Origin of the sequence: Rhizobium sp. CB3060, assembly GCF_025200735.1 — a bacterium.
Taxonomy (GTDB): Bacteria; Pseudomonadota; Alphaproteobacteria; order Rhizobiales; family Rhizobiaceae; genus Rhizobium.
Genome location: NZ_CP104158.1, coordinates 900904 through 956737 on the forward strand (window position 1 = coordinate 900904; position 55834 = coordinate 956737).

At 59.8% G+C, this 55834-nt stretch carries 57 protein-coding genes and 1 tRNA gene (2 of these 58 running past the window's edge); 32 read left to right on the forward strand and 26 right to left on the reverse strand.

The window, feature by feature from the left end; translation table 11 throughout:
* Both ribD and N2601_RS04450 read left to right on the forward strand, forming a co-directional pair.
* Positions 1-1067, forward strand: partial view of a bifunctional diaminohydroxyphosphoribosylaminopyrimidine deaminase/5-amino-6-(5-phosphoribosylamino)uracil reductase RibD gene (gene ribD / locus N2601_RS04445; RefSeq protein WP_260303740.1) — the 3' portion only. 43 nt of this gene lie to the left of the window's left edge; only the last 1067 of its 1110 coding nucleotides appear in the window; the start codon falls outside the window, past its left edge; its stop codon occupies positions 1065-1067.
* The gene (locus N2601_RS04450) at positions 1067-1687 is read left to right on the forward strand and encodes a riboflavin synthase (RefSeq protein ID WP_104822619.1); all 621 of its coding nucleotides are present in this window, start codon (positions 1067-1069) and stop codon (positions 1685-1687) included. Before ribD ends, N2601_RS04450 begins: the two co-directional genes overlap by 1 nt.
* Before the next feature lie 44 nt (positions 1688-1731).
* On the opposite strand, the gene N2601_RS04455 is transcribed toward N2601_RS04450, so the two are convergent.
* Together N2601_RS04455 and N2601_RS04460 are read right to left on the reverse strand one after the other, a co-directional pair.
* The gene (locus N2601_RS04455) at positions 1732-2253 is read right to left on the reverse strand and encodes a GNAT family N-acetyltransferase (RefSeq protein ID WP_199773565.1); all 522 of its coding nucleotides are present in this window, start codon (positions 2251-2253) and stop codon (positions 1732-1734) included.
* Between the two features lie 52 nt (positions 2254-2305).
* On the reverse strand, positions 2306-2809 hold the full coding sequence (locus N2601_RS04460) for a cupin domain-containing protein (RefSeq protein WP_104822621.1): 504 nt from the start codon (positions 2807-2809) through the stop codon (positions 2306-2308).
* Between the two features lie 201 nt (positions 2810-3010).
* Between N2601_RS04460 and N2601_RS04465 the strand changes: the two genes are divergently transcribed.
* From N2601_RS04465 to N2601_RS04475, 3 genes are all read left to right on the forward strand, one after another.
* Positions 3011-3466 (forward strand): 6,7-dimethyl-8-ribityllumazine synthase, encoded by a 456-nt coding sequence (locus N2601_RS04465; RefSeq protein WP_104822622.1) that lies wholly within the window; start codon positions 3011-3013, stop codon positions 3464-3466.
* A 4-nt stretch (positions 3467-3470) separates the two neighbouring features.
* On the forward strand, positions 3471-3953 hold the full coding sequence (nusB, locus tag N2601_RS04470; protein WP_104822623.1) for a transcription antitermination factor NusB: 483 nt from the start codon (positions 3471-3473) through the stop codon (positions 3951-3953).
* Between the two features lie 249 nt (positions 3954-4202).
* Positions 4203-6341, forward strand: a complete 2139-nt coding sequence (locus tag N2601_RS04475) for a sodium-translocating pyrophosphatase (RefSeq protein ID WP_104822624.1) — start codon at positions 4203-4205, stop codon at positions 6339-6341.
* A gap of 72 nt (positions 6342-6413) precedes the next feature.
* Here the strand turns inward: N2601_RS04475 and N2601_RS04480 are convergent, their stop codons facing one another.
* The gene (locus N2601_RS04480) at positions 6414-6923 is read right to left on the reverse strand and encodes an outer membrane protein assembly factor BamE (RefSeq protein WP_104822625.1); all 510 of its coding nucleotides are present in this window, start codon (positions 6921-6923) and stop codon (positions 6414-6416) included.
* Positions 6924-7146: 223 nt separating this feature from the next.
* Between N2601_RS04480 and N2601_RS04485 the strand changes: the two genes are divergently transcribed.
* The 6 genes from N2601_RS04485 (at position 7147) to N2601_RS04510 (ending at position 11681) form a co-directional block, all read left to right on the forward strand.
* Positions 7147-7761, forward strand: a complete 615-nt coding sequence (locus tag N2601_RS04485; protein ID WP_199773535.1) for a ubiquinol-cytochrome C chaperone family protein — start codon at positions 7147-7149, stop codon at positions 7759-7761.
* A gap of 9 nt (positions 7762-7770) precedes the next feature.
* Positions 7771-8328, forward strand: coding sequence for a YceD family protein (locus N2601_RS04490; protein ID WP_104822627.1), 558 nt, complete (start codon positions 7771-7773; stop codon positions 8326-8328).
* Between the two features lie 102 nt (positions 8329-8430).
* Positions 8431-9477, forward strand: a complete 1047-nt coding sequence (gene plsX / locus N2601_RS04495) for a phosphate acyltransferase PlsX (RefSeq protein WP_104822628.1) — start codon at positions 8431-8433, stop codon at positions 9475-9477.
* Between the two features lie 19 nt (positions 9478-9496).
* Positions 9497-10468, forward strand: coding sequence for a beta-ketoacyl-ACP synthase III (locus N2601_RS04500; protein WP_104822629.1), 972 nt, complete (start codon positions 9497-9499; stop codon positions 10466-10468).
* A gap of 107 nt (positions 10469-10575) precedes the next feature.
* Positions 10576-10914, forward strand: coding sequence for an integration host factor subunit alpha (locus N2601_RS04505; RefSeq protein WP_104822630.1), 339 nt, complete (start codon positions 10576-10578; stop codon positions 10912-10914).
* A gap of 227 nt (positions 10915-11141) precedes the next feature.
* Positions 11142-11681: a MerR family transcriptional regulator gene (locus N2601_RS04510; RefSeq protein WP_104822631.1), complete on the forward strand. Its 540-nt coding sequence runs from the start codon at positions 11142-11144 to the stop codon at positions 11679-11681.
* 66 nt (positions 11682-11747) lie between these two features.
* On the opposite strand, the gene N2601_RS04515 is transcribed toward N2601_RS04510, so the two are convergent.
* The gene (locus tag N2601_RS04515; RefSeq protein WP_104822632.1) at positions 11748-12035 is read right to left on the reverse strand and encodes a hypothetical protein; all 288 of its coding nucleotides are present in this window, start codon (positions 12033-12035) and stop codon (positions 11748-11750) included.
* A 393-nt stretch (positions 12036-12428) separates the two neighbouring features.
* Between N2601_RS04515 and N2601_RS04520 the strand changes: the two genes are divergently transcribed.
* A complete protein-coding gene (locus N2601_RS04520) occupies positions 12429-13529 on the forward strand; it encodes a porin (RefSeq protein WP_104822633.1) in 1101 nt (366 codons plus the stop codon).
* A gap of 152 nt (positions 13530-13681) precedes the next feature.
* On the opposite strand, the gene N2601_RS04525 is transcribed toward N2601_RS04520, so the two are convergent.
* Positions 13682-13942, reverse strand: a complete 261-nt coding sequence (locus N2601_RS04525) for a hypothetical protein (protein WP_104822634.1) — start codon at positions 13940-13942, stop codon at positions 13682-13684.
* A gap of 169 nt (positions 13943-14111) precedes the next feature.
* Here N2601_RS04525 and N2601_RS04530 point away from each other — a divergent pair, with 169 nt between their 5' ends.
* Positions 14112-14501, forward strand: a complete 390-nt coding sequence (locus N2601_RS04530; protein WP_104822635.1) for a BA14K family protein — start codon at positions 14112-14114, stop codon at positions 14499-14501.
* Between the two features lie 114 nt (positions 14502-14615).
* Positions 14616-14692, forward strand: a tRNA-Pro gene (locus N2601_RS04535).
* Positions 14693-14729: 37 nt separating this feature from the next.
* Here N2601_RS04535 and N2601_RS04540 read toward each other — a convergent pair.
* Both N2601_RS04540 and N2601_RS04545 read right to left on the reverse strand, forming a co-directional pair.
* On the reverse strand, positions 14730-15404 hold the full coding sequence (locus tag N2601_RS04540; protein ID WP_104822636.1) for a thermonuclease family protein: 675 nt from the start codon (positions 15402-15404) through the stop codon (positions 14730-14732).
* A gap of 93 nt (positions 15405-15497) precedes the next feature.
* Complete coding sequence (locus N2601_RS04545) at positions 15498-15890, reverse strand: hypothetical protein (RefSeq protein ID WP_104822637.1); 393 nt, start codon at positions 15888-15890, stop codon at positions 15498-15500.
* 256 nt (positions 15891-16146) lie between these two features.
* Here N2601_RS04545 and N2601_RS04550 point away from each other — a divergent pair, with 256 nt between their 5' ends.
* Entirely contained in the window at positions 16147-16359 is a 213-nt protein-coding gene (locus N2601_RS04550) for a hypothetical protein (protein ID WP_260303796.1), read from the forward strand.
* Between the two features lie 211 nt (positions 16360-16570).
* Positions 16571-17590 carry an extracellular catalytic domain type 1 short-chain-length polyhydroxyalkanoate depolymerase gene (locus tag N2601_RS04555; RefSeq protein WP_245463939.1) on the forward strand — a complete coding sequence of 340 codons (1020 nt, stop codon included), beginning with the start codon at positions 16571-16573 and terminating at the stop codon, positions 17588-17590.
* Between the two features lie 3 nt (positions 17591-17593).
* Here the strand turns inward: N2601_RS04555 and N2601_RS04560 are convergent, their stop codons facing one another.
* The 6 genes from N2601_RS04560 to N2601_RS04585 form a co-directional block, all read right to left on the reverse strand.
* Entirely contained in the window at positions 17594-17884 is a 291-nt protein-coding gene (locus N2601_RS04560) for a helix-turn-helix domain-containing protein (protein WP_104822639.1), read from the reverse strand.
* A 95-nt stretch (positions 17885-17979) separates the two neighbouring features.
* On the reverse strand, positions 17980-19179 hold the full coding sequence (locus N2601_RS04565) for a glycosyltransferase (RefSeq protein WP_104822640.1): 1200 nt from the start codon (positions 19177-19179) through the stop codon (positions 17980-17982).
* Positions 19180-19181: 2 nt separating this feature from the next.
* A complete protein-coding gene (locus N2601_RS04570) occupies positions 19182-20444 on the reverse strand; it encodes an O-antigen ligase family protein (RefSeq protein ID WP_104822641.1) in 1263 nt (420 codons plus the stop codon).
* On the reverse strand, positions 20441-22003 hold the full coding sequence (locus tag N2601_RS04575) for an undecaprenyl-phosphate glucose phosphotransferase (protein WP_104822642.1): 1563 nt from the start codon (positions 22001-22003) through the stop codon (positions 20441-20443). The genes N2601_RS04570 and N2601_RS04575 overlap by 4 nt, the downstream gene beginning before the upstream one ends.
* Before the next feature lie 76 nt (positions 22004-22079).
* Positions 22080-23225: a glycosyltransferase family 4 protein gene (locus N2601_RS04580; RefSeq protein ID WP_104822643.1), complete on the reverse strand. Its 1146-nt coding sequence runs from the start codon at positions 23223-23225 to the stop codon at positions 22080-22082.
* 11 nt (positions 23226-23236) lie between these two features.
* A complete protein-coding gene (locus tag N2601_RS04585; protein ID WP_104822644.1) occupies positions 23237-23812 on the reverse strand; it encodes a polysaccharide biosynthesis/export family protein in 576 nt (191 codons plus the stop codon).
* A gap of 192 nt (positions 23813-24004) precedes the next feature.
* Between N2601_RS04585 and N2601_RS04590 the strand changes: the two genes are divergently transcribed.
* Positions 24005-26224, forward strand: a complete 2220-nt coding sequence (locus tag N2601_RS04590; RefSeq protein WP_260303801.1) for a GumC family protein — start codon at positions 24005-24007, stop codon at positions 26222-26224.
* Here the strand turns inward: N2601_RS04590 and N2601_RS04595 are convergent, their stop codons facing one another.
* Positions 26225-27448 (reverse strand): GNAT family N-acetyltransferase, encoded by a 1224-nt coding sequence (locus N2601_RS04595; RefSeq protein WP_445945002.1) that lies wholly within the window; start codon positions 27446-27448, stop codon positions 26225-26227.
* 160 nt (positions 27449-27608) lie between these two features.
* Positions 27609-27818 carry a DUF2842 domain-containing protein gene (locus N2601_RS04600; RefSeq protein ID WP_028755205.1) on the reverse strand — a complete coding sequence of 70 codons (210 nt, stop codon included), beginning with the start codon at positions 27816-27818 and terminating at the stop codon, positions 27609-27611.
* A 112-nt stretch (positions 27819-27930) separates the two neighbouring features.
* Here N2601_RS04600 and N2601_RS04605 point away from each other — a divergent pair, with 112 nt between their 5' ends.
* Positions 27931-29034, forward strand: coding sequence for a COX15/CtaA family protein (locus tag N2601_RS04605; RefSeq protein WP_260303803.1), 1104 nt, complete (start codon positions 27931-27933; stop codon positions 29032-29034).
* 33 nt (positions 29035-29067) lie between these two features.
* Here the strand turns inward: N2601_RS04605 and N2601_RS04610 are convergent, their stop codons facing one another.
* The 3 genes from N2601_RS04610 to speB form a co-directional block, all read right to left on the reverse strand.
* Positions 29068-30474: a tlde1 domain-containing protein gene (locus N2601_RS04610; protein WP_260303804.1), complete on the reverse strand. Its 1407-nt coding sequence runs from the start codon at positions 30472-30474 to the stop codon at positions 29068-29070.
* A 450-nt stretch (positions 30475-30924) separates the two neighbouring features.
* Positions 30925-31857, reverse strand: coding sequence for an N-acetyl-gamma-glutamyl-phosphate reductase (gene argC / locus N2601_RS04615; protein ID WP_260303805.1), 933 nt, complete (start codon positions 31855-31857; stop codon positions 30925-30927).
* Between the two features lie 83 nt (positions 31858-31940).
* A complete protein-coding gene (gene speB, locus N2601_RS04620) occupies positions 31941-32894 on the reverse strand; it encodes an agmatinase (protein ID WP_260303806.1) in 954 nt (317 codons plus the stop codon).
* 255 nt (positions 32895-33149) lie between these two features.
* Between speB and N2601_RS04625 the strand changes: the two genes are divergently transcribed.
* Positions 33150-33344, forward strand: a complete 195-nt coding sequence (locus N2601_RS04625; RefSeq protein WP_260303808.1) for a hypothetical protein — start codon at positions 33150-33152, stop codon at positions 33342-33344.
* A 120-nt stretch (positions 33345-33464) separates the two neighbouring features.
* Here the strand turns inward: N2601_RS04625 and rpsI are convergent, their stop codons facing one another.
* The 4 genes from rpsI to N2601_RS04645 form a co-directional block, all read right to left on the reverse strand.
* The gene (rpsI, locus tag N2601_RS04630; RefSeq protein ID WP_028753976.1) at positions 33465-33932 is read right to left on the reverse strand and encodes a 30S ribosomal protein S9; all 468 of its coding nucleotides are present in this window, start codon (positions 33930-33932) and stop codon (positions 33465-33467) included.
* Positions 33933-33934: 2 nt separating this feature from the next.
* A complete protein-coding gene (gene rplM / locus N2601_RS04635) occupies positions 33935-34399 on the reverse strand; it encodes a 50S ribosomal protein L13 (RefSeq protein ID WP_104822652.1) in 465 nt (154 codons plus the stop codon).
* Positions 34400-34637: 238 nt separating this feature from the next.
* On the reverse strand, positions 34638-35474 hold the full coding sequence (locus tag N2601_RS04640) for an EamA family transporter (protein ID WP_104822653.1): 837 nt from the start codon (positions 35472-35474) through the stop codon (positions 34638-34640).
* Positions 35475-35937: 463 nt separating this feature from the next.
* Positions 35938-36267, reverse strand: a complete 330-nt coding sequence (locus tag N2601_RS04645) for a hypothetical protein (RefSeq protein WP_104822654.1) — start codon at positions 36265-36267, stop codon at positions 35938-35940.
* A gap of 111 nt (positions 36268-36378) precedes the next feature.
* On the opposite strand from N2601_RS04645, the gene N2601_RS04650 reads away from it, so the two are divergent.
* The 7 genes from N2601_RS04650 to pstB all read left to right on the forward strand — a co-directional run bounded on the left by N2601_RS04650 (position 36379) and on the right by pstB (position 42718).
* Positions 36379-36807: a CoA-binding protein gene (locus N2601_RS04650; RefSeq protein ID WP_028753980.1), complete on the forward strand. Its 429-nt coding sequence runs from the start codon at positions 36379-36381 to the stop codon at positions 36805-36807.
* 175 nt (positions 36808-36982) lie between these two features.
* Complete coding sequence (locus N2601_RS04655; RefSeq protein ID WP_104822655.1) at positions 36983-38266, forward strand: O-acetylhomoserine aminocarboxypropyltransferase; 1284 nt, start codon at positions 36983-36985, stop codon at positions 38264-38266.
* A gap of 34 nt (positions 38267-38300) precedes the next feature.
* Positions 38301-38645 carry a cupin domain-containing protein gene (locus tag N2601_RS04660; RefSeq protein WP_104822656.1) on the forward strand — a complete coding sequence of 115 codons (345 nt, stop codon included), beginning with the start codon at positions 38301-38303 and terminating at the stop codon, positions 38643-38645.
* A 326-nt stretch (positions 38646-38971) separates the two neighbouring features.
* A complete protein-coding gene (gene pstS / locus N2601_RS04665; RefSeq protein ID WP_245463973.1) occupies positions 38972-39943 on the forward strand; it encodes a phosphate ABC transporter substrate-binding protein PstS in 972 nt (323 codons plus the stop codon).
* A gap of 74 nt (positions 39944-40017) precedes the next feature.
* Positions 40018-40989 (forward strand): phosphate ABC transporter permease subunit PstC, encoded by a 972-nt coding sequence (gene pstC, locus N2601_RS04670; RefSeq protein ID WP_104822657.1) that lies wholly within the window; start codon positions 40018-40020, stop codon positions 40987-40989.
* 11 nt (positions 40990-41000) lie between these two features.
* On the forward strand, positions 41001-41852 hold the full coding sequence (gene pstA, locus N2601_RS04675) for a phosphate ABC transporter permease PstA (RefSeq protein ID WP_104822658.1): 852 nt from the start codon (positions 41001-41003) through the stop codon (positions 41850-41852).
* 107 nt (positions 41853-41959) lie between these two features.
* Complete coding sequence (pstB, locus tag N2601_RS04680; protein ID WP_199773566.1) at positions 41960-42718, forward strand: phosphate ABC transporter ATP-binding protein PstB; 759 nt, start codon at positions 41960-41962, stop codon at positions 42716-42718.
* Between the two features lie 171 nt (positions 42719-42889).
* Here pstB and N2601_RS04685 read toward each other — a convergent pair whose 3' ends face one another.
* Both N2601_RS04685 and N2601_RS04690 read right to left on the reverse strand, forming a co-directional pair.
* Positions 42890-44134: a cytochrome P450 gene (locus tag N2601_RS04685; protein ID WP_260303811.1), complete on the reverse strand. Its 1245-nt coding sequence runs from the start codon at positions 44132-44134 to the stop codon at positions 42890-42892.
* 41 nt (positions 44135-44175) lie between these two features.
* Positions 44176-45429: a GGDEF domain-containing protein gene (locus N2601_RS04690; RefSeq protein WP_104822661.1), complete on the reverse strand. Its 1254-nt coding sequence runs from the start codon at positions 45427-45429 to the stop codon at positions 44176-44178.
* Between the two features lie 409 nt (positions 45430-45838).
* On the opposite strand from N2601_RS04690, the gene clpP reads away from it, so the two are divergent.
* The 4 genes from clpP (at position 45839) to hupB (ending at position 51374) form a co-directional block, all read left to right on the forward strand.
* Positions 45839-46471 carry an ATP-dependent Clp endopeptidase proteolytic subunit ClpP gene (gene clpP, locus N2601_RS04695; protein WP_104822662.1) on the forward strand — a complete coding sequence of 211 codons (633 nt, stop codon included), beginning with the start codon at positions 45839-45841 and terminating at the stop codon, positions 46469-46471.
* 302 nt (positions 46472-46773) lie between these two features.
* Positions 46774-48051, forward strand: a complete 1278-nt coding sequence (clpX, locus tag N2601_RS04700; RefSeq protein WP_028753990.1) for an ATP-dependent Clp protease ATP-binding subunit ClpX — start codon at positions 46774-46776, stop codon at positions 48049-48051.
* 421 nt (positions 48052-48472) lie between these two features.
* Complete coding sequence (gene lon, locus N2601_RS04705) at positions 48473-50893, forward strand: endopeptidase La (RefSeq protein WP_104822663.1); 2421 nt, start codon at positions 48473-48475, stop codon at positions 50891-50893.
* Between the two features lie 205 nt (positions 50894-51098).
* The gene (gene hupB, locus N2601_RS04710) at positions 51099-51374 is read left to right on the forward strand and encodes a DNA-binding protein HupB (RefSeq protein WP_104822664.1); all 276 of its coding nucleotides are present in this window, start codon (positions 51099-51101) and stop codon (positions 51372-51374) included.
* Positions 51375-51499: 125 nt separating this feature from the next.
* Here hupB and N2601_RS04715 read toward each other — a convergent pair whose 3' ends face one another.
* Entirely contained in the window at positions 51500-51847 is a 348-nt protein-coding gene (locus tag N2601_RS04715) for a hypothetical protein (RefSeq protein ID WP_104822665.1), read from the reverse strand.
* 209 nt (positions 51848-52056) lie between these two features.
* Positions 52057-53043, reverse strand: coding sequence for an aldo/keto reductase (locus tag N2601_RS04720; protein WP_104822666.1), 987 nt, complete (start codon positions 53041-53043; stop codon positions 52057-52059).
* A 219-nt stretch (positions 53044-53262) separates the two neighbouring features.
* On the opposite strand from N2601_RS04720, the gene N2601_RS04725 reads away from it, so the two are divergent.
* Positions 53263-54498, forward strand: coding sequence for a metallophosphoesterase family protein (locus N2601_RS04725; RefSeq protein WP_104822667.1), 1236 nt, complete (start codon positions 53263-53265; stop codon positions 54496-54498).
* Positions 54499-54501: 3 nt separating this feature from the next.
* On the forward strand, positions 54502-55834 hold the 5' portion of the coding sequence (locus N2601_RS04730) for an ATP-binding protein (protein WP_104822668.1). The gene runs 2129 nt beyond the window's last position; 1333 of the gene's 3462 nt are visible here — the first part of the coding sequence; its start codon is at positions 54502-54504; its stop codon lies beyond the right edge, outside the window.

Consider the following 55834-nt stretch of genomic DNA (forward strand, 5'->3'; position numbering starts at 1 on the left):
TCCGTCTGTCGCGCACGCATCTGGGGCTTACCTCCACCAACCCGTCCGTCGGATGTCTGATTGTCAAGGATGGTGCTGTCATCGGCCGCGCCGTTACCGCGCTTGGCGGTAGGCCGCATGCCGAGCCGCAAGCTTTGGCCGAGGCCGGCGAAGCGGCGCGGGGCGCCACGGCCTACGTCACCCTCGAACCCTGTTCGCACCACGGCAAGACGCCGCCCTGTGCCGAGGCGCTCATCGCCTACGGCGTCGCCCGCGTCGTCATCAGCGTCACCGATCCCGATCAGCGTGTTTCCGGCCGCGGCATCGCGCTGCTGCGGCAGGCGGGGATCGAGGTCGATGCCGGTATTCTCGAGGAGGAGGGCAGGCGTGCTCTTGCCGGCTACCTCATGCGCCAGACGAGAAAACGGCCGTATGTGACTCTCAAACTTGCTGTTTCGGCAGACGGGATGATTGGCAAAACCGGCGAGGGGCAGGTGCGCATCACCGGCGATATCGCCCGCGCCCAGGTGCAGGTCCTGCGCGCCGAAAGCAACGCGATTCTTGTCGGCATCGGCACGGCGGTGGCAGACGATCCGGAATTGACCTGCCGTCTGCCGGGGCTAGAAAGCCGTACGCCATTGCGTATCGTCATCGACGACCAGCTTCAGCTTCCGCTTGGCAGCAAGCTCGTGAAGACGGCTGAGCAATATGGGTTGATGATCGTCGCCGGCGATCCGCCGCCATTCGATGAAAACACTGACAAGGCCTTCATGGGCCGCCGCGCCGCGCTGGATGCCGCCGGCGCTGAAGTGCTGCAATCCGATTCCGGCGAGTTGGGGGAGCTGCTTGAAGCGCTGGGAACGCGCGGCATCTCTTCTTTGCTGGTTGAAGGCGGGGCAAGGACGGCGCAGCGCTTCCTTGATGCCGACCTCGTCGACCGCATCCTTCTGTTCCAGGGGCCGGCTACCATCGGCGAGGGTGGTATTGAATCGCCGATCACGAAGACCAATATCCCACCCAGTTTCAGGCATATCCGCGCGAGCCGGTTTGGCGATGATCGCTGCGACGAATTTGAAAGAGGTTTTTGATGTTTACCGGAATTGTCACCGATATCGGCAAGATCGAATCCGTTTCCCCTCTCAAGGAAGGCATCAAGCTGCGGGTCGCCACCAATTACGATCCGGCAACGATCGATATGGGTGCCTCGATCTCCCATTCCGGCGTCTGCCTGACGGTGACGGGCCTGCCGGAAGCCGGCAGCAACGGCCGCTGGTTCGAAGTGGAGGCCTGGGAAGAGGCCCTGCGGCTGACCACCATCGGCACCTGGCAGGCTGGCAGCCATATCAATCTCGAGCGCTCGCTGAAGATCGGCGATGAGCTCGGCGGCCACATCGTCTCCGGCCACGTCGACGGTAAGGCCGAAATCCTGTCGGTGACGGCGGAGGGCGACGCCACCCGCTTTCGCCTGCGCGCCCCGGCGCATCTCGCAAAATTCGTTGCTCCTAAGGGCTCGATCGCTCTCGACGGCACGTCGCTCACGGTAAACGCCGTCGACGGCACGGATTTCGACGTGCTCCTGATCCGCCACACTCTGGAGGTCACCACCTGGGGCGAACGTAAGGCCGGCGATTTCGTCAATTTCGAAGTCGACACCATGGCCCGCTATGCCGCAAGGCTGGCGGAATTCCCGGTGGCGCGGGAAAGCTGATTGTAGGTTTCTCGCGGCCCCAATCTCCGCGGTCGGTTCCGCCACTACCGCTCGAACATGACGTTGGGCTTGTCCTTATAGAAGACTTCGCCGATCCGGCGGAATCCTACCTTTTCGGCGACCCGCAGTGACGGCCTGTTTTCTGGATCGACGATGCAGGTCATGCGTCGGCCGGGGAAGGTGTCGTCAGCCCAGGCGATCGCCGCCTTGACGGCTTCCGTTGCATAACCTCTGCCCTGCAGCGCTGGTGTGATCCCCCAGCCGGATTCCAAGGTCCCCTCCGTAGTGGTCGGGTGCATGTCGCGATGCAGGTCGAGGAAGCCGACTTCGCCGATGAAGCGGCCGCTCTGACGTTCTTCGACGGCGAAGAAACCGAAGCCCAGATGGTGCCACATACCGGCATAACGCAGCAGGCGCGACCAGGCCTGTTCGCGCGTCGACGTCTCGCCGCCGATGTAGCGGACAAGATCTTCCTGCGTCCAGAAGGCGGTATATTCTTCGAAATCCTCCAGCCGGTGCGAGCGGAGGATGAGGCGTTCGGTCATCAGCGTCGGAATTATGGTCATGGCGGGAGCGGCTTCCTTCCTGTCTGCCGTTTCTGCGTTCATGTGCATCTGTTTATGCTCCCGGCTCGCCGTCCCAATAATCCACGGCGCCGTCTTCGCGCCCGATGAAGCTGAAGCGTCGCGGCGCCTCGCCGGGGCGATTGGTTTTCGCCATGAACTTGCCGGAGTCGGGATATTCGACGATCTCCGTCCTGGCTTTGGTTGAGATGACGAGATAGATCAGCACGCTCGGGCCGATATTGATGAGCTGATGGGCAGTTTCCTGGCCGCCGGCGGGCGCTCCGAGGACATCGCCTTTCGCAACCAGGAAACGTTCGCTCCCGAAGCGATATTCGCCTTCGCCCTCTAAAATGACGAAGAGCTCTTCCTCGACGTGATGATTGTGAAATGGACAGCCGGATTTGCCGGGCGGCACTTCATTGTAGCTGATGCCAAGATCCTTCAGCCCGAGCAGTGCGCCGAAGGAGACATCGCTGCCGGCAAAAAAATCTCCCTGCTGCCAATGATCGAGGTGTAGCTCGCCGAGGTTGACAGCGCATCTGGTTTTTTCTGTCATCAGGTTCCTCCCTGCCAGTAGCAAATTATTAGCGAAGCGAGTGAGCTGGCGGAAGATACAATTTCTGGCACGGATCAATGTTCCTCAAATCCGGATTAGAATTGGCGCAGGCATCCGAAAAACACTTGCCAAGCGCGGCCCGCCGTGGTTTGACCCGCCCTTATCAAGGTGCTGCCCGCCCTCTCATTTAGCAGGTGACGTATGTCCAGCTCTACCAATGCCCACATCCTCATCGTTGAAGCCCGCTTCTACGATGACATGGCCGACGCTCTTCTCGACGGCGCCAAGACCGCGCTCGAAGAAGCCGGCGCGACCTATGACGTCGTCACCGTGCCCGGCGCCCTGGAGATTCCGGCCGCCATCGCCATGGCACTTGACGGCGCCGACAACGGGGGCACCGAATATGACGGCTATGTCGCCCTCGGTATGGTCATCCGCGGCGAGACCTATCATTTCGACATCGTCTCCAACGAATCTTCGCGTGCGCTGATGGATCTGGCCGTCAGCGAATCTCTGGCGATCGGCAACGGGATCCTGACGGTCGAAAACGACGATCAGGCCTGGGTGCGCGTGCGCCGCTCGGACAAGGACAAGGGTGGCTTCGCCGCCCGCGCAGCGCTGACGATGATCGCGCTGAAACAAAAGTTGGGTGCATAAGTTCATGAGCAATCAGGATAACGAGCGACCGGCAAAGACCGCGAACCAGCGGGGGGCAGCACGCCTTGCCGCCGTTCAGGCGCTCTATCAGATGGATATCGGCGGTACCGGCGTGTTGGAGGTGGTAGCCGAATACGAGGCACACCGTCTCGGACAGGAGCTGGACGGCGAGACCTATCTGAAGGCCGACGCATCCTGGTTCCGTTCCATCGTCGCCGGTGTCGTGCGCGAGCAGACCCGGCTCGATCCGCTGATCGGCTCCGCCCTGCAGGACGATTGGGCGCTATCGCGTCTCGACAGCACCGTGCGTGCCATCCTGCGTGCCGGCACCTTCGAGCTTCTCGACCGCAAGGACGTGCCGGTCCCGGTCATCGTCACCGAATATGTCGAGATCGCTCACGCCTTTTTTGAAGAGGATGAGCCGAAGCTCGTCAACGCCGTGCTCGACCGAATCGCCAAGCAGGTTCGCAGCGAAGCCAAGAAATAAGGCCCGACGTCAGGCCGGCGCTTGATCCCTGCCGGTTTCGTTTCTTTCGCTCGCGCCTGATTTCACCAAGCGACATTCTTTTGAACTTCCATCGGGTGTTTTACCCGCGGGCGGTCTTGACGCGACGTTTTCCCAAACGCAATCTCCCCTTGCACATTTGCCGACCCCCTTGGGAGGAGGGGGCAGGCCATTGTCGCGGGCGGCCGGAGGGGGAGTGAACCGCCGGCTTTTTTGGAGGGAAAAAGCGAAATGTCGATTCTGTTAGGTGTTATCGCGTGCGGACTGCTCTCGGTGATCTACGCCGTCTGGGCAACCCGGTCGGTGCTGTCAGCCGACCAGGGCAATGCACGCATGCAGGAGATTGCAGGCTATATTCGAGAAGGCGCGCAAGCCTATCTGGCGCGTCAATACAGAACCATTGCCATTGTCGGCGTCATCGTTTTCATCCTGGCCTGGCTGCTCCTGTCGGGCGAAGCCGCCATCGGTTTCCTGATCGGCGCTATCCTGTCGGGTGCCGCCGGTTTCATCGGCATGCATGTCTCCGTGCGGGCCAATGTCCGCACCGCACAGGCCTCCTCGCATAGCCTGTCGGCCGGCCTCGACATCGCCTTCAAGTCGGGCGCCATCACCGGCATGCTGGTCGCCGGCCTCGCTCTGCTCGGCGTCTCCATCTATTTCTACGTGCTGACGGGTATTCTCGGCCATGAGCCGGGCTCGCGCGACGTCATCGATGCGCTGGTGGCGCTCGGCTTCGGCGCCTCGCTGATCTCGATCTTTGCCCGTCTCGGCGGCGGTATCTTCACCAAGGGCGCCGATGTCGGCGGCGACCTCGTCGGCAAGGTGGAAGCCGGCATTCCCGAGGATGACCCGCGCAATCCCGCCACCATCGCTGACAATGTTGGCGACAACGTCGGAGACTGCGCCGGCATGGCCGCCGACCTCTTCGAAACCTATGCGGTCTCCGTCGTGGCGACCATGGTGCTCGCCGCGATCTTCTTCGCCGGCACGCCAATTCTCGCCTCCGCGATGATCTATCCGCTGGCGGTCTGCGGCGCCTGCATCATCACCTCGATCATCGGCACTTTCTTCGTCAAGCTCGGCGTAAACGGCTCGATCATGGGCGCGCTCTACAAGGGCCTGATTGCCACGGGCGTTCTGTCGATCATTGGTCTTGCTGCCGCCACGTCTGTGACCGTCGGCTGGGGTTCGATCGGCGCTACCGCAGGTTTCGAAGTCACCGGCACGAGGCTGTTCTTTTGCGGTATCGTCGGCCTGATCGTCACGGCGCTGATCGTCGTCATCACTGAATATTATACCGGCACCAACAAGCGCCCGGTCAATTCCATCGCCCAGGCCTCGGTCACCGGCCATGGCACCAACGTGATTCAGGGCCTCGCCGTTTCACTCGAATCGACGGCACTGCCGGCAATCGTCATCGTCGGCGGTATCCTTGCCACCTATCAGCTCGGCGGCCTGTTCGGCACCGGTATCGCGGTCACAGCCATGCTCGGTCTCGCCGGGATGATTGTTGCGCTGGACGCCTTCGGTCCGGTCACCGACAATGCCGGCGGCATCGCCGAAATGTCGCATCTTCCGCCGGAAGTGCGCAAATCGACCGACGCGCTGGACGCTGTCGGTAACACCACCAAGGCGGTGACGAAGGGTTATGCCATCGGCTCGGCCGGTCTCGGCGCTCTGGTGCTCTTTGCCGCCTATTCGAACGATTTGAAATATTTCGCGGCCCATGGCGATCAGTTCCCCTATTTCACGAATGTGGGTACGATATCCTTTGATCTCTCCAACCCTTATGTCGTCGCCGGCCTGCTGTTTGGCGGCCTGATTCCCTATCTCTTCGGCGGCATCGCCATGACGGCCGTCGGCCGTGCGGCCGGCGCAATCGTCGAAGAGGTGCGTAAGCAGTTCCGTGAAAAGCCGGGCATCATGAAGGGCACCGAACGCCCCGATTATGGCCGCGCTGTCGACCTTCTGACCAAGGCCGCCATTCGCGAGATGATCATTCCGTCCCTGCTGCCGGTACTGGCGCCGATCGTCGTCTATTTCGGCGTGCTATTGATCTCCGGCTCGAAAGCTTCGGCATTTGCCGCGCTCGGCGCCTCGCTGCTGGGCGTCATCATCAACGGCCTGTTCGTCGCCATTTCCATGACGTCGGGCGGCGGTGCCTGGGACAATGCCAAGAAGAGCTTCGAAGACGGTTTCGTCGATAAGGATGGTGCGCGTCACCTGAAGGGCTCGGAGGCGCACAAGGCTTCCGTCACGGGCGACACTGTCGGGGATCCCTACAAGGACACAGCCGGTCCCGCCGTCAACCCGGCAATCAAGATCACCAATATCGTCGCGCTGCTGCTGCTTGCCGTTCTCGCCGGATAAGAGCGAGGGCTGAACAAATGAAAAACCCGCGAAGCCTGCGCTTCGCGGGTTTTTTGATGGGGTATCGCCAGCTTATTGGCCGGCGTTGAGGTTGTTGAGGAAGTTCTTCGCGCCGTTGATGCCGTTGCCGCCGCCCTGCAGGATCTGTTGCAGGAAGGTCATGTCGCGACCGCCGGTCGGCGTCGTGCGGCTGATCATGTCGAAAACCCGGCCGTCCTTCAGCGTGTAGTTGGCTTCCTGCTTCACCACGCCGTCCTTGTCGAAATAGATCGCCAGAATGTTTTGGTCGACCAGCTTCGGCTTCATGAAGGCCACGGCGCGCGTGCGTTTCTGGGAGATGTAATAGAAGACTTCGCCATCGAAGGTCGCCGTCGTCGACGGCGTGCCGAGCGAAAGCAGCACCTGCTCGCGGCTCGAGCCGACGGGCACGAGATTGAGCGCTTGCTGGTCGAAGATGTAGCCGTTGTTCATGACCTCGCTGGTCTGGCAGCCCGCGAGCCCCGCGGTGGCAATCACCAGAGCGATAGCGGCACTACTGATGAAAGTTCTGTCAGACTTGAAATACCGTCTCGTCAACGACATCTCATCTCCCCTAATGAATCAAACCGATGGCCGAACGGCCGATATGACCTTGCTGTGCACATCATTGTGGCCATTCCGCGATTGCGGAAGGCTCAACGATGTTGTTCGGCACTCTTCATCACCAATCATGCACGGAGAGTGACGACGGCTGGGGCGGGACCTTGAAGCGGGCACAAACGGCATTGCAATTCGCGCCTGCTTCGGTAAACCAGCTTTCAAGTGGATGCAACAAGGCCGAGCGCAACGGGGCGCTCTGAATGAGCCAATTCCGGGAATTTTCATGATTTTTGGGCTCTTCCGCAAAAGAAATCACAACCAGCTCATCGTCGTCAGGCAATATGACACCCTGACCGCGATGGCGCGCCTGCCGGTTTTCTATACGGATTATGATGTGCCGGACACGGTGATGGGTCGTTTCGAGCTGCTGTCGGCGGTGATGATCCTATTTTTCCGCCGTACACGTTCGTCTGAAACCAGCGGCCAGGAGCTTGCCCAGGAAATCGTCGATGCCTTTTTTGAGGATATCGACTATTCGATCCGCGAACTCGGAATCGGCGACAACAGCGTGCCGAAGCGGATGAAGAAACTGGCCGGTATGTTTTACGGGCGGCTGGAGAGCTATGCCGCCGCGATGGACGGGAACGACCGTGTCGCGCTGGCCGCTGCCCTCCGGCGCAATATCTATCCCAAGGCAGGCGAGGGAGCTCCCTCGATGATTGCTCTTGCGGATTGGATGATGACCGCCGAGACGCATCTGTCAGGGATCGCAGAAACCGAGATCGCCACCGGCTCCGCAACGCTGCCGCAGCCGCCTGAAATCGGCAAAGACGCACCTTAGGAGACAAAAATGAAAAGAACCAACTCCGACGAAACGCCCTTTTCCTATCCGGTGAAGGTCGGCCATATCTCCGCCAACCCGGTGGACGTGCATCTCGAAGCCGACAAGAGGGAGCTTGTTGGCTTGGCTGCGCTTTGGGATGTGCTTTCCGTGGAGAGCCTCTCGGCAGATCTGAAGATTTCCCGCTGGAAGCGCGACGGCATCCGCCTCAAGGGCAATGTTCGCGCAAAGATCGTCCAGGCCTGTGTGGTGACGCTGGAGCCGGTCGAATCGGAGATCGACGAGGATTTCGAGCATATTTTCATCCCCGAGGATTCGAAGCTCGCGCGGGCGCCGTCCATGGATGCAGGCGAAATGGTGCTCGACCCCGACGGCCCGGATCTTCCGGAAACCTTCATCGGCGATACGATCGATGCCGGGGCAGTCGTTACCGAATTTGCCGCGCTCGCCATTGATCCCTATCCGCGCAAGCCCGGCATCGAGTTCGAAGGTCATATCGAGGACAGTGGTGAAGATGACAAGAAACCGTCGCCTTTCGCTGTCCTGAAAGACTGGAAAAAGGAATAGACCCCTCTGGCAATTGAACACAATTCAGTTGTAACGCGAGGAGAAACCGGTATTTTGACGCCAAATTCGCCGGGCCCGGCGGACAAAAAGGACTAGGGACGCGTGATCAGAATTTCTCTTGACCTAATGGGTGGCGACTTCGGCCCTGAGGTTGTCATTCCTGGCGCGGCCAAGGCGCTGGATAGGCATCCCGACATTACGTTCGTCATGTATGGCCAGAAGGATCGTTGCGAAGCGGTCCTCGGCAAATATCCGAAACTTCGGGAAAAATCCGTCTTTCATGAATGCGATGTCGCCATCAGCATGGATGAAAAGCCGAGCCAGGCCCTGCGCCGCGGCCGCTATATTTCCAGCATGTGGCGCTCGATCGAGGCAGTGAAGGTCGGCGACGCCGATGTCGTCGTTTCCGCCGGCAATACCGGTGCGCTGATGGCTATGGCAAAATTCTGCCTGCGCACGATGGCCAACATCGAACGTCCCGCGATCGCCGCAATCTGGCCGACGCTGCGGGGCGAAAGCATCGTGCTCGATGTCGGCGCGACCATCGGCGCCGATTCGCAGCAATTGCTGGATTTCGCCTTGATGGGTGGCGCCATGGCGCGCGCGCTCTTTGAGATCGAGCGACCGACCATCGGCCTGCTGAATGTCGGCGTTGAAGAAATCAAGGGCCAGGAAGACGTCAAGGAAGCCGGCCGCCTGATCCGCGAAGCCAATCTCGAATCGCTCGAATATTTCGGCTTCGTCGAGGGCGACGATATCGGCAAGGGCACCGTCGATGTGGTGGTGACGGAGGGTTTCTCCGGCAATATCGCATTGAAGGCGGCCGAGGGCACGGCAAAGCAGATCGGCGCTTATCTGCGCGCGGCCATGACGCGCACGCTGCTGGCCCGCATCGGCTATATCTTTGCCAAGGGCGCCTTCGACCTGCTGCGCGAGAAGCTCGATCCGAGCAAGGTCAATGGCGGCGTCTTCCTCGGCCTCAACGGTATCGTCATCAAGAGCCATGGCGGCGCCAATGCCGAGGCTTTTGCGGCGGCCATCGATGTCGGCTATGACATGGCCAAGAATGGCCTCACCCAAAAGATAGAAAACGATCTGAAAAAATATCATGCCAAACGGCAGCCGCCGATCGGACCGGAAGCGGCATGAGCGACGGGGTATAACAAGAATGATCCGTTCAGTTGTTCGCGGATTTGGCTCGGCGCTCCCCAAGCGCGTCATGACCAATCGCGAGATGGAGCAAGTCGTCGACACCAGCGATGATTGGATTATCCAGCGCACCGGCATCCGCCAGCGTTACATTGCCGGCGAAGGCGAAACCACCGCCTCGCTCGGTGAGCAGGCGGCGCGGGCAGCCCTTGCCAATGCCGGCCTGACGGCCGACGATCTCGACCTGATCATTGTCGCCACCTCGACGCCGGATAACACCTTTCCCGCCACCGCGGTGAACATCCAGAACCGCCTCGGCATGCATCATGGCTTTGCCTTCGATGTCCAGGCTGTCTGTTCGGGCTTCGTCTATGCGGTGACGACCGCCGACGCCTATATTCGTGGCGGCGTTGCCAAGCGCGTGCTCGTCATCGGCGCCGAAACATTCTCCCGCATTCTCGACTGGACGGACCGCACGACCTGCGTCCTCTTCGGCGACGGTGCCGGCGCGCTGATCCTCGAAGCAGGCGAGGGGACCGGCGTCAGCACTGATCGTGGCGTGCTGACAGCGAGCCTGCGTTCAGACGGTGCCCACAAGGACAAGCTCTACGTCGATGGCGGCCCTTCCTCGACAGGAACGGTTGGCGTGCTGCATATGGCAGGCCGGGAAGTGTTCAAACATGCCGTCGGCATGATCACCGATGTCATCCAGGCCACCTTCGAAGCGGCGGAAGTGACAGCGGACGATCTCGACTGGCTGGTGCCGCATCAGGCAAACCGCCGCATCATCGACGGCTCAGCCAAGAAGCTCGGAATTGCTCCCGAGAAGGTTGTGGTTACCGTGGATCTCCATGGCAATACGTCAGCGGCGTCGATCCCGCTTGCGCTTGCCGTAGCGGCAGGCGACGGCCGGATCAAGAAGGGCGATCTGGTGATGCTGGAAGCCATGGGGGGCGGTTTTACCTGGGGCGCCGTCCTGCTGCGCTGGTAGGCCGCGTCTCTAAAATCCGATTCCTAACAAGAGCTTGACCGTTTGGTGCAAGGGCAATAGTCTCTTGCAGCTTAGATAAAATTACGTAGCAATATGGGCGGGGAACTATGACGGGCAAGACAGTGACGCGCGCGGACTTGGCGGAGTCGGTATTCCGGAAAGTTGGCCTCTCCCGGACTGAGTCGGCGGAACTGGTCGAAACGGTGATTGATGAAATTTGCAACGCCATCGTGCGTGGCGAGACGGTAAAACTCTCCTCCTTCGCGACGTTTCAGGTGCGCGACAAGAACGAACGCATTGGTCGAAACCCGAAGACCGGCGAAGAGGTGCCCATCTCTCCGCGCCGTGTGATGACGTTCAAGGCGTCCAACGTCCTTAAGACGCGTATCCTGAAGGCCCATGCCAGCCGCAAGGCGAAAGTCCGGCCGGCAAATCCCGTTTCCTGATCCATCAAAACAGATATTGGCTGTGCCGGGGCATGTGCTCTGGCACGCAGTTTTCCAGACTGTTCGCGGTTATTTTTCGGCTTGCTTGTGAAAGAGCTGAAGAGGCGACTTGAATTTCTCCCGGCAAACCGTTGAAATATGATGAGTCGTATCGCGATAAGGCGCGGTGCGGATATCGGGTTTCGCATGATCCGGCCTGACTGGCGCCGGAACCATGCTGTGGGGGTATGACGATGGACAAGAGCCCGGATGCATTTCGCACGATCAGCGAAGTCGCGGAAGACCTTGATCTGCCGCAGCATGTCCTGCGTTTCTGGGAGACCCGTTTCCCGCAAATCAAGCCAATGAAGCGCGGCGGCGGCCGGCGCTACTATCGCCCGGAAGACGTCGATCTGCTGAACGGCATCCGTCATCTGCTCTATGACCACGGCTATACGATCAAGGGCGTTCAGAAGCTTCTGAAGACCAATGGCAACAAATTCGTCATCGCCGTCGGCCATGGCGATCTTGCGAGCGTCGAGGCGCTGGCCACTGCGCAGGAGCCGGTCGTAGCCGAGCCGCGCGTCGGCTCTCCGGACGACGACCAAATCGTCGGCCGTCCCAAGGCGCCGATCAGCCGTCGCTTCTTCAACTTCGTCAGCGGTGAAGACGAAGCTCCCGATGTTTCCATCGGCAAGTCGAGCGTCGGCAAGGAAGATCGGGCGCTGCTGCAGGAAACGCTTTATGACCTGCTGGAATGCAAGCGCTTGCTCGATCAGGTGCGGTAAGACAGAGGTCGCGCCGGAAAAGCTGACAACCTGCAACGTTTGAGTTTCTGTTATGATTTTCAGAGGTCAGTTGCACCTGCGTGGAACAGTGGGATTAGCCTGGCTCGGCGCAACGATGGATTTTCCATCGGCGGAGCGAGGGAGCGTCCAGCATGCGTTCGGGTCCTTCTCCACCGTGTCGCTCGTGTCGCGATCACCGACAATGGTGTTGCGATAATTGCCAGGGTCGTCCGCGCCCGGACTGTCGCCCCAGCCACCGCGATCGCCGCCAGCTCCATGACCGCTTGACGCTGCCATAGCTGTCGTGACCATGCCGACAGTGAGGAGAGATATGCTGAGCACTCTGAGAAACATGGGCTTTTCCCGCTGATCTGGTCATCTGCACCGTTCCGGTTGCAGCAGACGATGGTAATCCCGACCGGCGGATTGTAATTATTTATTGCTGTCATTCAATACAGCTAAAATACGTGCTGGCTGAACCGGGTCAGTTCTTAGATGTGGATGTCGAGCATTTGCCAGACGACTGAGCAAATGTAAGTGTTATTTTTGTCACGTATGGAATTCGACATTAATGTGACGATTGGTTTGCTCTGCTTATTAACTTGCAAGCTCCCGATACCGGGTCCAGCTTCGGCGATGAAGCTTCGTTGCTTCGCCCTCGAGATGAGGGGACTTAAATCAGGTTATGGCACGGCCCGATACCACCCGCCGCAAAGCCATCCTGGTGGATATTCGAATGGAGACACCATGAACATCAAGAGCCTTCTTCTCGGCTCCGCCGCCGCATTGGCATCGGTGAGCGGTGCCCATGCGGCAGACGCCGTTGTCGCGGCAGAACCCGAGCCGCTGGAATATGTGCGCATTTGCGACGCCTACGGCACCGGCTATTTCTTCATTCCAGGCACGGAAACCTGCCTCAAGATCGGCGGCAAAGTTCGTACGGAAGGCCAATGGTACGATGCCTATAATCCGAACAGCAGGGTCGGCACGCTCTGGCATGACCGCGCGGAGCTCAAGGTCGATACGGCGACGGACACGGAATACGGTCCTCTGAAGACAAATCTTATCCTGCGATGGGAATGGAACGATGGAGGCGATACCGCGTCGAAGCTGCTGTTTGCCAATATCAGCCTTGGCGGCTTCACCGTCGGCAAGCTCGATTCGCAGTATAACCTCTATGCCGGTTACGCCGGCGACGTCATCAACGACGATGCGATCTATGACGGCCCCTATGAGCTCAACCAGTTGACGTACAACTATGACGCCGGCAACGGCTTCACCGGCGTCATTTCGCTGGAAGACAGCAACTCGACATCGGATTCCGATAGCTATGGCGGTGCTTGGGTAACCTCCAAGGCCGATCATTATTTGCCGGACGTTGTTGCAGGTTTGGGCTACACGACCGGCAACCTCGGCTTCAAAATCGTCGGTGGTTATGACTCAATCGTCGAGGAGGGTGCCATCAAGGCCCGCATCGATGCCAAGTTCGGCGGCGTGGAAGCATTCCTGATGGGCGGTTGGAATACGGATGGTGACAAGCTCAACCAGTATGCCGGCTCCTATCAGGATGAATCGGCCTGCACGACGTCAGATGGTGTCGTTCACGGGGCAAAGTGCGGCTGGGGTGACTGGGCCGTATGGGGCGGTGTGGGCGTGCCCATCAACGAAAAGCTGAAGTGGAACCTGCAGCTTGCCTACACCGAGTCGAAGATTTTCGAGGCCACCACCAACGTCAAGTTCAATCCGGTCAAGGATCTGCTCATCGAGCCGGAATTGACCTACATGCACTATGACTTCATCAGTGATGATACGGTCGCCGGCATCCTCCGTTTCGAACGGAATTTCTAAGCGGAAGCGATCTTCGACCGAAAGCGGGCGACGTCCTCGTCGGCGCTGCGGTCAGCGACAATCACTACCACCACGGCTATCATCTCGCCGAAAAATGAAAACTCTGCCGGTGTTGCGCCGGCGGAGTTTTTTGTTGATGGGTGCCGCCGCTGCTAGAACGGCCGGGTTATCTCTTCCCTACTCACGAGCTTCAGGCTGCGATCGGGCTGGATGATGTAAGTTTCATAGACATCCTGGCCCCACTGATTGACGAAATGGTGCGGCAATCGGGTGCCCGGAGGCGATAGCGTCAGCTTCAAATGCGGCTGGCCGCCATAGGTGATGCTGCCGGGAATCGGCTGCAGGGATTGGTTGGTCGTCGTGCATGCGGCAAGCAAAGGTCCGCACAGCAGCAAGGCAATCAGGAGCTTCATCGCCGTAACTTTCTAATCACTTCTTATTCAATGAAAAATCCGCCTGGAAGACGGCAAGGCATCTGTGAGCTTGGTTCAAAGCCACTATATAAAGCTAATGCCGGAGTGGTCGGCGGCAAGGCTCTTACGAAGTTGAGCTTGCTGCTGCTGGAATTCGAAGGAGTTGCACATGCGTACGATCAAAAGATCGGCAGCGGCCTTGGGTTTTGGTCTGTTATTGGCAGCAAGCGCCGCTGTGCCCGCCGGCGCCATCACCATGCCCACGCTCTCGGTGCCGGAGCAATCCGATATCATTCAGGTCCACGACCATGGGCATGGCCACAGCCATAACCATTGGCGCGGCGGCCATAAGTACCATGGCTTCGACGGTTACTATGAGGATGATTCCGACAGCGGTGTGTTGTTCAAATCCTTCGTGACCGGCACGCTTTTCAACAGGCAGCGCACGGAAGGCTACTACGACAGCCATGCGCAAGCCTGCGCCGACCGCTACCCGTCCTACCGCGTCTCGGACAACACATACCAACCTAGCCACGGGCCTCGGCGCGTATGCAGGTGATCGGCAGAGCGAGAATTTTTCTCGCTCTTGATGCCGTTTTTATCCCGACGTGCGATTTTACCTCTTGCGCTGCCATGCCCGACAGACTAATGCAATCAAGCCTTTTCGGCAGGTCGGGGCGTAGCGCAGCCCGGTAGCGCACTTGACTGGGGGTCAAGGGGTCGCTGGTTCGAGTCCAGTCGCCCCGACCATTTATCTCCTTGAACTCCCAATCAAATTTTCATTGATTTAGCTGCACCACGATGTTGTCTGCCCCGTCCAGCGGCGGGCCAGTCCTTCCGCAACCATTTGATCGCCGATGGATCGGCCGGCCCGCATGGCGATGCGGAATTTGCTACCCTGTTGATCGTCACCCCGCCCGCTGGCGGAGAGCACGAAGGTGTCGCGGTTGAGAAGGGCTTGCAGTCGCAGCTTCGCGGCGGTGGCTTTTTGCCGCTCGCCGGCGCAATGCGAGGGCTCGATGTCAGGGACATCGATATCCGCCAGGCGGATTTTGATTCCATTCTGCCAGAAGGTGTTGCCGTCGACGACGCAGTTGATGCCGGTTTCGCCGCCGCACAGGCCGAATCGTCCGGCGGCTTCAGGCGGGGCAGCGGCCAGCGTCCGATCCGCCGGCACGGCAACGGGAATAACGTTTGGCGGGACCGGCAGCGCCGAGGTCGGGTGTTCGGGAACGACGGCAACCATTTTGGGCTTCGGCTTGGCCGTCGGCAACGGCGCGTCCTGCGGCACGTGCCGAACGGCGGCGGCGCCGGCATAGCCCTGCAACGAAGGCATATCCCGGCGATGCTCATAGGCGAAAATGCCTGCTATGGCGGCCAGACCGACCGTGCCCCACAGCCACATCGAATTGCCCGCTTTAGCTTGCGGCTTGCGCCGCGTGCGTCGTTTCGTTTTTGCCATGGCTTCATTCCTCAATTGCGAGGAAATTATCGCCAAGATTTCTTACCGATCCGTTGGCTTCCCTGCTGCCGGATGCCTAAGCGGAACCTTTATTCACTTCGCGGCGCCGGCGGTAGGCTTCAGCTTGACAGCCATCGTGATCTGGCCGCGCACTGTCAGCTTCGGCCCGCGACCGTCCATATTGGTGACATCGGTGTTGCTGGAAAGCGCGTTGATCTGGCAATCGTCGGCAATAGTATCGAGCAGCACGGTGCAGTTGCTGGCGGCGATGCGATAGAAGGATTTGATCGCATCCTGCTGCTGTTTTTCATCGCTGCCATCCGTGATCGGGACGGAAAGCGATATCCCGGATTGCACGGAGATATAGCCATCGGGAACCTGGCGCGGGTTGCGCAGCGGCAACGCCGAAAGGGACTGCGAAGAGGCCGGCGCCGCGGCGCCGAGCAGAAGCATGCAAAGTGTCGCCGAGATCAGACGTTTGTTCATCAGGAAGCCTCCGTTTCTTGTCCTTTATGTCAGGCATCGGTGAAGGCTTGGTGATGGCGTAACTTAAAATTGTAGTCTTGTGAGAATTGCGAGCATATTCCTCGGAGTCAGAGTGCTTCGAGATAAAGAGCCGTTCCCACAAAACCTTGCTTGCCAAGCCTCCGGGCAGGGCGCATAGTCACTTTCTGTATCGTCGGTTAAACAAACGGGCACCGGCGACCGTATTTGCGTGCGGCCCGACGGACGAGGCGGCGCCATGTTAGAAACCTCCATTCACCCGCAGGATCTACCCCTGTTTTCCGACGATCTGGATCGTTTGGAAAAGGTGTTGGATGCCGTCTGCATGGATCGCGGCATTAGTCCCCGCAGCCAGGAGGGCGAACGCCTGGGTGCCCTGATGATTCAGCTCTATCGCCAGGGCGTGAAAGAACATGCAAAGCTTCTTGCGCTTGCGAAAGCCTATCTCTGACGCTTTTTTCTTCAATCATCTGATCGCTTTAAGCCGATTTCACATAGCAGCAATGACGCATTGTGCCTGCTCGAACCTGCGTCGCTGCCTTATATTTGCTGCATCGCACAAGGAGAGTCGATTACTCGATCTCGTTGCCCCGCGGGGTCGATGTGCGGCCCGCCCGCCAAATGAAATCAACTACGGTGGGCGCGGATAATTTGAAAGGTCCATGATGAATTTCAAAGTTCCGAGCCGGCTTCGCCGTTTGCTCGTTGATTCCGTTGAGCTGCCACAGCTCAAATTCCCCGTGACGCGGCCGCGATCGCAGCCGGCACGCCGGCGCGTCTCCACGCAGCTAGTGCCGCAGCGTCTGACGGAGGTCCTGTGGTTTGGGCGCAACCCTGGCGATCTGCGCATGCTGGAATATGTGCCGGCAGGTGTCCAAGGTCCGATGCCGCTGGTCGTCGTCTTACATGGCTGTCACCAGAATGCCGAGGATTTCGATCGCGCCAGCGGCTGGACGGCCCTGGCGCGCCAGCACGGTTTCGCCGTGCTTTATGCCGGGCAGAAGCCGGCCAACAATGCCAATCTCTGTTTCAATTGGTTCCGCCCGAGCCTGGTGACGCGCGATCGCGGCGAGCTGGGTTCGATCCGCGAGATGATCGATTTCAGCCGCCGGCTGCATGATATCGACGACAGCAAGATCTTCGTCATGGGCCTGTCGGCCGGCGGCGCCATGGCGTCGGCGCTGCTCGCCACCTATCCGGAGCTGTTTGCTGCCGGCGCCGTCATCGGCGGCTTACCTTTCGGTGCCGCCCGCGATGCCATGTCTGCGCTGGATGTGATGAAGAGAGCCGCCGCGCGCCCGGCCGAAAAATGGGCCGAACTCGTCCGCGAAGCCTCGCCGGATGCCACCCGTTTTCCGGCGGTCTCCATCTGGCATGGGACCGATGACGGCGTCGTTTCGTTCGGCAATGCCGAAGCGTCGGTGGCGCAGTGGCTGGCCGTGCATGGGCGGCCGCAGACCAAGGGCCGGTTGCGCCTGTTCGAAGGCGGCGAGCGGCGCGAATGGCGTAACGACTATGGCGATATCGTGCTGGAACTGGTGACTTTGAACGATTTCGGCCATGGCTTGCCGATTGGTCCCATCGCCGAGGGCAGGGAGCCGGCCAACGATACCGAACGCTTCATCTTGCGCGCTGCTCTCTCCGCGCCAGAGCAACTGGTTCGGAACTGGGGCCTGGCGTAAGCCTCAATCGTCGTTGGTGGCGTTCAGGTTTTCCGGCCGGATGCCGCCATCTTCCGCCCAATGCTTGAAGCGGATGCCGGCGCCGCCGGCTTCGTCGCTCCCGCTGGCGATGAACGATATGCCGCGGGCTTCGAGGGCGGTACGCAAGGCGACCAACGCCTTGGCATCCCCCGAACTGACGTCCTCTTCCAGCGTTTCAATCGTCGTTACGGACAATTTGCTCTCGACGGCAAGCGTTTCTATTGTCAGTCCGAGCATGGCGCGTGCGCCGCGTAGTTGCGCTGATGTGGTCATGACTGAAATTTAGCGCATAAATCTGAAAATCGGAACCGATTTTCGGATCGGATCATGCGCAAATTTGAGATGTGGTTGCATTCCCGTCGCTTGCTTCAGGACGCGCTGCGCAGCGCCACTTTTTCCGGCGTTCTCAGGAAGTTAGGGACGCGATGGCCGAGCAATTCGAAGTAGATTGCCTCCGTCGCATCCGCCATGCCGGCGAGCGTATAGCCGTCCTTGCGTCGCCGGGCCTCGGTGGTGAAGCTGCGCAGCAATTTGGGATCGGCAAAGCGCATCATCGCCGCGGCCAGTTCTGCGGGGTCGTCGCTGTTGGCGACGATATAGCCGTTCTTGCCGGGCTCGATCACGGTGCGTGCGCCGCCGACATCGGTCAGCAGCAGCGGCTTGCCGCCGGCGGCAGCTTCCAGCATGACATAGGACATGGCCTCGTAGCGGCTCGGCATGACGACGACATCGAAGGCGTCGACCGCGGTGGCGCCGGGAATAGAGCTATCGAGATGGGCGCGATCTTCGAGGCCGGCGGCCTTGATCATGCTGCCGACGGTCTCGGCCAGTTCGCCGATGCCAATCATCAGCAGGCGCGCCTGTGGTAAGTCTTTGGCGACGCGGGCAAAAGCTTCGACCAGCCGCTCCGGCGCTTTCTGCGGCGTCAGCCGGCCGACGAAACCGAAGAGCAGGGCGTCCTGCGGTATTCCATAACGCGCACGGATGGCGGCGCGCTGACCGGATGGCGGGGCGCTGACGCCGTTGACGACGATCCGCAGCCGCCCCTCCGGAATACCGATCGACAGCGCATGATTATATTCATCGCGGGACACGCAGATCAGGCGGTCGGACAGCCAGTTACCAAGCAGCCTCTCGATGCCGCCATAGATCATCCGGCCCCGGCTTCCGAGTGTCGGGTCCATGGTGCGGAAGGCGTGCGGGGTGTAAAGCACCGGGATATGCGGGCCTGGTAATCTCAGCCGCGTCAGCGCTCCGGCCTTGGAGCTGTGGCCATGAATGAGATGAAACGGCCCGTGCTGTGCGACGATTTTCCGAATTTGCCACCAAGCGGTGATATCCCAAGGTCCCGGCGCGCGCCGCATGGCAAGAGAGATGACGCTGTCGAGGCCCATCCCCTCCAATTCGGCGACGAAAGCTGCTTCGGCGCGCAAAGGCGAATAGATCGCCGTCACCGAATGGCCGCGGCGCTGCATGGCGCGGCAGAGATCGAGGAAGTGCCGCCCGGAACCGCCGCCGCTTGGTTCGAGAACTTGCAGCAGCGACAGGCGTTTGATGCCGACATTCATGTTCACGATGCTGCTTCCCTTCGGGCCAAGCTACGCTGATACTGTTGCTCGAGTGCCCCGCAGCCCCAGACGATGCCGATCAGCATGTAGAGATGGCGCCAATGATCGGTGTCGATGACATTGCCGATGCCGACATGGCCGAGAATGACGATCCAGGCGATCGTCAAGTAGGGCTGCCAGGGCCGGTCCTTCAAAAAGTTGCGGAAGCCGATATAGATGGTCCAGCAGATCATGCTGACCCAGCAGAAGAAGCCGAGCCAGCCATAGGTGGTCAGCGTCTTCAGCCAGATATTGTGCTCGTCCTCGCGAAACAGGGTGGAAAAGACGAGCGGGCCGATGCCGAGCGGCCTTTCCATCGACAGCATGAATCCGATGCGATGGCGCTCGAAACGACCGAGATGACCGCCATCATAATCCTGCACGAGCTGGGTGCGCGTCGAGAACAGGTCGCTCACCTGATGGAACTGCAGCGCGACGACCAGGAGCAGGACCATGAAAATGATTGCCGCCAAAGACATCACCAGAATGCGCAGCCGGAAGGCATTGCTGCGGTGCTGCAGCAGCATGCAAAAGATCAGCATCGCCGACGCGAAGGAGAACAAGCCCCATGCGGCGCGAGAGAAGGAGAGAAAGATGCCGAAGGCCAGCACGAACAGGCAGAGCGCCTTGATCGGCGCCTTCTTCAGGTCGCCGATCAGGATGCCGTGCATGAGATAGATGCTCGGTGTCACCAGGTAGGGACCGAAGACATTGGGGTCCTGGAATACGCCCATGGCGCGGTCATAGCGGGTGAAGATTTCAGCGCCTGGAAAGGCGTGGAAATAGCCGAGAATGCCGAGGCTTGCCGTAATCAGCGCGGCGACTACCCAGGTGTTGAAGATTAGCTTCAACCGCTTTTCGCTGTCTTCGATAATCGCGGCATAGAAGACCGAGCTCAGCGCCAGGAAGGTGGAAACGGCCACATAGATCGGTCCGTCGAGATGGGAGTTTGCCCCGAGGTCGCGCATCTGCGTCAGCGACAGCATGCCGCCGACGTTGAACGTCAGGAACAGCGCCAGAAGCGGCGCGACATTGCGTGAGATCTTCAGCCCAAGGATGAACCAGGTGCCGATGAGAAAGGCGACCCATAGCTCATAGGGCGCCGGTTCGGCGATGACGAAGCCCGATAGAAAGACCCCGAAAGCAACGCAAGCCGTGCGGACCAGCCGCAATGCTGCGAGCTGAGGTCGGTCGACGCGCCGATAGGGGAGATCGATCGCGGTCAATAGGCGTTTTCCGTGTTGAGGAGGCGGAAGGGAGTCAGCCACAGGATTTTCAGATCGAAATACAGCGACCAGTTCTCGATATAGTAGAGATCGTAAGCCGTGCGGAACTTGATCTTGTCATCGCTGTCGATCTCGCCGCGCCAGCCGTTGATCTGTGCCCAGCCCGTGACGCCGGGCTTGACGCGATGGCGGGCGAAATAGCCTTCGACCACATCGGCATAAATGCGATTGTGGCTCGCCGCCAATACGGCATGCGGGCGCGGGCCGACGAGCGACAGATTGCCGAGCAGCACGTTGAAGAGCTGCGGCAATTCGTCGATCGAGGTCTTGCGGATGAAACGTCCGACCGGTGTCACCCGGGGATCGTTCTTCGTCACGGCAATGCGGGCCGTCGGGTCGCTCATGTTGGTGTACATCGAGCGGAACTTGAAGACGTTGATGATCTCGTTGTTGAAGCCGTGGCGCTTCTGCATGAAGAAGACCGGTCCCTTCGATGTCGCCTTCACGGCAATTGCGGCTCCGAGCATGATCGGCCAGAGCAGGCAGAGCGCGAGCAGGCTGAAGAAGACATCGAAAATGCGCTTGGCGACGCCGTCCCAATCACGGATCGGCTTGTTGAAGATATCGAGCATCGGCACCGCGCCGACATGGGAATAAGAGCGCGGGCGGAAGCGCAACTTATTGGCATGCGCTGCCAGGCGAATGTCGACGGGCAGCACCCAAAGCTTCCTGAGAAGCTGCAGAATGCGATCCTCGGCGCTGATCGGCAGCGCGATGATCAGCATGTCGATGCGCGTTAGCCGGGCGAATTCCACCAGCTCGGCGACAGTGCCGAGTTTCGGGTAACCGGCGACCATCACCGGCGAACGTTTCTCGCCGCGATCATCGAAGATGCCGCAGATGCGGATATCGTTGTCAGACTGATGCTCCAGCGCGCGGATCAACTCCTTGGCCGGTTCACCGCCGCCAACGATGACGGCGCGCCGCTCCATGAGACCGTTGCGGGCCCAGTTGCGGATGCCATAGGCGAACACGGCACGTGCGGCGACGAGGAAGATTGTGCCGGCGGCAAGCCAGATCCCGAGAGCGCGGATCGAATAGATATGGTTGACGTCGAAGGGCAGGAGGGCAAGAACCATCACAGCAAACGCGGCCACCCATGACACCAGGATACGCTGCGGGAAACGATGCGGCGCGCGCAGTATCGGGATCTGATAGGCGTCGGCCACCTGCAGGAAGACGATGGCGAGACCGCAAAGCGCGATCGTCACCGCCGCCTGCGACAGGAAGGGATGGGCGCCGGGCGTGGTCTGGAAGAAGAGAACCGCCAGCCCCACGGCAAGCAACGACAGGAATTCGAAAAGCCGGTATTGCCCGATGATGATGGCCGGCGTCTGATTGCTCTCGCGAAATTGTTCGGCGATCTGGCGGGCATAGGCGTTGATGTCGCCGGCCTGATGATCGCCGCTCTGTTCCTCAGTGCCGCGAGTGCGAATTTCCGAGACCTGCTTGCGAATATTGTCCAAGTTAAATTGCGAGGACTCTTCAATATGGTTCATGGCAATTCATCCGGTCGTTACCGGAGATGGCCTAACAGATATGAGCTAATAAACGTTTACAACACTTGATTGTATTCTAATGTTTGCCGCCCAATTCAAGTATATCATAATATAGGTCTATAGTTTCCTTCGCCATGACGGACGCCGAAAATGCCGACCGGATCGTCTCGATTTTCGGCATGGTGTGCTGACGCCATTGCGGCTCGCTGATTGCCGCCGCCATGACACGGGAGAGATCGTCGGCATCGCCTGCTTCGGCAAGCGCAGGGCTTTGCTCGCCAAGCGCTTCGGCAATGCCGCCGACGCGCGAGGCGATCACCGTCTTCTCGGCAGCGAGAGCCTCCAGCACGATATAGGGCATGGCTTCGGCGCGTGAGGGAACGACGACATTCTGCGACATGGCGAAGGCCTCATGCACGCGCATGGCGGGCAGCATGCCGATGCGGTGACCAAGGCCACGCTGTATCATCATAGTACGGTATTTGTCCTTGTCCGGTCCGTCGCCGATCATCAATGCGGACAAAGGCCGGCCGATCCGCCGTTCGGTCTTGGCGAAGGCTTCCACAAACAGATCGGGACCCTTCAGGTCCCGCAGCATGCCGATATAGACGAAATGCACAGAGTCAGATCGTGTGGGTATGTTCCGGAAATCGCGCCCACTGATGCCGTTGTAGATCATTGCGGTGCGCGTCCGCGGCTTGCCGATCTTGCTTTCGTAACTTCGGCGCTCGAATTCGCAGATGAAGATCAGTCCGTCGGTCAGAAACTCCAGCATCCGCTCCAAGCTGTGCACCAGCATGCCTTGGGGCGAGGCGCGCGAGAAATGCAAGCTGCCTCCATGCGCAGTATAAAGGCGGGCAACGCGATACCTGTTCACCCGCAAGGCTGAGCCGATGATGCGCGCAAGCAGGCCGCCCTTGGCGCCATGCCCATGCAGCACATCCGGCCGCAAACTTTTGACTTTGTTGTAGCTGTCCCAGAGCGTCGTGGCGTCCGACAGGCTAATCTGGCGCCGGATCGGCAGGCGCGTCACGCCGAGCGACAGGAAAGGTCTGACATCGTCGAACAGCCGGTCCTCATGCGCCCCGCCGGTAAGGCTGTCGCAGAGAATGCCGACCGCATGTCCCGCCTTGCTCTGTTCCTCCGCCAGATCGCGGACATGGCGGAATATCCCGCCGACCGGAGATCTGAAGCAATGAAGGATGCGGAGCGGTCTAGCCATGATCGGGGCGGTCAGAATAGCCGTTCGCGGACGTAGATCGTGTCGCCTGCCAGCACCGGATCGGAGATGCCGACCCGTCCGGTCATGACATGACCATTGATCTTGCGGGTAACGTCGGCATTTGACTGGTTCGCGCGGCTGGTAAAGCCGCCGGCAACAGCGATGGCATTCTGTATCGTCATGCCGGGCACGTAGGAATACTGACCGGGCTGGCCGACTTCACCCATGATATAGACGGAGCGATAGCGATCGATGTCGATGGTGACATCGGGATCGCGGATATAGCCCTGGCGAAGTTTCTGCGCGATCTGGCCGGAAAGCTGCTGCAGCGTACGGCCGCGGGCAGGGACCTGGCCGATCAGCGGGAAGGCGATATAACCGGCCTGATCGACTGTATAGGTATTCGTCAAGCCTTCCTGGTCGAACACGGTGACGCGCAGGCGGTCGCCGCTGTCAAGCGTATAAGGCTGAATCGTTGCTTCACTGAAGGCTTTCGGCGCCGGCTGATAGGTATTGCAGCCACTGAGCGCAGCGCTCACGGCAGCCATGCCGAGTGCCAGGACAATCTTTGGCGTTGCGAAGGGCATTTCGCGCTCTCAGGAGAGGAAAATCACTAGCGCCGTTATCGATCCGTTAGGGTTAACGGTCGGTAAAGGGCAAGAAAAATTCTACATTCTTTATTAGGTAACTCGAAAATAATACATGAAAAATACAATTAACGCTTGGGTTACCATAGTCGTTTACACTTCAATCGGCTTTATATTACGGAGTTCTTGTGTATGCCCGGCGTCAACAGCAGCCAGCAGGATGTCGATATTGACCTAGCGCAGCTTTTTCGCGCCGTTTGGCAGCGCCGGGTACGCGTCATCGCCATCACTCTGGTCGGCGCTTGTCTGGCATTTGCCGTTGCCAAGATCGTCTCGCCGGAATATCGCAGCGAAACGCGCATTCTGATCGAACAGCGTGCGCCGGCCTTTGCGACCACGACGCAGAACAATGATGCCAGCTCCGGTCCGCTGCTCGATGAACTCAACATCGCCAGCCAGGTGCAGATCTTGCAATCGGCCGATCTCATCAAGCAGGTGATTACCAACCTGAAGCTCTACGAGCGCCCGGAGTTCGATGCCGCCACCAAGAGCTCGGCGTTTTCCGACATTCTTGTCATGTTGCACCTGAAAAAGAGCCCGCTCGACAAGGCGCCGGAAGAGCGGATGCTCGACGCCTTCACCAGTAAGCTTCAGGTCTATCAGATCAACAGCTCGCGCGTCATTGGTATCAGCTTCACCTCCCGCGCTCCGGATTTGGCGGCCAGCGTTCCGAACGCTATGGCGCAGGTCTACCTGTCGATGCAAAGCGGTGCCAAGCTTGATTCCAATACCGAGGCGACCCGCTGGCTGGAGCCCGAGATCGCCAATCTGCGCAACAAGGTCAACGAAGCCGAGAAGAAGGTCGCCGACTATCGCTCCGCCAACGGTCTCTTGCAAACCAGCGATAACAATACCTTCGCGACGCAGCAGCTTGCCGACATTTCCGGCCAACTGGCGCAGGTGCGCGGCGAGAGGGCCAATGCCGAGGCACGGGCCCAGGCCGTTCGCAGCGCACTGGCCACCGGCCGTTCCACCGATACGCTCGCCGATGTTTCGGGCTCGCAGACGATCCAGCGGCTGAAGGCGACAGAGTCCAATCTGGAATCGCAGATTTCTGATCTCTCCACGACGCTGATGGATGGCCACCCGCGGCTGAGGAGCCTGCGCGCTCAGCTCGCCGACATCCGCCAGCAGATCGACCGTGAAACTAAGAAGATCCTTGCCAGCATCGAGAATGAAGCCAAGGTGGCGCAACTGCGCGAGCAGCAGCTCGTCGGCCAGTCGAACACGTTGAAGGCTGATAGCGCCAGGGCAGGGGAAGATGAAGTCGGCCTCAACGCACTGGAACGCGAAGCGACCGCTGAGCGGCAATTGCTGGAAACCTATCTCGCCCGCTACCGCGAAGCCGCTTCCCGCGTCGACAAGAATTCGAGCCCGGCGGATGCCCGCGTGGTCTCCCAGGCCGTCGAACCGGTCGATCCCTATTTCCCGAAGATCGGTCCGATCGTCGTCGTCGCGACGCTTGCAACCTTCATTCTGACCTCAATCGTCATCATGCTGGCCGAACTCTTCAGCGGCCGTGCGTTGCGTCCGGTTGGCCCGGTCGAGCCCGAAGTCGTGGCCCGGAAGGAACCTGCCGCTCTTGCGGAAACCGTAATCGACGGCGTCCCCGCCAAAGTCGTTCCCGCATCCCGTCGAGGAGACGTGCCCGCCAGCATGCTCTCCGTCGTTGCCGACGAGGCACTGGCGCGGGAGATGGAAGCAGCGGTCGATCTTGGTCATCGGCCACAGGAGACCATCGACGAGGTGGAGGATGAAGAGGATTTTTCCATCCAGTCGGTTGCCGATTATCTGATCGAACGCGACTCCCGCCTCGCCATCGCCATATCACCGACTGGCGACAACGGATCCACGGCGACCGTGATGCTGGCCCGCACCATATCGGATGCCGGACGCCGCATCGTGCTGGTCGATATGACCGGAACGGGCTGCCCGTCGCGTCTGATGGCCGAAACTGCCGGCCTTTCCGGAGTAACCGATCTGCTTTGCGGCGAGGCCGCCTTTGCCGATACCATTCATCCCGACCGTCTTTCCGATGCCCATCTCGTGCCGCAGGGCACCAGCGATCTCGGGCGGGCCATGCGCGGCGCCGACCGCCTGTCCCTCATCCTCGATGCACTCGGCTCGGCCTATGATATCGTCTTGGTCGAGTGTGGCGCCGCGGACGTCTCGGGCGTCGCCCGGCTGACGCGCAGCAAGGATACCGAAATCATCCTCTCCATGCCGGAGCCGGACGAGAACCAATTCATGACGGCAATGACGGAATTCCAGAAGGCCGGCTATGAGCACATCATCCTGATGTCCGGCTGGCGTCAGGAACATGGCCCTGACGCGCGCCAGCACGCGGCCTGATCAGTCCTTCTCAGCCTCCGCCGCAGGGGCGTCTCTGCCGCCTTGCCGCGCTCGCAGCCGCTGGATGAATCCATAGAGCTGCGGATTGGCCTTGATGGCCGCCTTGGCGCGCGTCACTCCCCGTTGCGCGAAAGCCGCCGCATGGCCGATCCCCGAAACCGGCAGGATCAGGTCGTGCTGTGTCGTTTCCGTCGGGCACCAGGAGCGCTTGTAGATCTGGTCGCCGATGCCAAAATCGAAGAGGCTGACACCTTCGCGGTGAAACCGCTCGATCATCAGCCAGAACAGCAGTTCGCCAGGGCTCGCCTCGGCAACCAGCGTCTCGTCGATCGAGGCAAACTGGCAGATGACATGATCGCCCTTGCGTGACAGAGCGGCGACCGCAGGGATATGCCCCTCATGCTCGCCCTTCAGCCGCAGCGCATGCATCTCCAGCGCAGCATAGGATCGCTCCTCGCTGCCAAGCGCCAGCAGCCTGTGCAGCACTGTTTGGGTCGGCAGATCCTGAAACACATCCGGCAGGCCCGCCGCTTCGAAGCGCACCGCTTTCTGTCGAAAGAACAGATCGAGCAGGGCATCCCGCTCATCAGGAGCCGCGATCACATATTCGTAGCCGCCTTTTTCATTGAGAATGCGGGTCTGATGTTTGAATTTCTTGCGCCGCCGTTTGGCATTCACCTGCTTCAGCGACGCTTCGAAGGTGCCGAGGAACGGCATTTGAAAGGCATGATTCTGATTCTCGACAGCGGGCATCGAGGCGAGGGGGCTTTTGCGACCTCGCCATTCCAGCGGCACATTACGCAGAACCATCAGGTCGGCCTTGCCCCGCAATGCCTGCACAATCTCTGCCTGCTGCACTGCCGACAGGCCATTCTCCGCTGTTTCCAGAAATTCGCCGGAGAACAGGCCGGTATTGATGTTGCTGTGACGCGCGCCGATGAATTCGGCACGGCGGATGCCCTGGCTGCGGATAATTTCGAGCGGCAGGATAAAGGCGGTGCGGCCGTTGAAAGAGCCGCGGATGATTGCCAGCGGATATCGAAAGGTCTCGACCCAGGCGGCGCACCAATCGTAGCTCTGATGTAGCGAGGCAAGATCGTCTTGTTCCAGCGCCCGCCATTCGGCCTCCAGCGGTGCCATGCTGTCGAAGATGTCGAGGCGCATGCCGTCGCCTGCCGCAGCCGCAACAGGCATGGCTGCAATATCGAGCTTCTGCGTTTGCACCTTCTGCGCCTGCATTTGGGCGTCTCCAATCGGACGGCATTTGCACGCAGTCTTCAGCGCAGGCGACTTATTTTTGGTTTAAGGCGAGATGATCAGACAAGTTTCCCGTTGATCACGGTTATCCCTAAGTAAATCCGAAATCGCTTGAATAAGGCGGCGCCTATTGCGGACGAGGCCCGGCCATCCATTTGATGATGCCCATCGCCGGCAGCACCCAGATGATGCCGCTGAAGAGGAAATAGAGGAAATGCACCCAGCCGGGTTGGTCGCCAAGCGTGCGCACCGCCACGATCATCGCCACGATCGCATAGATGACGACCAGCAGAACGAGCAGGATCATGCCGATGAATTTGCGCAGGCGAAGGGGCAAGGTTGGTCTCTCCTCTCTCGACGGCGTGCCGCGACGGCATGCCGCAAAGTCTCGGGACTTGTTTTGCACGCCCCTATCAGGCAAATCAACAGCCGGATTGAAGGGAGATCCCATGGTTGTCGCTAATTTCACGTCGGAACAGGCCGTTTTGAACGAAGTGGCCCGGCAGGACCGCAATCGCCGCGCTATCCGCATCTGGCTTGCCTGTGTGCTTCTGGCGCTCTTTGCCCTGGTGCTCGTCGGCGGAGCGACGCGTCTGACCAATTCTGGCCTGTCGATCACCGAATGGCAGCCGATCCATGGTGTCATCCCGCCGCTCAATGCGCAGGAATGGCAGGAGGAATTCGACCTCTATAAACGCATCCCGCAGTTCGAGCAGTTGAACAAGGATATGACGGTCGATGAGTTCAAAGGCATCTTCTGGTGGGAATGGGCCCATCGGCTGCTCGCCCGCGCCATGGGTGTCATCTTCGGCCTGCCGTTGCTGTTCTTCGTTCTGACCGGCCGCGTTGAGCGCAAGCTATGGCTGCCGCTCGGTGGTATTTTCGTGCTCGGCGGCCTGCAGGGGGCGATTGGCTGGTGGATGGTCTCGTCCGGCCTCGAAGCGCGCACCGACGTCAGCCAGTATCGCCTCGCCACTCATCTCGTTACCGCTTGCCTGATCTTTGCCGCCTGCATGTGGTTCATGCGCGCGCTGTCGCCGCATTCCAACGACCCGGCGCCGACGCGTTATTCGGCAAAGCTTGCCGGCCTCATCACCTTCATGGCGCTATTCCAGATCTATCTCGGCGCGCTGGTTGCCGGCCTCGACGCCGGTCTCTCCTATAATACCTGGCCGCTGATGGATGGCGCTGTGGTGCCGGGCGGGCTGTTCGCGCAATCTCCGGGCTGGATCAATTTCTTCGAAAACCCGAAGATGGTGCAATATGTCCACCGTCTCGGCGCCTATGCGCTTTTCACCGTGGTTGCCATCAACATGATCATCTCGCTGCGTGCTGCGGCGCAGACGACGCATGCCCGCCGTTCGGTCGTGCTGTTCGTTCTAGTGTTGATCCAGGCGATCCTCGGCATTTCGACGCTGCTCCTGCAGGTGCCGCTACACCTGGCTTTGGCTCATCAGGCCGGCGCCCTCATCGTCTTCGGCTTTGCCATCGCCAATTGGCGCGGTTTCTATGGCGAATATCCGCATCAGACAGTCATCGCTGTGAGGAACTGAGGCGGATAATCGCCTCGCTCCCATTTCGCAAACTCAGCGCGACGCAATATTGCTGGACGCCGACGACAGACGCGCCACCACTTGTATACGCTTGATTTCACCGCGCTTAAAGGCAGCCAGGAAGCGGCTGTAATCCTTGAAGACCACGCAGCCATTTGATTCGCCACGGCCGCTTCTGAGCATGTACGTGTGAGCCAGCAAGCCGACGCGGCCATAGACGCGGGCGCCGTTTGCGGGCGTCAGGCGCAGCGCCTGCACGCCATGGAACAGGCTTTCCCTATAGGTCAGGTTATACGTTTCAGGCGGCGTCGGGCCGGTGTTTTTGCGGTCGACATAGCGAGGATTGTCGCGCATGTGGCCGAGGCCGGAATGCGCTTCGAGGCGTTCGCCGCTCGGCAGGTAGACGGTTCCGGCCGAAATATCGTAGATGGCGGTGCCGCCCCGCGGGGTAAGGGCGGCGAACGGGTTGAGGAACGGCCGCGACCGCTTCACCTCTTCTTCCGGCTTGGCATAGGCCAACTCTTGCGTCGGCGACGTGTCAGCTTCGTCGGCAGCGTCCGAAGCGGTGGCCCTTGCAACAACATGGGCCGGGCGCGGCAGCGGCACGACGGAAGGTAAGTCCTCGACAGCCGACATGTCTTCCGCTTCCGCAAGATCGATGGTTCCGGCGTCCGATGATGCGCCATCTGTGGCGGGCATCAGGTCCGGACGTGGCATCGGGATGATGTTGAAAGGCTGCGATGCAAGATCGCTGGAAGCCGTCGTCGCGAGGCTCTCCGCAACCGCGCGGTCGATCGTTCCGGCGGCCGACGCCATCTCGGTGGGCGGTGCATCGCTTGCGGGCGCTGCGACCGGCAGACCGTCCTTGCCCGGATGACCCAGAGCAGCCGTATTTGGCCCTACGGCCTGGATTGCGGGTTTGCCCAGCGCAACCTCGGCATCGCGCAGATGCGCGACCGTTTCTGGCGAGGTCGGTGCGTCGTTCTTGGCAACGGCCGACGCGGTTTGAGCCCGTGCGAGATCTGAGGCCTGCTGCGATAGCGCGCTCGCCAATTGCTGCTTGATCAGTGCGCGCGCCAGGATCGCTTTGGAGTGTGCGATGGCTTCTCGCTTCTCGTCGGCGGACATACCTCCTACCCGTATTCTTCCGCCCATGGGCACGGTCTGACTGGCAAGGCGCGCCGCATGTGGGATGTTCCCCTGTGGCACGATGAAGGCGGATGCTCTCGGCGTCAGCGAAGTCTCTGATGAAACATCGGCACCGGGTAGAGACAGAACCATCGATTGCGTGGTCATCAGTGTGGCGGCCACCCATGCGAACACCACCACCGCGACGCCGGTGATGGCCGTACCCGGACTGATCCCTCGGGATTTTTTCCGGCGCAGAGCATACCCGGAACGGGAATTGAAGTTACCGAACGTCTCGGTCGCAAACGCCATGATACTCGTTATCCAAACTACATACGCACCATGCCGGCTCACAAAAGTGCCTACGCCGGGACACAAAACCTGCGTCCGGTCGTGACATTGCCGACTGTCGGAAAGCATGCCGAATTATGGTAACCAATTCCTTTACGCCGACCCGATCTTGGAATTGTCTGTTGCCATGACCGCGACTATTGCGGCGGCGAAAGCCCGAACAGGTGATCGGGGCTGATTTGTGGCGAGAGGCTAATAAAGTTCTTTCAAATATATCAGAAAGCCAACGATCGGCCGGATCGACATCGCTGCGCATTGCAAATCGTTGCCGTCAGTGACCCGGGATGATTCCAAATGGCAGGCGCACCGAAGGTGACTTCAGTCTGGAATAGATCGAGCCCAGCCGATCGACCTGCATGAGGTGATTGGCTGGGGCTCTCTTAATTTTGGATGTTGATTAGGGTGGGAAGTTCAGGCGCTCAGCATCAGGTCCATGTTCTGGACCGCAGCTCCCGAAGCACCCTTGCCGAGGTTGTCGAGCAGGGCGACGAGGTTGACCTGTGTGGTGCCTGGCGTGCCGAATACGAACAGCTTCATCGTATCCTGGCCGGCCAGTTCGATGGCGTTGACGCGCGGCAACGCGCGGCTCTCCGCCAGCGAGATGACCTGCACGATATCCTGACCGGCATAATGGGCGGCCAGCGCAGCATAGATGCTTTCCAGCGTCGCGCCTTCAGCGAGATCGTCGAGATGCAACGGCACCTGCACGATCATGCCCTGCGGGAACTTGCCGACCGACGGCGAGAAGATCGGCGCGCGGTCAAGCAGGCCATGCGTCGTCATCTCCGGCACATGCTTGTGGGTCAGCGGCAGGCCATAGAGGAAGTGCGGTGCGGTGATCGCATCGGGATGATCGGCATTTTCCATCTGCGCGATCATCTGCTTGCCGCCGCCGGTATAGCCGGAAACGGCATTGATGGTGACGGGATAGCCGTCGGGCAGGATGCCGGCAGCACGCAGCGGCCGGATGAGGCCGATGGCGCCGGTCGGATAGCAGCCGGGGTTGGCGACGAAACGGGCGGCCTTGATCTTGTCGCCCTGATCCTTGTCCATTTCGGCAAAGCCGTAGGCCCAGCCGGGATTGACACGATGGGCGGTGGAGGTGTCGATGACGCGGACATTGTTGTTGGCCGAAACCATCTTCACCGCTTCCTTCGACGCATCGTCGGGCAGGCAGAGGATGGCGATATCGGCGCTGTTCAGCATGTCTTCGCGCATCGCGGCATTGCGCCGCTCGGCTTCCGGAATGGACAGAAGCTCGACATCGCGGCGGTCGGCCATGCGCGTGCGGATCTGCAAGCCCGTGGTTCCGTGTTCGCCATCGATGAAGATTTTCGGTGCCATTTTAATCCTGCTCTTTCAATAGGTTCAGAGTGTTTCCGGACTCAGTTTGCCATGGAGTTGATTCAGAATGATAACAGTCGCGGTCAGCGGCTGATCGCACGCCTTTCGGCGTGGAGACCGAGCATATACATCGCCACCGTTGCTCCGGCAATGGCAGTGATGTCGGCATGGTCATAGGCAGGGGAGACTTCGACGACATCGGCGCCCCTGATGTCGAGCTGACGCAGGCGCTGCAGTACCGAGAGGATTTTCGCACTCGACGGACCGCCAGCGACCGGTGTGCCCGTGCCGGGCGCATAGGCCGGATCGAGGCAGTCTATATCGAAGGTCAAGTAGACGGGCGCGCCTTTGGTATGGGAGATGATCGCCGACGCGATATCGGCCGCGCTCATATCCTCGGCTTCATGGCCGTAGAGAACCCGAATGCCATAATCCTCCGGCGCATGCGTGCGGATGCCGATCTGGATGGACCGGTCGGCATCGATCAAGCCGTCACGGGCAGCGCGTGCGACGAAGGAGCCGTGGTCGATGCGTTTGCCGTCGTCAAACCACGTGTCCTGATGCGCGTCGAATTGCACCAGCGCCAAGGGGCCATGTTTGGCCGCATGCGCCTTCAGCAACGGCCAGGTGACGAAATGGTCGCCGCCGAGCGTCAGCAAAAATGCGCCGCTATCGAGGATAGCGTTCGCTTGCCGCTCGATCTCCGCCGGCGTCTCCTGGTGGTTGCCGTAGTCGAGCAGGCAATCGCCGTAATCGATGACGGCCATTTCGGCGAAGAGGTCGCGATGGAAAGGATATTGCGGATCATTGTCGAAGATTGCCGACGCGCGACGGATCGCCTGCGGCCCGAAACGTGTTCCAGGGCGATTGGATGTGGCCGCATCGAAGGGAATGCCCCAGACGACGGCGTCGACGCCCTCTAGCGATTTGGTGAAACGCCGGCGCATGAAGGAGAGCGCGCCCGCAAAAGTCGGATCGCTGGCCGCCGACGTCAGGCTGGTGGCTGAAAAGGCGTGATCGATCGACGTGCTCGGCATGGGATTCTCCTTGCGTGGAAACTAGGCCCGGCGGTCGTGATGTGCCTTCGGCTGACTCGAGTTAGGAGACATCGGCGCTAATTGCAAGCAGGCGGCTTTCCGAGCTACTGCTTTGCGCGTGCAGTGCATTGATACGCCTTTTTCACGCATGCGATTTGCGGCGTGGAGCATTCGGCCTTTCCGTTGGCAACGGTACAGATCGAACATTGATCGGTAAATTGCTGACAGTCCGGATTGGCTTGCAGGAAATCCCGCATGCTTTCCATGGGTACCGGCGTCGCCTCGATCGTCGTTACGGTATCCGCTGAAAAAGCTGCGGTTGCGCAGAGCACTGCAAGCGCCAGCGAAGAGACCAAGCCTAGCCCTTTAGATCTCATTTCCGCCCCCGTACGGTTTCCTGTCTCGCTCCTCTATAATCGATCATACGATCAGGAAGCAAAAAAGCGCTAACCCATCCTGACATTGCCGGGCTGGCTGAACGACCGGAAGACCTAAGCCGGGACGGCACATCACATAAACAAAAAGGCCGGGCGAACCCGGCCTTTCCAAAATCCGATCTCGGATAAGCGATTAACGCTTGGAGAACTGGAACGAACGACGTGCCTTGGCACGGCCGTACTTCTTGCGTTCGACGACGCGGCTGTCGCGGGTCAGGAAGCCGCCCTTCTTCAGGACCGAGCGCAGGCCCGGTTCGAAGTAGGTGAGCGCCTTGGACAGGCCGTGGCGAACGGCACCGGCCTGGCCGGAAAGACCGCCGCCGGCAACGGTTGCAACGATGTCGAACTGGCCATCACGGGCAGCTGCGACGATCGGCTGACGCAGGATCATCTGCAGAACCGGACGGGCGAAATAAGCCGTGTAGTCCTTGCCGTTGACGATGATCTTGCCGGAGCCGGCCTTGACCCAAACGCGGGCGACGGCGTCCTTGCGCTTGCCGGTCGCGTAGGAACGGCCAAGCGAGTCAACCTTGCGGACGTGAACCGGAGCAGCAGCTTCCGATGCCGTGCCGAGATCCTTCAGGGAAGAGAGATCAGCCATTATCAGGCGCTCCTTACGTTCTTCTTGTTCAGCTTGGCCACGTCGAGAACGACCGGCTGCTGGGCTTCATGGGGATGGTTGGAGCCGGCGTAGACGCGCAGGTTCTTCATCTGGCGACGGCCGAGCGGGCCGCGCGGAACCATGCGTTCGACAGCCTTCTCGAGAACGCGCTCCGGGAAGCGGCCTTCGATGATCTGGCGAGCGGTGCGCTCCTTGATGCCGCCGGCGTAACCGGTGTGCCAGTAGTAAACCTTGTCTTCGTACTTCTTGCCGGTGAAGACGACCTTGTCGGCATTGATGACGATGACGTTGTCGCCGTCGTCGACGTGCGGCGTGAAGGTAGCCTTATGCTTGCCACGCAGACGCATTGCGATGAGAGAAGCGAGACGGCCAACGACGAGCCCTTCGGCGTCGATGAGAACCCACTTCTTCTCCACCTCTGCAGGCTTCTGGGAGAAGGTTGCCATGTTGAATACTCTCTTTTGGGACCCTGGACCCGAAGGCATCAGGGCGTTTCTTGTTGCTTGGTTTGGCGAGCGAAACGCGCGCCAAAAAGAAAGCAGCCCGGAAAGGCTGCGATCTGGCGCGGCTTATAAAGGGAATAGCTGTTGAGGTCAATAAGACAGGATTTGGCTGTCTGAAAAATTCGTGAACAGAATCAATATGTTAAATATACGGTATTTCAATACCCCATATTTCTCATCTTTAGGCCAGCCTTAGAACCAACACGCCGCCTGCAATAATCGCACCGGCGACATAACGCCAGATGCTCGATCGCTCCTTCAGGATGACCACCGAAATCACCAGTGCAAATAGGATCGATGTCTCGCGTAGCGCCGCCACCATGGCGACGGGCGCCTTGGTCATCGCCCACAATGCCAGGCCATAGGACGTCAGCGAACCGCCGCCGCCGATCAGGCCGCGCCACCAATTGTAGCGGACATGGGCGGCGACAACGGAAAAGCCGCGCTGCGAGATTGCCCAGGCAAACAGTAGCACCGGCGGCAGGAGCGACATCCACAGCGTATAGGATATGGAATTGCCGGAAAGGCGTGCGCCGATACCATCGACATAGGTATAGGTGGCGATGACCACCGCGTTCGACAAAGCAAGGACGATGGCCTGCCGGCCGCCCTTCCGGGCTTCGAAGGCAAGCGTCAATATTCCGGCGCAGATCGTCATCGTACCGAGCAGAGCACCGCTGGACAGCGTCTCCCGAAGGATGAAGCCGCTGGTCGCAACGATGATCAGCGGCGCCACCCCGCGCATCAGCGGATAGACGAGACCGATGTCGCCGGCGCGGTAGGCCGCGGCTACCAACTGAAAATAAGCAAATTGCAGGATCGCCGAGGCGCCGATGAAGGGCCAGGCGGCCGAAGCCGGCAACGGCAGAAACGGCAGAAAGGGCAGGGCAGTGACCGCGCCGCCTGCTGCAACCATCGCGGCATCCAGGGACTTCTCCGTTCCCGCCTTGATGATTGCGTTCCACGTTGCGTGCAGCAGGGCGCCGAAGAGGACGAGAGCGATAACGTCAGCGGACACGGAGACCTCGAATTGCGCGGCAACGGGCGAGAGTTTGATGATTTGTGGGTATACGGGATGCCATTGACGCTCAATACTCCAAAAGCAACAACATGTGTGGGTTTACATGCTTCTGGCTGTTGCTTTCCTCAATAAATCCATAGAAAAGTGCGGTTGAGCGTTCGCTATTTGTTCTATTTATTCGCGCAACCATGAGGTGTTTCTAATTTACAGGGGAATGAAGAGAGAACAAAAATTGCATGCCGGGTGAACGCATTGTCTGGGGTTATTCCGATAACATCCAAAGCGCTATGAGGATGTTATCGTGCTATCATGATTAAGGAACGGCACGTTTTGGGGAGTAACCAAATTGCGGCCGCGGGGCAAAACTGCACCGCATCGCGATCAACGCGATGCAGGCTGAACCACAATCCCATGCGCAAATCGAGATCGAGAGAGGCTAGCAACCTGCTTTGCCCTGCTGCTATCGATGCGGGATGAGCAAATCATCGTCGTCGAAATCGGTCGACGGCCGACATGTGTAGACGGGGCAGTTGGGCCTGTCCTTGGTCGGAATATAGTCCTGATAGGCATAGTAGCCGGGATCGCAGGCATTGCTGTCAGAAACGACACGATCATAGAGCGTCATGTTGCGCACCCTGGTGGACGGATAGCGCATGATTACCGCCCGTTCGCGGTCTATGATCGCCTTAGCCTGGCCACAGGTGAAGGACATGGAGTTGTACCGTGAGATCGCCAAGGCCGGGCTGGCGGCGGAGGCAATCAGCAGGCTCAGCAGGATGATTTTTTTCATCGGAGCAATTCTCCCTGAAATTGTTATAATACCTATATATACGCGAAAGCCGCGGCCGTGGTTTCCGGATTTGTGGCAAAACGCAAGTGTGATCCAAAGGGAGGCTCCGTGATGAACCATGACCGCTACGAGGATTCTTATATCGCCGATATCCTTTTATCCGTACGGACCATTGCGCTTGTTGGCGCATCGCCCAATCCCGCGCGGCCTAGCAACGGCGTCATGGCCTACCTGATGGCGCGAGGCTATCGCGTCATTCCCGTCAATCCCGGGCAGGCCGGCAAGGAGATCCTCGGACAATGGGTCTTTGGTCATCTGGCCGATATTCCCGAGCCGGTCGACATGGTTGATGTCTTCCGTGCACCGGAATATCTGCGCTCGGTGGTCGAGGAGACGATCATGATCGAGCCGAGGCCGCCGGTCATTTGGGGCCAGCTCGGCGTCAGAGACGACGCCGCCGCTGCGAGAGCGGAAGCGGCCGGCGTCAAGGTCGTCATGGATCGCTGCCCGGCCATCGAATATCCGCGCCTGGTCGCCTGACCCCGACAGCCTGCGCCTGACTACTGCGAAAAGCTGACCATTTTGTCGCGCGATATCGCCGAAAGATGGCAGGTTTTTTTCGTGAGCGGAAAAGCTCGGCAAAGTTCGCGGTTAACTTTAAGGCCTGAGACGCTATGATCCTCCCGTTATAATAGTATGGGCGGAAGGAGAGGGCATGCCGACCAACAATCCAGGTTTCGACACGCTGGCGATTCATGCGGGCGCGCAGCCGGACCCGACGACGGGCGCCCGCGCGACACCGATCTATCAGACGACCTCCTTCGTCTTTCAGGATGCGGACCACGCCGCCGCACTCTTCGGGCTGCAGCAGTTCGGCAATATTTACACGCGTATCATGAACCCGACCCAGGCCGTACTCGAGGAACGGGTGGCAGCCCTCGAAGGCGGCACGGCCGGCCTCGCCGTCGCCTCTGGTCATGCTGCTCAGATGCTCGTCTTTCACACCATCATGCAGCCGGGCGACAATTTCGTCGCCGCCAGGCAGCTCTACGGTGGCTCGATCAATCAGTTCGGCCACTCCTTCCAGAATTTCGATTGGCATGTGCGCTGGGCCGACTCCGCCGATCCGGCCACGTTCGAGACACAGATCGACAGCCGCACCCGCGGCATCTTCATTGAAAGCCTCGCCAATCCCGGCGGTACCTTCGTCGACATCGAGGCGATCGCCGCCGTTGCCCGCCGGCACGGCCTGCCGCTGATCGTCGACAATACAATGGCCAGCCCCTATCTCATCCGGCCGTTGGAGCATGGCGCCGACATCGTCATCCATTCGTTGACCAAATTCATGGGCGGCCACGGCAATTCCATGGGCGGCATGATCATCGATGGCGGCACCTTCGACTGGTCCGCGTCAGACAATTATCCGATGCTGTCGACGCCGAGGCCGGAATATAACGGCATCGTGCTGCACGCCACCTTCGGCAATTTCGCTTTCGCCATCGCCTGCCGCGTCCTCGGCCTGCGCGATCTCGGCCCTGCCATCTCCCCCTTCAATGCCTTCTTGATCCTTACGGGCATCGAGACGTTGCCGCTGCGCATGCAGCGCCATTCCGACAATGCGATCGCCGTCGCCCGCTGGCTGAAAGGGCAGGACAAGGTGGCCTGGGTGAACTATGCCGGCCTTGAGGACGACCCGAACCATCCGCTGCAACAGCGCTATTCGCCCAAGGGGGCGGGTTCCGTCTTCACTTTCGGGTTGAAGGGCGGATATGAAGCGGGCAAGGGATTTGTGGAAGGCCTGGAGCTCTTTTCCCATCTCGCCAATATCGGCGACACGCGCTCCCTGGTCATCCACCCTGCCTCGACGACGCACAAGCAGCTCACCGACGAGCAGAAAATCGCAGCCGGCGCCGGTCCGGATGTGGTGCGCCTGTCGATCGGCATCGAGGACGTCAAGGACATCATCGCCGACCTTGAGCAGGCGCTGGCGAAGGCATGACACGGAAGCGTTTCCAGATCGGGACGGAAGATTTATGACAACGTATTTACGATTGGACCCCGAAGGCGTCGAGCCGGAAACCGGTGCTCCCGCCGACGATCGCATCGTTTCCGGGGCGCCAAAGTTCCGCACCTGGAATGTCGAGGAAGCTGATGGCGGCCTCTACGCGGGCATATGGGAGGCAACGCCCGGAAAATGGCGAATCGTCTATGACGAGTGGGAGTATTTCCATATCCTTTCCGGCTACTCGGTGGTAACTGCCGAAAATGGCGAGGCTTTTCACCTGCGTGCCGGCGATCGCATGATTCTGAGACCCGGCTTTAAGGGGACGTGGGAAGTCATTGAAACCACCCGAAAGGATTATGTGATCCGTCTCTGACGGCGCCGCAAAGCCGGTCGAATCAAATCAGGACGGCCAGCGCCGTTCGGACGCGCGCAGGCATTTGTTAGCCGGCCAGCGCAAATAGCCGTTTTCATTGCCGCAAGTTGTGTCACTGGCCTTTCACCAAACTGTCATCAAACTGAAACACTGCGAGATTAGAGCCATCACTGTCGCCAGGAGATTGAGGTGGGGGTTACGAACCGATGGGGACGTTCCGTGCTCAGATCCTGCTCGCCATCCATTCATCACTTGAGGAAGTGAGTTCAATCATGTTGAATCAGAAATTTCGTTCGCTTTGCCTGACTGCAGGCTTCATCGCGGCTATGTCCGTGTCGGCCTCGGCTGCCGACATCACGGGCGCCGGCTCGAGCTTTATCGCGCCGGTTATGTCCAAGTGGGCTGAAGGCTATAAGGCTGCGACGAACAACGTCGTCAACTACCAGTCGGTCGGTTCGGGCGCCGGCATCAAGCAGCTCCTCGACAAGACGATCGTATTCGGCGCTTCGGATAAGCCGATGAGCGACGCTGACCTCGAGAAGAACGGCATTGCCCAGTTCCCGATGATCTCCGGCGGTATCGTCGTTTCCTATAACGTTGAAGGCGTAAAGCCGGGCGAACTCGTTCTCGACGGCAAGACGCTGGCCGACATCTTCCTCGGCAAGGTCGCCAAGTGGGACGATGCAGCCATCAAGGCCCTGAACCCCGACGTGAAGCTGCCTTCCACCGCGATCTCCGTCGTTTATCGCGCCGACAGCTCGGGCACGACCTTCAACTTCACCGATTTCCTGTCGAAGGTTTCGCCGGAGTGGAAAGAAAAGGTTGGTTCGAACACGGCAGTTGAATGGCCGGTCGGCTTTGGCGCCAAGGGTTCCGAAGGCGTTTCCACCACTGTCAACCAGACGGCTGGTTCGATCTCTTACGTTGAATATTCTTACGTCGTCGCCAACCATATCGGTTTCGCGAAGATGAAGAATGCTGCCGGCAAGGTTGTCGAGCCTAGCCTCGATACATTCAAGGCTGCTGCTTCCAACGCCGATTGGGCTCATGCCAAGAACTTCAACCTGATCATCACCAATCAGCCGGGCGAAAAGAGCTGGCCGATTGCCGCTTCGACCTGGGTTATGCTCTACAAGAAGCCGGCCGATGCCGCTAAGAACGAAGAGGCCCTGAAGTTCTTCAAGTGGTCCTATCAGAACGGTCAGAAGGACGCGACCGCCCTGTCTTATCTGGCAGTCCCGGACAATGTCGTCGAGATTGTCGAGAAGTCCTGGCAGAAGGACTTCGGCACGAAGTAATTTGTGCTGGGTGAGAAGTTGCGGCGGACAGGGTATAGCCCTGTCCGCCTTTCGTCACGGACAAGGGGAAATCGATGGCTGACGCGACTCAGACGGCTGCCTTCCAGGCTATAGATACCACCGCCAGCACCAGAAAATTCCGGATGCAGGATCGGATTTTCTATTTTATGACGCTTGGCTCGGCTACTCTCGTCGTGCTTCTGCTGCTGGCAATCCTGGTGGTTCTTGTCATCGATGCCTTGCCAACCTTCCAGACCTTCGGCTTATCGTTCCTCTTTGGCACAAAGTGGAGCGCTCCCGTCGATATTTACGGTGCAGTGCCTGCCGTGGTCGGTACGCTGGTGAGTTCGTTCATCGCCATGCTGATTGCCGTTCCCCTCGGCATCGGCATTGCCATCTTCCTCACGGAACTTTGCCCCGGCAGCCTGCGACGTCCGATCAGCACGGCCATCGAGCTTTTGGCCGGTGTGCCCTCCATTATCTACGGTATCGTCGGTCTGTTCATTCTCGTGCCGCTGATGCAGAACTATATCCTGCCCTTCCTTATGATGACGATCGGCCAGGTGCCGTTGATCGGCCTGCTGTTCCAGCCGCCGGCCCCAGGCGTCGGCCTGTTGACGGCAAGCCTCGTGCTGGCTGTCATGATCCTGCCGTTCATCACCGCGATTGCCCGCGACGTGTTCAGCACCGTGCCGCCGATGTTGCGTGAATCCGCTTACGGCATGGGCATGACCACATGGGAGGTGGCCCGCCACATCCTGATCCCCTATACACGTCGCGGCCTCGTCGGCGGCATCATGCTCGGCCTCGGCCGCGCGCTCGGCGAAACCATGGCCGTCACCTTCGTTGTAGGCTCGGTGAGCCGCCTGCAATCGTCGATCATTTCGCCGTCCACCACCATTTCCGCCCAGATCGCGAACAACTTCGGCGATGCCGACGGTCTACAATTGTCGAGCCTGATCGCGCTCGGCCTGCTCCTGTTCGTCCTTTCCTTCTGCGTGCTAGCAGCGGCGAGATGGATGATCGGCCGCGGCGACGCGCATTGAGGAAAACACCCATGGAAAATGCAATTCGTCAGAATCTCGTGTCGAGGCGCTATGGGAAGAACCGCGTGATGATGGCCTTGTGCTTCCTCGCGGCCATCCTCGGCATATTCTTTCTCAGCGTGATCCTTGTGACCCTGCTTTATCGCGGCGTATCGGCACTCAGCCTCGACGTCTTCACGATGTCGATCCCGGCGCAGGGCTCGCGCGGTGGTCTGATCAACGCGATCTATGGCACCGTGCTGGTCACGGGCTGCGCCATCCTGATCGCCGCGCCGATCGGCATTCTCGCCGGCACCTATCTGGTGGAATATGCCAACGGCACCAAGCTTGCCGAGGCCGCCAAGTTCATCAACGACATCTTGCTGTCCGCACCCTCGATCATCATCGGCGTGTTCGTCTACGGCCTCGTGGTCGTGCCCATGCACGGCAACTCCGCCATCGCCGGCATCCTCGCGCTGGCGCTGATCGCCCTTCCGGTCGTCAACCGCACGACGCAGGATATGCTGTTGCTGGTGCCAAATGCGCTTCGTGAGGCGACCGCCGCGCTCGGCGCGCCGCGCTGGAAGTCCATGATGATGGTGATCTACCGTTCCGCCTGGACCGGCATCCTCACCGGCATCCTGCTGGCCGTCGCCCGTATCAGCGGCGAAACCGCGCCGCTTCTCTTCACCGCCGGTTACAGCAAATTTATGAATGCGGGCGTGACCGGTCCAATCGCCACGCTGCCGGTTGCCATCAACACGCTCGCCGCCGATGCAGGTGAGGATCTCAAACAACTGGCTTGGGCCGGCGCGCTGATCATCACCGTTGCCATCCTAGCCCTTAACATCCTTGCCCGTGTCTTGAGTGGGCGCCGCCAGTGACGCAGCCGCCGAACGATAGGAATGAAACCATGAACATGAGCGACAGCAATTTCCAGAGCGTCAACGCACAGTCGGGGAAGGACGCCGTTTCACAGTCGGGTCCCGGCATGCTCGCGAAACTTGAGGTGAAGAACCTCGATTTCACCTATCAGAACGGCCATCGCGTTCTGAAGGGTGTGAACATGAACATCCGCAAAAATGCGGTCACCGCCTTCATCGGCCCTTCGGGTTGCGGCAAGTCCACGCTGCTGCGCACCTTCAACCGGATGTATGATCTCTATCCGGGCCAGACTGTTGGCGGCGAGATCCTGTTGGATGGCCGCAATATCCTCGCCAAGGACGTCGATCTGAACGATTTGCGTGCCAAGGTCGGCATGGTGTTCCAGAAGCCCACGCCGTTCCCGATGTCGATCTATGAAAACGTCGCTTTCGGCATCCGGCTCTATGAGAAGATTTCCAAGGCGGAAATGGACGCCCGCGTCGAAGCGGCGCTGACTGAAACTGCGCTTTGGAGCGAAGTGAAGGAAAAGCTGCACCAGAGCGGACTTGGCCTTTCCGGCGGCCAGCAGCAGCGTCTCTGCATCGCCCGCGCCATCGCGGTGAAGCCATCCGTGTTGCTTCTCGACGAGCCGACTTCGGCTCTCGATCCTATCTCGACCGCCAAGGTCGAGGAATTGGTCTCGCAGCTTAAGGGCGAGTTCACGGTCGTCATCGTGACGCACAACATGCAGCAGGCGAGCCGTATCTCCGACAACACCGCCTTCATGTATCTAGGTGAGTTGATCGAATACGGCGCGACCGAGCAGATTTTCCAGGCGCCGAAGGTCAAGCGCACGGAAGACTACATCACCGGCCGTTACGGCTGATATGGCAGAGGCGGGCGCATGCCGCCCGCTGCCAAGGGTTTTGCAATGGCGCGCCCGCCCGGCGCGCCATTTTGCGTTTTAGGCGATCAATGAACCTAGCGGATAGTCCTGCAATCAAGGCGTAACGCGCAATCGGGATTGGCGGGCTCTCGGCCAAAGGCAATACTTAACTCACCAGCTCAGTTCCAGCTTGTCGAGGCCGTGGAATTGATAGAGATCCTTGACCTCCGGCGTCTTCTTGAGCGTCAGGCCGGGCAGGCGTTCGAACAGGATCGGCAGCACCACGTTCAATTCCAGCCGCGCCAGCGGCGCGCCGATGCAGAAATGGATACCGGCGCCGAAGGAGAGATTGGGTGCTTCGTTGCGGTCGGGCTTGAAGGTGAGGGGATCGGAGAACTTCGTGGGGTCGAGATTGGCGGCGGCGAGAAGCAACGCCACCTTATCGCCACGCTGGAAGGACACGCCGTCGATTTCTGCCGGCTCCAGGCACCAGCGCTGGAAGACATGCACGGGCGCGCAGATTCGCAGCGTTTCCTCGACAGTACGCTCCGTCGTCGCCTCATCCTTGAAAAGCGCGGCAGGTGCGTAGCCGTTCTCCAGAATGACACGGACGGAATTGCCGATCTGATGCACCGTCGCCTCGTGGCCGGCATTGAGCAGCACGATCGTCGTTGAGACCAGCTCGTCCTCGGTCAGATACTGGCCCTTATGCTCGGTTGTGATCATATGCGTGAGGAGATCGTCCTGCGGATTGGCGCGGCGCTCGCGAATGACCGTTTTCACGTAGTCGGCAAATTCCTTGGCTGCCTGATCGGCGGCAAGCTCGTCTTCGGGCGTGCGGCCGAATATGTACATGCGTACATAGGCATGCGACCACTTCAGCAATTGCGGCCCCATCTCTTCCGGAATGCCGATCATCCGCGCGATCATGGTGACGGGAATGATATCGGCAAAGGCCGACAGCAGTTCGACTTCGCTTTTTTCTTCGAAATTATCGATCAGCCGGTTGGCGAGCTCCGCCAGCTCCGGCTTCATCTTCTCGACGTGACGGGAGACGAAGGCGCGGTTGACGAGGGTTCTCAGCCGCGTGTGCTCGGGCGGCTCGATTTCGAGCAGTGAATGTTGTTCGGCAAGATCGAAATTTTTGAGATGCGGCTGCGGCGCGGGCAGGCCGAGTTCTTCGCGGCTGGCGATATGCAGGATCTGCCGGCCGAAGCGGCGGTCGCGCAGCAGGCCGTTCACATGGTCATAGCCGGTGAAATACCATTGCTTCTGCTGTTCCCAATAGAAGGTGGGACATTCGGCATGCAGGGCGGCATAGACGGCGTTCGGATTGTTGTAGAAGGCGGGATCGCGCGCATTGAGGGACACGCGACGCGCCACGGGATCGATGGAGAAAACGGAGGATGTGGTCATGACGAAAGGATTATCGGAATAAAGCGGATGGGAAAAGGCCGTTACATCCGTGCCAGCGTACCGAGGCGGCGCAGCGCATGAATCTGATCATCGAGTGTCGGCACAAGCTCGCCGCCGTTCGGATCGGGCGGGGTATCGGTGGCCATTGCCGCTTCCGCCTCGCTGAAGACGATCGTGCAATTGCGGCCGCCGCGCTTGGCGGCATAAAGCGCCCGATCTGCGGCGGAAACCAATCGGTCCCAATTGGCGTTTTCGCATGGCATGATCGCCAGACCGATGCTGACGGTCGCTGGCACTAACGAGCGGCCGGCAAGCAGCGGCACACGGCAGAAGTCCAGGCGGATCGTCTCGGCGATCGCCTCGGCCTCCGCTTGGTCGTCTACGAGGATGAAGGCGGTAAATTCCTCGCCACCCATGCGGCCGAATGCGCCGTTGCGAGGCACGAACTGTCGTCCGATGCGAGCGAATTCGGCAAGCACGATATCGCCCGTCTGGTGGCCATAACGGTCGTTGATCGCCTTGAAGTGATCGAGATCGAACAGCAGCGTGGCGATCTTCTGCGAGTCTTTGGTCGTCTTTCCGGCGACAAGTTCGAAATAATCCTGCAGGCCGCGTCGGTTCAGCACGCCCGTCAGCGTATCCGTGACCGATATAGCCCGCCAGCGTCGTTCGGACCGCTCCATCATCAGCTTGCCAGTGAGTGCGATTGCCGTGGTGATCAGCAACGCGCTGCCAAGGGCGGAGTAGCTGCGATAGCTCTGCGCTTCCTCAAGGTTGAGCTGCAGAAGCGTCATCGACATGGCGGAAACGAAGCAAAGGCAGGCGAGCGCCATGAAAACGAAGCCGAGCAGACCGCGCACCCCTTCGCGCCGGCCTTCCGCCGGGCGGACCGCAGCGGCGAGCAACGTCGCGCCGACCGCGCCAGCGAGATCGTAGAGGATGACGCGATTGACGAAACTCTCGTGAATCCAAGGCAGTTCGACCCCGGCAAACCAGATGGCCGGCGGGAACAGCGCCCGCCAGTCCAGCCGGCGATTGTCCATCCAGCAAAAGCCGGCGATCCAGGCACTTTCGCCGAGCAGAGCGATGCCGTTGCCGACTTCGATCGACAGGAAATCCGGAATGAAGCCGCGCGCTGCCACGAGGGCGAACCCGACGGCGCTGACGGTGAAGCCCAGCGACCACATCAAATAGGCAGGCGTCTGGCGATCATGCCGCCAGGCAAAGAAAAGCACGGTTGCGAGCGTAATCGCTTCCGAACACCAGATGGTGAGGCCCGTTGTGATATTGAGCACGATATGCGTTTCTCCTTTACCGTGGCGCGGATTTCGTCGGCGCAAAGGACACGGTAACGCTTGCAATGGAGGCATCATCGCCGAATAAGATGGTGAGTTCCTTAAGTCGCTTGGTAAATTTTACCTGCGCATGGGATTACGCTGTGCCAAGCTCGTCTGCGCTTCATCCTTCCTTCACCCTGCAGTTGGGAAAAGCGGTGGACCGCGCGAAGAGCGTCATCGGAGCTATTGGCATGAGGAAATCAGCGGTTAGAAACGCTTCCTCAACATCTCCTGGGCCATTAGGCCTTTTTGACGTTATCCTTTCGCGCGTCTTGAAGTGCAGGGCAGTGACACTCTATGTAGGGTAAGGGATTTTATTCGATTCCCGGCGTTTTCGCCGCCGGGGCAAGCTTGGTAAAGGACGCACATGAGAAATCCAGTCGATACAGCTATGGCTCTGGTGCCGATGGTTGTTGAGCAGACCAACCGCGGGGAACGGTCTTACGACATCTATTCTCGCCTGCTGAAGGAACGCATCATCTTCCTGACGGGCCCGGTCGAAGATCAAATGGCGACGCTGGTCTGCGCCCAGCTTCTCTTCCTCGAGGCGGAAAACCCGAAGAAAGAAATCGCGCTCTACATCAATTCCCCGGGCGGCGTTGTCACCGCCGGCATGGCAATCTATGACACCATGCAGTTCATCAAGCCCGCCGTATCCACGCTTTGCATCGGCCAGGCCGCCTCGATGGGCTCGCTGCTGCTTGCGGCCGGCGACAAGGACATGCGTTTCGCCACGCCGAATTCCCGCATCATGGTTCACCAGCCTTCCGGCGGCTTCCAGGGTCAGGCTTCGGACATCGAGCGTCACGCCCGCGACATCATCAAGATGAAGCGCCGCCTGAACGAAGTCTACGTCAAGCATTGCGGCCGGACTTACGAAGAGGTTGAACAAACGCTCGATCGTGACCATTTCATGTCCTCCGATGAGGCGAAGGAATGGGGTCTGATCGACAAGGTGCTGACGTCTCGTACTGAAATGGAAGGTGAAACCCCCGCCTGAGTTATCCACGGGCGGTGTCTTCTACGCCACAGTTCTATCCCATTTGTGATCGAATAGGGGTTTAATGTGGTGTAGAACACGGTAATAGTAAGCATTAATGCTATGTAGCGATTTTATGACATAGCATTCGGCATTCGAAGGGGGATTCGTTGCCACCGCAGCCCGGATATGTTGTCTGGGCTACGTTCAGTACCCCGAAGAGCGCCGCGATCTGCTGATAAACGAGGGGCAGGTCCGGTGGGCGCATTGAGTGGACCGCGATTTCAATCTGGGAATCAGCGGCGTGCTGGAAGGAAAATGATATGAGCAAAGTCAGCGGCAGCAACGGCGGCGACTCCAAGAATACCCTGTATTGTTCATTCTGCGGCAAGAGCCAGCATGAAGTCCGGAAGCTTATTGCCGGACCGACCGTCTTCATCTGCGATGAATGCGTCGAGCTCTGCATGGATATCATCCGCGAGGAGAACAAGTCCTCGATGGTGAAATCCCGTGACGGCGTGCCGACACCGCAGGATATTATCAAGGTTCTCGACGAATACGTCATCGGCCAGAGGCAGGCGAAGAAGATCCTGTCAGTGGCAGTTCATAACCACTACAAGCGTCTCGCGCATGCGTCGAAGAACGGCGATGTCGAACTGGCGAAGTCGAACATCATGCTCGTCGGCCCGACCGGCTGCGGCAAGACCTACCTCGCACAGACGCTGGCCCGTATCATCGACGTGCCGTTCACCATGGCTGACGCCACGACGCTAACCGAAGCCGGTTACGTCGGCGAAGATGTCGAAAACATCATCCTGAAGCTGCTGCAGGCTGCCGACTACAATGTCGAGCGCGCTCAGCGCGGCATCGTCTACATCGACGAAGTCGACAAGATCTCGCGCAAGTCGGACAATCCGTCGATCACCCGCGATGTTTCGGGCGAAGGCGTGCAGCAGGCGCTGCTGAAGATCATGGAAGGCACGGTCGCTTCGGTTCCTCCCCAGGGTGGCCGCAAGCATCCGCAGCAGGAATTCCTGCAGGTCGACACCACGAACATCCTGTTCATCTGCGGCGGCGCTTTTGCCGGTCTCGACAAGATCATCTCCGCCCGCGGCGAAAAGACCTCGATCGGCTTCAGCGCCGCTGTCAAGGCACCGGATGACCGTCGCGTCGGCGAAGTGCTGCGCGAACTGGAGCCGGAAGACCTGGTCAAGTTCGGCCTGATCCCGGAGTTCATTGGCCGTCTGCCGGTTCTGGCGACGCTGGAAGACCTCGACGAGGATGCGCTGATCCAGATCCTGTCGGAACCGAAGAACGCGCTCGTCAAGCAGTATCAGCGCCTGTTCGAGATGGAAGATGTCGAGTTGACTTTCCACGAAGATGCGCTGCGCGAAATCGCCCGCAAGGCGATCGTGCGCAAGACCGGCGCTCGCGGCCTGCGCTCGATCATGGAAAAGATCCTGCTCGACACCATGTTCGATCTGCCGGCGCTGGAAGGTGTTCGCGAAGTGGTCATCTCCGAAGAGGTCGTTCGCGGCTCCGCCCGCCCGCTCTACATCTATGCCGACCGGCAGGAAGAAAAGGCAAACGCCACTGCCTAATTGCCGGATTTGCGGTTGAAATCAGGGGCTCGTCGTTGACGGGCCCCTTTCTATTTGAAAAATCGTACAGTTTCCTGATAAAGTCCGGGATAAGCTTATTGGAACGCCGACGAAACCGGTTGTGAAGAGCGCTTGCCGCGGCCATGATGGCGTGATTCTGGGAATCCTCGGCGGATATGATTTTGCGTCCGGCTTCGGTCCTTGTGGGGCCCGTGTTGCCGGCAATGTTCGAGTAGCCGTGGCCCGGTATTTGTTGTTGCGTTCCTCCTCGTGACATGCGCGTTTCGCCACCCTGCAGCGCGTTTTGCGCGACTTGAAATGAATGATGTGAAGCTCCACTTCTAACCCAAGTGAGAGAGCCGGCTAATTCCCCCCATGCCGGCAGAAGAGCCCGGGAACGGGACGACGGAAAGGAAATGACATGACTAAGAAAACGTCTGCGGCAAATGAGAGCATTGCCTATCCGGTATTGCCATTGCGCGACATCGTGGTTTTCCCCCACATGATCGTGCCGCTGTTCGTCGGACGGGAGAAGTCCATCCGCGCGCTGGAAGAGGTCATGGGGTCCGACAAGCAGATAATGCTCGTCACCCAGATCAATGCCAGCGACGATGATCCCGCCCCGGACGCAATCCACAGGGTCGGCACGGTAGCCAATGTGCTGCAGCTCCTGAAGCTCCCAGACGGCACCGTCAAGGTGCTGGTCGAGGGCCGGGCACGCGCAGAGATCGACACTTATACGGGCCGCGAGGATTTTTACGAGGCCCTCGGCCATGTCCTGAATGAGCCGAATGAAGATCCGGTCGAACTGGAAGCGCTGAGCCGCTCGGTCGTTTCGGAATTCGAAAGCTACGTGAAGCTTAACAAGAAGATTTCGCCGGAAGTGGTTGGCGCCGCCAGCCAGATCGACGACTACTCGAAGCTCGCCGATACCGTCGCTTCGCATCTGTCGATCAAGATCACCGAGAAGCAGGAAATGCTGGAAACCACCAGCGTCAAGGGCCGCCTCGAAAAGGCGCTCGGCTTCATGGAGGGCGAGATTTCGGTTCTGCAGGTCGAAAAGCGTATCCGCTCGCGCGTCAAGCGCCAGATGGAGAAGACCCAGCGCGAATACTACCTGAATGAGCAGATGAAGGCGATCCAGAAGGAACTCGGCGACGGCGAAGAAGGCCGCGACGAGATGGCCGAACTGGAAGAGCGCATCTCCAAGACGAAGCTCTCCAAGGAAGCCAAGGAAAAGGCCGATGCGGAGCTGAAGAAGCTGCGTCAGATGAGCCCGATGTCGGCGGAAGCCACCGTCGTGCGCAACTATCTCGACTGGCTGCTGGGCATCCCCTGGCACAAGAAGTCGAAGATCAAGACCGATCTGAACAATGCCGAGAAGATCCTTGAAGCGGATCATTTCGGTCTCGACAAGGTCAAGGAGCGCATCGTCGAATATCTGGCCGTCCAGGCGCGCGCGACGAAGATCAAAGGCCCGATCCTTTGCCTCGTTGGCCCTCCGGGCGTCGGCAAGACCTCGCTCGCGCAGTCGATCGCCAAGGCGACCGGCCGTGAGTATGTCCGCATGGCGCTTGGCGGCGTTCGTGACGAAGCCGAAATCCGCGGTCACCGCCGCACCTATATCGGCTCGATGCCCGGCAAGGTCATCCAGTCGATGAAGAAGGCCAAGAAGTCCAACCCGCTCTTCCTGCTCGACGAAATCGACAAGATGGGCATGGATTTCCGCGGCGATCCGTCTTCGGCCCTGCTGGAAGTACTGGACCCGGCGCAGAACTCGACCTTCATGGATCACTACCTGGAAGTCGAATACGATCTGTCCGACGTGATGTTCATCACGACGGCGAACACGCTGAACATCCCTGCGCCGCTGATGGACCGCATGGAAATCATTCGTATCGCCGGCTACACCGAAGACGAGAAGCGCGAAATCGCCAAGCGGCACCTGCTGCCGAAGGCCATCAAGGAACATGCGCTGCAGCCGAATGAATTTTCGGTCAGCGACGACGCCCTGATGGCGATCAGCCAGCAGTACACCCGCGAAGCCGGCGTGCGTAACTTCGAGCGCGAATTGATGAAGCTCGCCCGCAAGGCGGTCACCGAGATCATCAAGGGCAAGGCCAAGTCCGTCGCGGTCACCGCTGCGAATATCGACGAATATCTCGGCGTTCCGCGCTTCCGCCATGGCGAAGCGGAACGCGACGATCAGGTCGGCGTTGTCACCGGTCTCGCCTGGACGGAAGTCGGCGGCGAGTTGCTGACGATCGAAGGCGTGATGATGCCGGGCAAGGGCCGCATGACGGTCACCGGCAACCTGAAGGAAGTCATGAAGGAATCGATTTCCGCGGCGGCCTCGTATGTCCGCTCGCGCGCCGTCGATTTCGGCGTCCAGCCGCCGCTCTTCGACAAGAGCGACATCCACGTGCACGTGCCGGAAGGTGCGACGCCGAAGGATGGTCCCTCGGCTGGTGTCGCCATGGCGACCGCCATCGTCTCGATCATGACCGGCATCCCCGTTTCCAAGGATGTCGCCATGACCGGTGAAATCACGCTGCGTGGCCGCGTGCTGCCGATCGGCGGCCTGAAGGAAAAGCTGCTTGCTGCACTTCGCGGCGGCATCAAGAAGGTGCTGATTCCGGAGGAAAACGCCAAGGATCTGGCGGAGATTCCGGACAACGTGAAGAACAACATGGAGATCGTTCCGGTATCGCGCATGGGCGAGGTGATCAAGCATGCGCTGATCCGCAGACCGGAGCCGATCGAGTGGGATGGCACCGTTGAAACGCCCGTGATCGCAACGGTTGAAGGCGTCGACGATGTGGGTGCTGCCATCGCGCACTAGGCGTGGTTGAGCCTCATTTGCGCCGAATTGACATGAAACCAGAAAAGACCGGCAAAATGCCGGTCTTTTTTGTGAAAAGCTTTTGACAGCGCTTGCTTTTCCTTGATTTGCAGGGCTTTTGGGGGTTGCGGCGGGCTAGAGCACTCGTATTCTGCGCCCCGCTTACAAGATGAGTCGTTTCATACCAGTAGAAAGGGGTGGAAACATGAATAAGAATGAGCTCGTGTCCGCAGTGGCCGAGAAGGCCGGTATTACGAAGGCTGACGCTGCTTCCGCTGTTGACGCTGTTTTCGATACCGTCCAGTCTGAACTGAAGAAGGGCGGCGACATTCGTCTCGCAGGTTTCGGCAGCTTCACCGTTTCCCACCGTGCAGCTACGAAGGGCCGTAACCCGTCCACCGGCGCTGAAGTTGATATCGCGGCTCGTAACGTGCCGAAGTTCACGCCCGGCAAGGGCCTGAAGGACGCCGTCAACGGCTGATCCGTTTTCACCCGCCTATTGGGGCTTTTGCTCCGTGGCGGAGGATATAGGGGGTTCGAAGCATTTCGGACCCCCTTTTTTGTAGCAATGCCACCAATGACTATTTTCGGCTAGGTACGCCAACTCTACTCGCCGCTGCGGGGGCGATCATGACCGGAGACGAGCCCGGTCGAAACCACGGTCTCGAAATACTCGACCTTCAAATCGAAGGAGCGCAAAAGCTTCTGGGTACTTGCCTTCACCACCGCATCGTCAAAATCACCTTTGCCAAAGTGACCGGCAGAGGCCATATCGGCCCAAAAGCTCATAACCACCAGCTCATTGTTCTCGCCACGAACCCTGCGGGCGAGGGTCGCCCCAAGATGGCCGGGAAGCAGCGCCATTTCAACAAAGGTGGTCGTCTCAAGATGCTTCGCATAAGCTGCCAGCACCTCGTCAGAGCCAGCAACGGCCCGCCAAGAACGAACAATCATATCAATTCCCTATCCCGCCTGGAGGGTGCTTGTAGCCCCCATTTCCTGATGTCCGATCGTGATTTATGCACCACTTTCGCTGCCCGGCAATCTCAATTGCTGGCGTAGTGGAGGCTCGGAATTCCAGAGGGCGATCAAAGAAGCGTTGGGACAAAAAATCTGCGGCCGGATCTGCACCCGGCCATGCGTTTTCCTAGAAACTCCTATCGTTACCAGCGGTGATGAACGTGCGGGGCGATCAGACGTTCGTAGATCTCGCGCGTTGCCGCCATGACATCGGCCGAAAGCGGCGCAAGATTGGCGGCTGCCGCATTGGCTCTGGCCTGCTCGGCATTGCGCGCACCGGGGATGACGACGGTGACTGCTTCGCTCATCAGGATCCAGCGCAGTGCGAACGCTGCCATGCTGGCGCCCGCCGGAACCAGCTTGCGCACTTCTTCGACCGCCTGCAGGCCGACCTCAAAAGGAACGCCGGCAAAGGTCTCACCGACATCGAAGGCCTCGCCGTGGCGGTTGAAGTTGCGATGATCGTCGCTGGCGAACTGGGTATCGCGGGTGATCTTGCCGGAAAGCAGGCCGGAGGCCAACGGCACACGGGCAATGACCGCAACGTTCTTGCGCCTGGCTTCCTTGAAGAACAGGTGGTCCGGGCGTTGGCGGAAGATGTTGTAGATGATCTGGATGCTGAGCACGCCCGGATATTCGATCGCCTTCAGCGCCTCCTCGACTTTCTCGACGCTGACGCCGTAGCCCTTGATCTTTCCGGTCTTCTGTAGCTCGTCAAGGCCGGCAAAGACTTCGGGGCGGTAGAGCACCTCTGTCGGCGGGCAATGCAACTGCACGAGGTCCAGGCTGTCGACGCCGAGGTTTTTCAGGCTGCGGTCGATGAAGCCTTCGAGATTGGCCTTGTTATAGCCGTCGGCGACGTGCGGGTTGAGTCGACGGCCGGCTTTGGTCGCGACCATCGGGTGCGTGCCGCCGCGCGCCTTCAACACGTCTGCGATGATCTTTTCTGAGCGGCCGTCGCCATAGACGTCGGCCGTGTCGATGAAGGTCATGCCGGCGTCGAGCGCAGCATTCAAGGCGGCGCGGCCGTCCGCCTCGCTGACATCACCCCAGGCGCCGCCGATTTGCCAGGCGCCGAAGCCGACATTTGTAACGATAAAGGGCGTGCGGCCAAAAGCATCGTGTTTCATGGAATTGTCTCCGTTCGTGATGAAATGCCAAGGCACTACCAGCCGCTCAGAGTGCGGACAAGCCTGGGGCGACATTGCAAGATCGCAATCGCGTGACATAGGAGCATGACAGGACCCGGCAATAGATGAAAGCGTTGGATGACCTCTCCCGCATGGTGTTCATCGGCCCCGTATTTCCGTAAAAAGAAGGTGCCAGATATCTGACGATGACCGGAGCTTATGCCCTCTTTCAGTTTCATCCACGCCGCCGATCTGCATCTCGGCAGTCCTTTTCAGGGGCTGGCGTTGAAAGATGCTGCTATCGCCGCCGTCTTCGTGGAAGCGAGCCGCAAGGCCTTTTCGACGCTGGTGGGGCTGGCGATCGAGAAAGCGGTCGATTTCTTCCTTATCGCTGGCGATGTCTATGACGGCGATTGGAAGGACAACAAGATCGGCCTGTTCTTCAATCGGGAAATGGCGCGGCTGGAGCGGGCCGGCATCCGGGTCTATCTGCTACGCGGCAATCACGACGCGGCGAGCGTCATCACCAAGACCATTACCCTGCCAGCCAATGTCCATGAATTCCCGACCAACAAGCCCGGCTCCGTCAGGCTGGATGGGTTGCAGGTAGCGCTGCACGGGCAGGGCTTTGCCGAGCGCTCTGCCAACGATAATCTGGCGCTTGCCTATCCGGCGCCCGTGTCCGGCTGGTTCAATATCGGCATTCTCCATACCTCGCTCACCGGCCGCGAGCCGCACGCGCCTTACGCGCCGTGTTCGGTCGATGATCTGCGTTCGCGCGGTTACGATTATTGGGCGCTTGGCCACGTGCACGACTATGAGGTGGTGGCAAACGACCCGCTGGTGGTTTTTCCGGGCAACCTGCAGGGCCGCAGCATTCGCGAGCGCGGGGCAAAGGGCGCCGTGCTGGTCACGGTCGAGGAAGGCTGCGTCAGCCACGAACGCTTGATCGTCGACGAGGCGCGGTTTGCGCAGGCCGATATTGCCGTCGATCCCGAGGACGATCAGGCCGCAATCCTGCGCCGCGTCGAGCAGGCGGTGCAGCCACTTGCCGGTGACATGGCGGGACGCATGACGGCGCTGCGCGTTCGGCTATCGGGCATCACGCCGTTGCAGGGCGCCATTGCCGCCAATCGCCGGCAATGGCGCGACGAGGTCGAGGCCGCCTGCCATCGCGTGCATGAGGATATCTGGCTGGAGAAGCTAGAACTGCGCCTGGAGCCACCTGTCGCAAGCGCTGTCGAGGCCAACGGCACGCTCGATCTCGGCCAATTGCTGGCCGAACATGCCGGTGATGCGGATATCGTCGCGGAAGCGCAAAGGCTCGTTGGCGAAATCGCGATGCGCTTGCCCTCCGGCCTCGGCGCAGCGGAGTTGCCGCTTGACGACACCATCGAGATGCTGATCGAGGAGGCGCGGCAATTGCTGCTGGCGCGCGGGCAGGGGGCAGGCTGACCCATGCGCTTCGATCGGCTCGACATTCTCCGCTACGGCGCGCTCACCGACCGCACGCTCGATTTTCGTGCAGGTGCGAAACTGCATGTGATTTATGGGCCGAACGAGGCGGGGAAATCCTCGGCGCTCAGTGCCATTTCGGATCTGCTTTTCGGCTTTCCCGTTGCCGCCGAACAAAGCTTCCTGCATGAGCCGACGAGCCTTCGTGTCGGCGCTGCAATCAGCGCGCGGGATGGTGCGTCGCTGGCTTTCCGCCGCCGCCGCGGGCGCAAGAACACTCTGCTCGCCCCCGACGACAAGGAGGGGCCACTTGCGGAAGATGCCTTGGCGCCGTTCCTCGGCCATTTGAGCCGCGATGTCTTCGAGCGCGCTTTCGGGCTCGATTCTCTCCGATTGCGGCAAGGCGCGACGGCCATGCTGCGCAGCGGCGGCGAGATCGGCAGCCTGTTGTTTTCCGCCGCCTCGGGCCTCACCGGCCTGTCGCGGCTGCGGCAGTCTCTCGATGGTGAAGCGGACGGCATCTATGCCCAGCGGCGGTCGAAGGATCGCAGTTTCTACCGCGCTCTGGACCGCCATGACGAGGCCCGTAGGGCCGAACGCGACAATGAGCTCAAATCCGGTGACTGGAAGAAGTTGCTGGCGGAAGCCGTCGAATTGGAAGGCGAATTGGAGCGCCTGCAGGACCTGCGTCGCCAGACGCGTCAGGCGCTAGACCGGCTGCAGAGATTGAAGACGCTGCAGCCGCTGCTGGCCGAAATCGATGGCGAGATCGCAGCTCTCGACCGCCTCGCTGATCTCTCGGTTTTACCGGACAATTTTGCGGATCGACTGGAGCGAAGCCTGAGCGACAAGCGCGCCGCCGAGGACGAGCTGCGCCGTGCCCAGCAATTGGCCGCACGCACCGGCGAAGAGCTGTCGCTGATTGAGATAGACGAAACGCTGCTGCGGATATCGAACGACATCACGCAGCTTTTTGCCGATAGCGGCAATTATCGCAGCCAGCGCCATGACCTGCCGCGTGTCGATCAGGAGTTGGCGAGCTATGATGCGGAGCTCGCACAGCTTGCCCGCCGCCTCGGCCTTTCAGATGTTGCGCAATTGGAAAAACGGCAACCGAGCGATGCCGACCGCGCGCGCCTCTCGGAACTGGTGGAAGAGGGCAGGCGGTTGCTGCTCCGTGCCCAGGCAATTGCAGAGCAATTGGACAGCGAGCGCGGGCAGCTCGTGGCGCTGGAGAGGGATGGCCTTGCCGGCCGTTTGATCGATCCCCGGCCCCACGTCGACCAACTGGAGTCACTGACCGGTGATCTAACCGCTCTTGCCCGTCTCGACGCGT

What these genes read in the sequence shown, in the direction of transcription:
- N2601_RS04520 (WP_104822633.1), top strand. Translation starts at nt 12,429, where the DNA reads ATGAACATCAAGAGCCTTCTTCTCGGCTCCGCCGCCGCATTGGCATCG.
- nusB (WP_104822623.1), top strand. Translation starts at nt 3,471, where the DNA reads ATGAGCAATCAGGATAACGAGCGACCGGCAAAGACCGCGAACCAGCGG.
- N2601_RS04515 (WP_104822632.1), bottom strand. Translation starts at nt 12,035, where the DNA reads ATGTTTCTCAGAGTGCTCAGCATATCTCTCCTCACTGTCGGCATGGTC.
- hupB (WP_104822664.1), top strand. Translation starts at nt 51,099, where the DNA reads ATGAATAAGAATGAGCTCGTGTCCGCAGTGGCCGAGAAGGCCGGTATT.
- argC (WP_260303805.1), bottom strand. Translation starts at nt 31,857, where the DNA reads ATGGCACCGAAAATCTTCATCGATGGCGAACACGGAACCACGGGCTTG.
- N2601_RS04455 (WP_199773565.1), bottom strand. Translation starts at nt 2,253, where the DNA reads ATGACCATAATTCCGACGCTGATGACCGAACGCCTCATCCTCCGCTCG.
- N2601_RS04605 (WP_260303803.1), top strand. Translation starts at nt 27,931, where the DNA reads ATGGTTGTCGCTAATTTCACGTCGGAACAGGCCGTTTTGAACGAAGTG.
- clpX (WP_028753990.1), top strand. Translation starts at nt 46,774, where the DNA reads ATGAGCAAAGTCAGCGGCAGCAACGGCGGCGACTCCAAGAATACCCTG.
- N2601_RS04650 (WP_028753980.1), top strand. Translation starts at nt 36,379, where the DNA reads ATGAACCATGACCGCTACGAGGATTCTTATATCGCCGATATCCTTTTA.
- N2601_RS04725 (WP_104822667.1), top strand. Translation starts at nt 53,263, where the DNA reads ATGCCCTCTTTCAGTTTCATCCACGCCGCCGATCTGCATCTCGGCAGT.
- N2601_RS04660 (WP_104822656.1), top strand. Translation starts at nt 38,301, where the DNA reads ATGACAACGTATTTACGATTGGACCCCGAAGGCGTCGAGCCGGAAACC.
- N2601_RS04560 (WP_104822639.1), bottom strand. Translation starts at nt 17,884, where the DNA reads ATGACCACATCAGCGCAACTACGCGGCGCACGCGCCATGCTCGGACTG.
- N2601_RS04550 (WP_260303796.1), top strand. Translation starts at nt 16,147, where the DNA reads ATGTTAGAAACCTCCATTCACCCGCAGGATCTACCCCTGTTTTCCGAC.
- speB (WP_260303806.1), bottom strand. Translation starts at nt 32,894, where the DNA reads ATGCCGAGCACGTCGATCGATCACGCCTTTTCAGCCACCAGCCTGACG.
- N2601_RS04485 (WP_199773535.1), top strand. Translation starts at nt 7,147, where the DNA reads ATGCAACAAGGCCGAGCGCAACGGGGCGCTCTGAATGAGCCAATTCCG.
- N2601_RS04575 (WP_104822642.1), bottom strand. Translation starts at nt 22,003, where the DNA reads ATGAACCATATTGAAGAGTCCTCGCAATTTAACTTGGACAATATTCGC.
- pstS (WP_245463973.1), top strand. Translation starts at nt 38,972, where the DNA reads ATGTCCGTGTCGGCCTCGGCTGCCGACATCACGGGCGCCGGCTCGAGC.
- N2601_RS04715 (WP_104822665.1), bottom strand. Translation starts at nt 51,847, where the DNA reads ATGATTGTTCGTTCTTGGCGGGCCGTTGCTGGCTCTGACGAGGTGCTG.
- N2601_RS04545 (WP_104822637.1), bottom strand. Translation starts at nt 15,890, where the DNA reads ATGAACAAACGTCTGATCTCGGCGACACTTTGCATGCTTCTGCTCGGC.
- N2601_RS04475 (WP_104822624.1), top strand. Translation starts at nt 4,203, where the DNA reads ATGTCGATTCTGTTAGGTGTTATCGCGTGCGGACTGCTCTCGGTGATC.
- N2601_RS04510 (WP_104822631.1), top strand. Translation starts at nt 11,142, where the DNA reads ATGACGATGGACAAGAGCCCGGATGCATTTCGCACGATCAGCGAAGTC.
- N2601_RS04610 (WP_260303804.1), bottom strand. Translation starts at nt 30,474, where the DNA reads ATGGCGTTTGCGACCGAGACGTTCGGTAACTTCAATTCCCGTTCCGGG.
- rpsI (WP_028753976.1), bottom strand. Translation starts at nt 33,932, where the DNA reads ATGGCTGATCTCTCTTCCCTGAAGGATCTCGGCACGGCATCGGAAGCT.
- N2601_RS04450 (WP_104822619.1), top strand. Translation starts at nt 1,067, where the DNA reads ATGTTTACCGGAATTGTCACCGATATCGGCAAGATCGAATCCGTTTCC.
- N2601_RS04655 (WP_104822655.1), top strand. Translation starts at nt 36,983, where the DNA reads ATGCCGACCAACAATCCAGGTTTCGACACGCTGGCGATTCATGCGGGC.
- N2601_RS04645 (WP_104822654.1), bottom strand. Translation starts at nt 36,267, where the DNA reads ATGAAAAAAATCATCCTGCTGAGCCTGCTGATTGCCTCCGCCGCCAGC.
- N2601_RS04505 (WP_104822630.1), top strand. Translation starts at nt 10,576, where the DNA reads ATGACGGGCAAGACAGTGACGCGCGCGGACTTGGCGGAGTCGGTATTC.
- lon (WP_104822663.1), top strand. Translation starts at nt 48,473, where the DNA reads ATGACTAAGAAAACGTCTGCGGCAAATGAGAGCATTGCCTATCCGGTA.
- N2601_RS04625 (WP_260303808.1), top strand. Translation starts at nt 33,150, where the DNA reads ATGCTTTCCATGGGTACCGGCGTCGCCTCGATCGTCGTTACGGTATCC.
- rplM (WP_104822652.1), bottom strand. Translation starts at nt 34,399, where the DNA reads ATGGCAACCTTCTCCCAGAAGCCTGCAGAGGTGGAGAAGAAGTGGGTT.
- N2601_RS04590 (WP_260303801.1), top strand. Translation starts at nt 24,005, where the DNA reads ATGCCCGGCGTCAACAGCAGCCAGCAGGATGTCGATATTGACCTAGCG.
- N2601_RS04565 (WP_104822640.1), bottom strand. Translation starts at nt 19,179, where the DNA reads ATGAATGTCGGCATCAAACGCCTGTCGCTGCTGCAAGTTCTCGAACCA.
- N2601_RS04585 (WP_104822644.1), bottom strand. Translation starts at nt 23,812, where the DNA reads ATGCCCTTCGCAACGCCAAAGATTGTCCTGGCACTCGGCATGGCTGCC.
- N2601_RS04720 (WP_104822666.1), bottom strand. Translation starts at nt 53,043, where the DNA reads ATGAAACACGATGCTTTTGGCCGCACGCCCTTTATCGTTACAAATGTC.
- N2601_RS04480 (WP_104822625.1), bottom strand. Translation starts at nt 6,923, where the DNA reads ATGTCGTTGACGAGACGGTATTTCAAGTCTGACAGAACTTTCATCAGT.
- N2601_RS04500 (WP_104822629.1), top strand. Translation starts at nt 9,497, where the DNA reads ATGATCCGTTCAGTTGTTCGCGGATTTGGCTCGGCGCTCCCCAAGCGC.
- N2601_RS04685 (WP_260303811.1), bottom strand. Translation starts at nt 44,134, where the DNA reads ATGACCACATCCTCCGTTTTCTCCATCGATCCCGTGGCGCGTCGCGTG.
- pstB (WP_199773566.1), top strand. Translation starts at nt 41,960, where the DNA reads ATGCTCGCGAAACTTGAGGTGAAGAACCTCGATTTCACCTATCAGAAC.
- N2601_RS04490 (WP_104822627.1), top strand. Translation starts at nt 7,771, where the DNA reads ATGAAAAGAACCAACTCCGACGAAACGCCCTTTTCCTATCCGGTGAAG.
- N2601_RS04530 (WP_104822635.1), top strand. Translation starts at nt 14,112, where the DNA reads ATGCGTACGATCAAAAGATCGGCAGCGGCCTTGGGTTTTGGTCTGTTA.
- N2601_RS04525 (WP_104822634.1), bottom strand. Translation starts at nt 13,942, where the DNA reads ATGAAGCTCCTGATTGCCTTGCTGCTGTGCGGACCTTTGCTTGCCGCA.
- N2601_RS04540 (WP_104822636.1), bottom strand. Translation starts at nt 15,404, where the DNA reads ATGGCAAAAACGAAACGACGCACGCGGCGCAAGCCGCAAGCTAAAGCG.
- pstC (WP_104822657.1), top strand. Translation starts at nt 40,018, where the DNA reads ATGGCTGACGCGACTCAGACGGCTGCCTTCCAGGCTATAGATACCACC.
- clpP (WP_104822662.1), top strand. Translation starts at nt 45,839, where the DNA reads ATGAGAAATCCAGTCGATACAGCTATGGCTCTGGTGCCGATGGTTGTT.
- N2601_RS04555 (WP_245463939.1), top strand. Translation starts at nt 16,571, where the DNA reads ATGATGAATTTCAAAGTTCCGAGCCGGCTTCGCCGTTTGCTCGTTGAT.
- pstA (WP_104822658.1), top strand. Translation starts at nt 41,001, where the DNA reads ATGGAAAATGCAATTCGTCAGAATCTCGTGTCGAGGCGCTATGGGAAG.
- N2601_RS04460 (WP_104822621.1), bottom strand. Translation starts at nt 2,809, where the DNA reads ATGACAGAAAAAACCAGATGCGCTGTCAACCTCGGCGAGCTACACCTC.
- N2601_RS04580 (WP_104822643.1), bottom strand. Translation starts at nt 23,225, where the DNA reads ATGGCTAGACCGCTCCGCATCCTTCATTGCTTCAGATCTCCGGTCGGC.
- N2601_RS04465 (WP_104822622.1), top strand. Translation starts at nt 3,011, where the DNA reads ATGTCCAGCTCTACCAATGCCCACATCCTCATCGTTGAAGCCCGCTTC.